Origin of the sequence: Streptomyces griseus subsp. griseus, from assembly GCF_000720255.1 — a bacterium.
Classification (GTDB): domain Bacteria; phylum Actinomycetota; class Actinomycetes; order Streptomycetales; family Streptomycetaceae; genus Streptomyces; species Streptomyces griseus_I.
Window position 1 is genome coordinate 1 of record NZ_JOJE01000039.1, and the last position, 57,671, is coordinate 57,671.

General features: G+C 69.7%; 42 protein-coding genes and 2 pseudogenes (1 of these 44 running past the window's edge). 12 read left to right on the forward strand and 32 right to left on the reverse strand.

Annotated elements, in window-relative coordinates; translation table 11 throughout:
- The 7 genes and pseudogenes from IG99_RS52395 to IG99_RS46455 all read right to left on the reverse strand — a co-directional run.
- The coding region (locus IG99_RS52395; RefSeq protein WP_234312061.1) for a condensation domain-containing protein at positions 1-1,947 on the reverse strand (1,947 nt) is incomplete at its 3' end.
- Between the two features lie 25 nt (positions 1,948-1,972).
- Positions 1,973-3,397: pseudogene (locus tag IG99_RS52400) on the reverse strand (condensation domain-containing protein); the annotation flags it as partial.
- 8 nt (positions 3,398-3,405) lie between these two features.
- Positions 3,406-4,830, reverse strand: a pseudogene (locus IG99_RS52405) (amino acid adenylation domain-containing protein); the annotation flags it as partial.
- Complete coding sequence (locus tag IG99_RS46450; RefSeq protein ID WP_078948091.1) at positions 4,713-6,095, reverse strand: condensation domain-containing protein; 1,383 nt, start codon at positions 6,093-6,095, stop codon at positions 4,713-4,715. The gene IG99_RS46450 and the pseudogene IG99_RS52405, both read right to left, overlap by 118 nt.
- Complete coding sequence (locus tag IG99_RS34915) at positions 6,080-9,346, reverse strand: non-ribosomal peptide synthetase (RefSeq protein WP_051866245.1); 3,267 nt, start codon at positions 9,344-9,346, stop codon at positions 6,080-6,082. Before IG99_RS34915 ends, IG99_RS46450 begins: the two co-directional genes overlap by 16 nt.
- Positions 9,261-10,523, reverse strand: a complete 1,263-nt coding sequence (locus tag IG99_RS34920; protein WP_037681352.1) for a condensation domain-containing protein — start codon at positions 10,521-10,523, stop codon at positions 9,261-9,263. Before IG99_RS34920 ends, IG99_RS34915 begins: the two co-directional genes overlap by 86 nt.
- A 349-nt stretch (positions 10,524-10,872) precedes the next feature.
- Positions 10,873-11,070 carry an MbtH family protein gene (locus IG99_RS46455; protein WP_078948093.1) on the reverse strand — a complete coding sequence of 66 codons (198 nt, stop codon included), beginning with the start codon at positions 11,068-11,070 and terminating at the stop codon, positions 10,873-10,875.
- A 716-nt stretch (positions 11,071-11,786) separates the two neighbouring features.
- Here IG99_RS46455 and IG99_RS34925 point away from each other — a divergent pair.
- A complete protein-coding gene (locus IG99_RS34925; protein WP_037681354.1) occupies positions 11,787-13,535 on the forward strand; it encodes a fatty acyl-AMP ligase in 1,749 nt (582 codons plus the stop codon).
- Between the two features lie 17 nt (positions 13,536-13,552).
- Positions 13,553-13,846, forward strand: coding sequence for an acyl carrier protein (locus IG99_RS34930; RefSeq protein ID WP_051866249.1), 294 nt, complete (start codon positions 13,553-13,555; stop codon positions 13,844-13,846).
- A 153-nt stretch (positions 13,847-13,999) separates the two neighbouring features.
- Here IG99_RS34930 and IG99_RS34935 read toward each other — a convergent pair whose 3' ends face one another.
- From IG99_RS34935 to IG99_RS48095, 5 genes are read right to left on the reverse strand one after another with little or no spacing between them, the layout of a single operon-like run.
- Complete coding sequence (locus IG99_RS34935) at positions 14,000-14,479, reverse strand: hypothetical protein (protein ID WP_051866252.1); 480 nt, start codon at positions 14,477-14,479, stop codon at positions 14,000-14,002.
- Positions 14,480-14,526: 47 nt separating this feature from the next.
- Positions 14,527-14,967, reverse strand: coding sequence for a lasso peptide biosynthesis B2 protein (locus IG99_RS46460; protein ID WP_078948096.1), 441 nt, complete (start codon positions 14,965-14,967; stop codon positions 14,527-14,529).
- A complete protein-coding gene (locus IG99_RS34940; RefSeq protein WP_037681356.1) occupies positions 14,964-15,233 on the reverse strand; it encodes a lasso peptide biosynthesis PqqD family chaperone in 270 nt (89 codons plus the stop codon). The genes IG99_RS46460 and IG99_RS34940 overlap by 4 nt, the downstream gene beginning before the upstream one ends.
- Positions 15,230-17,044 carry an asparagine synthase-related protein gene (locus tag IG99_RS34945; RefSeq protein WP_037681358.1) on the reverse strand — a complete coding sequence of 605 codons (1,815 nt, stop codon included), beginning with the start codon at positions 17,042-17,044 and terminating at the stop codon, positions 15,230-15,232. The genes IG99_RS34940 and IG99_RS34945 overlap by 4 nt, the downstream gene beginning before the upstream one ends.
- 42 nt (positions 17,045-17,086) lie before the next feature.
- On the reverse strand, positions 17,087-17,230 hold the full coding sequence (locus IG99_RS48095; protein ID WP_107056093.1) for a lasso RiPP family leader peptide-containing protein: 144 nt from the start codon (positions 17,228-17,230) through the stop codon (positions 17,087-17,089).
- A 1,763-nt stretch (positions 17,231-18,993) separates the two neighbouring features.
- Here IG99_RS48095 and IG99_RS34950 point away from each other — a divergent pair.
- Positions 18,994-19,350 carry a DoxX family protein gene (locus IG99_RS34950; protein ID WP_037681359.1) on the forward strand — a complete coding sequence of 119 codons (357 nt, stop codon included), beginning with the start codon at positions 18,994-18,996 and terminating at the stop codon, positions 19,348-19,350.
- Positions 19,351-19,410: 60 nt separating this feature from the next.
- On the opposite strand, the gene IG99_RS34955 is transcribed toward IG99_RS34950, so the two are convergent.
- A complete protein-coding gene (locus tag IG99_RS34955; protein WP_037681543.1) occupies positions 19,411-20,958 on the reverse strand; it encodes a class I adenylate-forming enzyme family protein in 1,548 nt (515 codons plus the stop codon).
- Between the two features lie 117 nt (positions 20,959-21,075).
- Positions 21,076-23,016 carry a polyprenyl synthetase family protein gene (locus tag IG99_RS46470; protein WP_078948098.1) on the reverse strand — a complete coding sequence of 647 codons (1,941 nt, stop codon included), beginning with the start codon at positions 23,014-23,016 and terminating at the stop codon, positions 21,076-21,078.
- 458 nt (positions 23,017-23,474) lie between these two features.
- Here IG99_RS46470 and IG99_RS34965 point away from each other — a divergent pair, with 458 nt between their 5' ends.
- The 4 genes from IG99_RS34965 (at position 23,475) to IG99_RS34980 (ending at position 27,441) form a co-directional block, all read left to right on the forward strand.
- Positions 23,475-24,023 carry a cupin domain-containing protein gene (locus IG99_RS34965; protein WP_037681361.1) on the forward strand — a complete coding sequence of 183 codons (549 nt, stop codon included), beginning with the start codon at positions 23,475-23,477 and terminating at the stop codon, positions 24,021-24,023.
- A 47-nt stretch (positions 24,024-24,070) separates the two neighbouring features.
- Positions 24,071-25,222, forward strand: a complete 1,152-nt coding sequence (locus IG99_RS34970; RefSeq protein ID WP_037681363.1) for a DegT/DnrJ/EryC1/StrS family aminotransferase — start codon at positions 24,071-24,073, stop codon at positions 25,220-25,222.
- Positions 25,223-25,288: 66 nt separating this feature from the next.
- Positions 25,289-26,416, forward strand: a complete 1,128-nt coding sequence (locus IG99_RS34975) for a type III polyketide synthase (protein WP_051866253.1) — start codon at positions 25,289-25,291, stop codon at positions 26,414-26,416.
- On the forward strand, positions 26,413-27,441 hold the full coding sequence (locus IG99_RS34980) for a class I SAM-dependent methyltransferase (protein WP_051866256.1): 1,029 nt from the start codon (positions 26,413-26,415) through the stop codon (positions 27,439-27,441). The genes IG99_RS34975 and IG99_RS34980 overlap by 4 nt, the downstream gene beginning before the upstream one ends.
- A 76-nt stretch (positions 27,442-27,517) precedes the next feature.
- On the opposite strand, the gene IG99_RS34985 is transcribed toward IG99_RS34980, so the two are convergent.
- The 7 genes from IG99_RS34985 to IG99_RS35015 form a co-directional block, all read right to left on the reverse strand.
- Positions 27,518-28,609, reverse strand: a complete 1,092-nt coding sequence (locus IG99_RS34985) for an AfsR/SARP family transcriptional regulator (protein WP_234312062.1) — start codon at positions 28,607-28,609, stop codon at positions 27,518-27,520.
- Positions 28,610-28,742: 133 nt separating this feature from the next.
- Complete coding sequence (locus IG99_RS34990; protein ID WP_037681365.1) at positions 28,743-30,854, reverse strand: MMPL family transporter; 2,112 nt, start codon at positions 30,852-30,854, stop codon at positions 28,743-28,745.
- A gap of 76 nt (positions 30,855-30,930) precedes the next feature.
- On the reverse strand, positions 30,931-32,568 hold the full coding sequence (locus tag IG99_RS34995; RefSeq protein ID WP_037681367.1) for a prenyltransferase/squalene oxidase repeat-containing protein: 1,638 nt from the start codon (positions 32,566-32,568) through the stop codon (positions 30,931-30,933).
- A gap of 108 nt (positions 32,569-32,676) precedes the next feature.
- Positions 32,677-34,194 carry an FAD-binding oxidoreductase gene (locus IG99_RS35000; protein ID WP_037681368.1) on the reverse strand — a complete coding sequence of 506 codons (1,518 nt, stop codon included), beginning with the start codon at positions 34,192-34,194 and terminating at the stop codon, positions 32,677-32,679.
- 48 nt (positions 34,195-34,242) lie between these two features.
- Positions 34,243-36,033, reverse strand: a complete 1,791-nt coding sequence (locus IG99_RS35005) for an FAD-dependent monooxygenase (protein WP_037681369.1) — start codon at positions 36,031-36,033, stop codon at positions 34,243-34,245.
- A gap of 90 nt (positions 36,034-36,123) precedes the next feature.
- Complete coding sequence (locus IG99_RS35010; RefSeq protein ID WP_051866258.1) at positions 36,124-37,056, reverse strand: aromatic prenyltransferase; 933 nt, start codon at positions 37,054-37,056, stop codon at positions 36,124-36,126.
- 94 nt (positions 37,057-37,150) lie between these two features.
- Positions 37,151-39,010, reverse strand: coding sequence for an AfsR/SARP family transcriptional regulator (locus IG99_RS35015; RefSeq protein ID WP_158973302.1), 1,860 nt, complete (start codon positions 39,008-39,010; stop codon positions 37,151-37,153).
- A gap of 192 nt (positions 39,011-39,202) precedes the next feature.
- Between IG99_RS35015 and IG99_RS35020 the strand changes: the two genes are divergently transcribed.
- Entirely contained in the window at positions 39,203-39,412 is a 210-nt protein-coding gene (locus IG99_RS35020) for a hypothetical protein (RefSeq protein ID WP_037681371.1), read from the forward strand.
- 32 nt (positions 39,413-39,444) lie between these two features.
- Positions 39,445-40,053 carry a response regulator transcription factor gene (locus IG99_RS35025; protein ID WP_037681372.1) on the forward strand — a complete coding sequence of 203 codons (609 nt, stop codon included), beginning with the start codon at positions 39,445-39,447 and terminating at the stop codon, positions 40,051-40,053.
- Positions 40,054-40,151: 98 nt separating this feature from the next.
- Here the strand turns inward: IG99_RS35025 and IG99_RS35030 are convergent, their stop codons facing one another.
- A complete protein-coding gene (locus IG99_RS35030) occupies positions 40,152-40,571 on the reverse strand; it encodes a DoxX family protein (protein WP_037681373.1) in 420 nt (139 codons plus the stop codon).
- A gap of 106 nt (positions 40,572-40,677) precedes the next feature.
- Here IG99_RS35030 and IG99_RS35035 point away from each other — a divergent pair, with 106 nt between their 5' ends.
- On the forward strand, positions 40,678-41,070 hold the full coding sequence (locus tag IG99_RS35035) for a DUF6223 family protein (RefSeq protein ID WP_051866260.1): 393 nt from the start codon (positions 40,678-40,680) through the stop codon (positions 41,068-41,070).
- 204 nt (positions 41,071-41,274) lie between these two features.
- On the opposite strand, the gene IG99_RS35040 is transcribed toward IG99_RS35035, so the two are convergent.
- Entirely contained in the window at positions 41,275-41,805 is a 531-nt protein-coding gene (locus tag IG99_RS35040; protein ID WP_037681374.1) for a hypothetical protein, read from the reverse strand.
- Between the two features lie 306 nt (positions 41,806-42,111).
- Between IG99_RS35040 and IG99_RS44460 the strand changes: the two genes are divergently transcribed.
- Entirely contained in the window at positions 42,112-44,781 is a 2,670-nt protein-coding gene (locus IG99_RS44460) for an AMP-binding protein (RefSeq protein ID WP_051866262.1), read from the forward strand.
- A 107-nt stretch (positions 44,782-44,888) separates the two neighbouring features.
- Entirely contained in the window at positions 44,889-47,939 is a 3,051-nt protein-coding gene (locus tag IG99_RS35050; protein ID WP_107056095.1) for an AfsR/SARP family transcriptional regulator, read from the forward strand.
- Positions 47,940-48,206: 267 nt separating this feature from the next.
- Here the strand turns inward: IG99_RS35050 and IG99_RS35055 are convergent, their stop codons facing one another.
- From IG99_RS35055 to IG99_RS46485, 9 genes are all read right to left on the reverse strand, one after another.
- Complete coding sequence (locus tag IG99_RS35055; RefSeq protein WP_037681377.1) at positions 48,207-49,382, reverse strand: hydroxymethylglutaryl-CoA synthase; 1,176 nt, start codon at positions 49,380-49,382, stop codon at positions 48,207-48,209.
- 2 nt (positions 49,383-49,384) lie between these two features.
- Positions 49,385-50,446, reverse strand: coding sequence for a hydroxymethylglutaryl-CoA reductase (locus IG99_RS35060; protein WP_158973303.1), 1,062 nt, complete (start codon positions 50,444-50,446; stop codon positions 49,385-49,387).
- Positions 50,446-51,534, reverse strand: a complete 1,089-nt coding sequence (gene fni / locus IG99_RS35065) for a type 2 isopentenyl-diphosphate Delta-isomerase (protein ID WP_037681378.1) — start codon at positions 51,532-51,534, stop codon at positions 50,446-50,448. The genes IG99_RS35060 and fni overlap by 1 nt, the downstream gene beginning before the upstream one ends.
- Complete coding sequence (locus IG99_RS35070; RefSeq protein ID WP_234312063.1) at positions 51,524-52,639, reverse strand: phosphomevalonate kinase; 1,116 nt, start codon at positions 52,637-52,639, stop codon at positions 51,524-51,526. Before IG99_RS35070 ends, fni begins: the two co-directional genes overlap by 11 nt.
- A complete protein-coding gene (gene mvaD / locus IG99_RS35075; RefSeq protein WP_051866263.1) occupies positions 52,636-53,685 on the reverse strand; it encodes a diphosphomevalonate decarboxylase in 1,050 nt (349 codons plus the stop codon). Before mvaD ends, IG99_RS35070 begins: the two co-directional genes overlap by 4 nt.
- The gene (mvk, locus tag IG99_RS35080; protein WP_078948103.1) at positions 53,675-54,775 is read right to left on the reverse strand and encodes a mevalonate kinase; all 1,101 of its coding nucleotides are present in this window, start codon (positions 54,773-54,775) and stop codon (positions 53,675-53,677) included. Before mvk ends, mvaD begins: the two co-directional genes overlap by 11 nt.
- Positions 54,775-55,842, reverse strand: a complete 1,068-nt coding sequence (locus IG99_RS46475) for a polyprenyl synthetase family protein (protein ID WP_078948104.1) — start codon at positions 55,840-55,842, stop codon at positions 54,775-54,777. The genes mvk and IG99_RS46475 overlap by 1 nt, the downstream gene beginning before the upstream one ends.
- Before the next feature lie 332 nt (positions 55,843-56,174).
- On the reverse strand, positions 56,175-56,456 hold the full coding sequence (locus IG99_RS52130) for an MMPL family transporter (protein WP_394298059.1): 282 nt from the start codon (positions 56,454-56,456) through the stop codon (positions 56,175-56,177).
- Between the two features lie 115 nt (positions 56,457-56,571).
- Positions 56,572-57,671, reverse strand: partial view of an SWIM zinc finger family protein gene (locus tag IG99_RS46485; protein ID WP_463607346.1) — the 3' portion only. It continues 688 nt past the right edge of the window; 1,100 of the gene's 1,788 nt are visible here — the last part of the coding sequence; its start codon lies beyond the right edge, outside the window; it ends in the stop codon at positions 56,572-56,574.

Genomic DNA, 57,671 nt, shown 5'->3' on the forward strand with positions numbered 1-57,671 from the left:
CGACGGATCACCCGACACGTCCGCCCGCAGGACCAGCGTGTTCACGAAGAACCCGACCAGATCATCCAGCGCCTCGTCCAGACGGCCCGCCACCGGAGAACCGATCGGAATGTCCGTACCCGCGCCCAGCCGCGACAGCAGACCCGACACCGCGGCCTGCACCACCATGAACACACTCGCCCCGCACTCTCGCGCAAGACCCACCACGTTCCGGTGCACCGCCGCATCGAACTCAAGTTCCACAACATCGCCCTGATACGACGCGAGCAGTGGCCGCGGGCGATCGAACGGGAGCGCCAGCTGTTCCGGAACACTGGCGAGTTCATCTCGCCAGAACTCCACCTGGTCCGCGTCACCCTCGTCACCCAGCAGCTCACGCTGCCACAACGTGTAATCCGCGTACTGCACCGGCAACGGCTCCCACCGCGGAGCCGCACCCTCACACCGCGCCCCGTACGCCACCGCGATGTCAGCCGAGATCCGCTCGTAGTCACTGTCCCGCACCACCAGCGTCGGCGCCGCCTCCTCCAGCGACAAGATCCGCTGATACGGCTGACCGTCCGCCTCCGCGAACACCGTCCGCAGGCTCTCATGCCGGCCCACCACATCCGCGAACGCCCGATCCAGCGCCTTCAGATCCAGCTCACCGCGAAGCCGTACCACGAGCGGGATGTTGTACGTCGCGCTCGGCCCCTCCAACCGGTTCAAGAACCACAACCGACGCTGGGCGAACGACACCGGCACCCGCTCCGGACGCTCCACCGCCCGCCTGACCAAACGCGTCGCCAGCAGCGAATGCCCACCCAACTCGAAGAAGTTGTCATCGACGAACACCTGGCACAGGACCTCCTCCTGTTGCGTGCGCGGAGCACGGCCCATGCCGTCGGCGGCAAACTCGGGTGCGGGCAGGGCCCGTCGGTCCAGCTTCCCGTTCGGCGTCAACGGCAACGCGTCCAGCACCATCACGGCCGAGGGCACCATGTACTCCGGCACCGCCTTCGCCACATGCGCACGCAACGCCTGCGGTTCGACTACCGCACCGGCCGCCGGGACCACGTAGCCGACCAGCCGCTTGTCACCGGGCCGGTCCTCGCGCACGACCACCGCAACCTGCGCGACGTCGGGGTGGGCGGCCAGGACGGACTCGATCTCGCCCAACTCGATCCGGAAACCCCGCATCTTGACCTGGTCGTCGATGCGGCCGAGGTACTCGATCTCCCCGGCGGCGTTCCACCGCACCAGGTCCCCGGTGCGGTACATGCGCGAGCCGGGCTCCCCGAAGGGGTCGGCGACGAAGCGCTCCGCAGTCAGACCCGGACGGTTCAGGTAACCCCGTGCCAGACCGTCACCGGCGATGTACAACTCACCGGCCACACCCACCGGCACCGGGAACAGGCCGGCATCGAGGACGTAGGTGGAGACGTTGTCGATCGGACGGCCGATCGGCGGGGTGGTGTCGATGCCGGTGTCGGCATCGGAGTGCCAGTACGTGGTGTAGACGGTCGCTTCTGTCGGGCCGTAGATGTTCGCCACCCGGGCCCCGGGCATCGCCGCCTGGATGTCACGGACCGTGTGCGCGGCCAGGGCCTCACCGGCCAGGGCCACCGCCCGCGGGCGGGCATCGCCCAGGGTGCCGGCCAGCAGATGGGAGAAGGCCGAGGGCACACCGCTGACCAGGCTCCCGGCCAGCGCACCTGGCTCGAGATCGGCCAGGGACAGCAGGTCTCGAACGACCTCGATGCTGCCGCCGGCCACCAGCGGGCCGAAGATCTCGAACACGGAAACGTCGAAGTTCAGCGACGTGGAGGCCACCACCCGGGACAACTGCCCAAAGTCGAACCTGCGGTCTGCCCACGCCAGTAGATTCCCCACCGACCGGTGCTCGACCACCACGCCCTTCGGCCGCCCCGTTCCGGTCGGCCGGATAGTCCGGGTCGATGGGCACATACGCCGCGCCCGTCTTCACCACCGCCAGCAGCGCGATCACCAGGTCTGTCGACCGGGGCAGGGAGACCGCGACGAACCGCTCCGGGCCCGCGCCCTGTTCGACCAACAGCCGGGCCAGCCGGTTCGCCCGCTCATTCAACCCGCGATACGACAGCTCCACACCCTCGAACACCAGCGCCGTGGCATCCGGCGTCCGGGCGACCTGCTCCTCGAACAGCACCGGCAGCACCCCGCCGGGGATCTCCCCGCCCGTGTTGTTCCAGTCCTGGAGCACCTGACCGAGTTCGGTGTCGTCGAGGATGCGTACCCGGCTGACCGGCCGCTCCGGGGCCGCCAGCACCTGCTCCAGGAACCGGGTCAGCCAGCCGGCCATCCGCTCGATCGTCGACCGGTCGAACAGGTCCGTCGCGAACTCGATTCCACCCGTAATCCCGGCCGGTTCGCCTTCACCGGTGAACGTCTCGGCGAGGTTGAAGGACAGGTCGAACTTCGCCGCCTGCGTCCCGCCGGGTTCGACCGTGACGTCCAGGCCCGGCATCACCAAGTCCGACACCGGCGCGTTCTGGAAGGCCAACGCGACCTGGAACAGCGGGTGTCGGCCCATCGAGCGAACCGGGTTCAACACCTCGACGAGGCGCTCGAACGGCACGTCCTGTGCCGCGAAGGCCCTGAGGTCGGTTTCCCGAACCCGCTCCACCAGTTCCGCAAACGACGGGTCACCCGATACGTCCGCCCGCAGGACCAGCGTGTTCACGAAGAACCCGACCAGGTCATCAAGCGCTTCATCCAAGCGACCCGCCACCGGAGAGCCGATCGGAATGTCCGCACCCGCACCCAACCGGGACAGCAGACCCGCCACCGCGGCCTGCACCACCATGAACACACTCGCCCCACGCTCACGGGCAAGACCACGCTGCCACAACGTGTAATCCGCGTACTGCACCGGCAACGGCTCCCACCGCGGAGCCGCACCCTCACACCGCGCCCCGTACGCCACCGCCAGATCCCGCGCCAACGGCCCCAACGACCAACCATCACCCGCGATGTGATGCACCACCGCGACCAACACCCACTCATCCACAGCCGTTCGGCAAGCCCACGCCCGTACCGGAATCTCAGACTCCAGGTCGAACACGTACGCCGAGGCATCCGCGACATCAGCGGCCAGCCTCTCCGCAGAGCTCTCCCGCACCACCAGTGCCGGCGCGGCCTCCTCGACGCTCAGCACCCGCTGGTACGGCTGGCCGTCCGCCTCCGCGAACACCGTCCGCAGACTCTCGTGCCGGCCCACCACATCCACCAACGCCATCTTCAACGCGGCAACATCCAGCTCACCCCGCAGCCGTACCACCAACGGAATGTTGTACGTCGCGCTCGGCCCCTCCAACCGGTTCAAGAACCACAACCGACGCTGGGCGAACGACACCGGCACCCGCTCCGGACGCTCCACCGCCCGCTGTCATCGACGCTGACCTCGTCGACCCCAAGCACTTCCGCAAACAGCTCACACAGCTGCTTCTCCTGTGGGGTGCGTGGCGCACGGCCGGTGCTGTCAGCGGTGAATTCGGGTGCTGGCAGGGCCCGCCGGTCCAGCTTTCCGTTCGGCGTCAACGGCAGTGCGTCAAGAACGAGAACGGCGGAGGGGACCATGTAGTCCGGTACCGCCTTCGCCGCATGGGCGCGCAGGGCCTGCGGTTCGAGTGCTGCACCGGCGGTGGGGACGGCGTATCCGACGAGGCGCTTGTCACCGGGCCGGTCCTCGCGGACGATCACCGCGGCATGGGCGACGTCCGGGTGCCCAGCGAGGACGGATTCGATCTCGCCGAGCTCGATGCGGAAGCCCCGCATCTTGACCTGGTCGTCGATGCGGCCGAGGTACTCGATCTCCCCGGCGGCGTTCCACCGCACCAGGTCCCCGGTGCGGTACATGCGCGAGCCAGGCGTCCCGAAGGGGTCGGCGACGAAGCGCTCCGCAGTCAGTCCCGGACGGTTGAGGTAACCCCGTGCCAGCTGCACACCGGCGATGTACAACTCACCGGCCACACCGACCGGTACCGGGGACAGGCCGGCGTCCAGGACGTACAGCTGTGTGTTCCACACCGGCCGCCCGATCGGCACGCTCGTCCCGGCCGGGGTCTGGCACTCCCACCAGGAGACGTCCACCGACGCTTCCGTCGGCCCGTACAGGTTGAACAGCGGCGCATCCAGCACCTGGTGGAAGCGATCGACCACCTCCGACGGCAGCGCCTCACCACTGCACACCACCCGCCGCAGCCCACCGCACTGCCCCGCCGCGGGCTCCTGCAAGAACACCTGCAGCATCGACGGCACGAAATGCACCGTCGTGACCCGCTCCTCAACGATCAGCCGGGCCACATACGCCGGATCCCGATGCCCACCGGGCCGGGCCACCACCAGCCCCGCACCCACGATCAACGGCCAGAAGAACTCCCACACCGACACGTCAAAGCCCGACGGCGTCTTCTGCAAAACCCGATCATCAGCCATCAAGCCGAACCGGTCCTGCATCCACAACAACCGGTTCACAATCCCCCGGTGTTCCACGACGACGCCCTTGGGGCGTCCCGTCGAACCCGACGTGAAAATCACATACGCCGGAGCCGACGCATCCAGCGGAGCGAGCCGCTCCGCATCGGAAAGGTTCTCGGGGCTGAGAACGGCCTGCCGGTCCACTGCCACCGGAGCGTCGAGGACGAGCGGGACGGTGCCGGCCGGCAGCTCGACCCCGCTGTCCTCGACGGTGATCACGCACATCGGGGCGGCGTCCTGCAGCATGAACGCGATCCGGTCCGCGGGATAGTCCGGGTCGACCGGCACATAGGCGGCCCCCGACTTGAGCACCGCCAGCAGCGCGACGACCAAATCCAGAGCCGGCGCATGATCCGCTCGACGCTCGCCTGGTCGAACAGGTCAGGGCGGTAGTCCAGCCACAGCCGGAGACGTTCTCCGGGAGCTACGACCAGCCGAAGCGGATAATGCGCGGCATCCTTGACCTCAATGGACACCACCTGCAGCCCGACGCTCGTCAAGTCGAGGGCTTGCGGGTCCACCGGATAATTCTCGAAGACGATACAGGTGTCGAACAGCTCGTTCGTCCCGGCCATGCGGTGCAGTTCCGACAGGCCGAGGTGGTGGTGCTGGATCAGCTGCGACTGGCTGTCCTGCAGGTGCTGCAGCCCGACCAGGAGTGACTCGGAGGGCACGACCCGCATGCGTACCGGGACCGTGTTGATCAGCATGCCGATCATCGAGGCGGAGCCGGTCAGTTCTGGGGAACGGCCGGAGACCGTAGCGCCGAAGGTGACGTCGTCGCGTCCGGTCAGCTGGCTGAGGATGATCCCCCAGGCCCCTTGGATCGCGGTATTCAGGGTCAGGCCGCAGGTGCGCATGCGGTGGGTCAAGGCAGCAGTCTCCTCGGCCGACAATTCGACCGGGATTCGCTCAGGCATCACTGAGGCCTGGTGGGTCTCACCCGGGGCCACCAGGGTCGCCCCATCCAAGTCGGCGAGTTCCGCGCTCCAAGCCTTGCGCCCAGCCTCGTCATCCTGATTCGCGAGGTAGGACAGAAAGTCGCGATACGGCGTCACGTGCGGAAGAGCCGATTCATCGCACCGGTTCATGTACAGAGCGAAGAACTCTCGCATGAACAGCGGCATTGACCATCCGTCGAGGATGAGGTGATGGTTGCTCAAGACCAGGCGGTGCAAGTCCGGTGTGATCCGGATCAGGGTGAACCGAAGCAGGGGCGGCCGGGCCAGGTCGAAGCGGCTCACACGGTCCTCGATCAGCAGCCGGGCCGCTTCACGTTCCGCCTGTGCCCAGTCCTGTGCGCTGAGGTCAATCTCCCGCCATGGGAGCGGCACCTCGGTCGGGATCACCTGGACGGGTTCGCCGGTCTTCCTCTGCCGGAACGAGGCACGCAGGTTCGGGTGCCGCCGGAGCAGCGTCTCGGCCGCAGCCCGCAGGGTAGCGGTATCCAGCGGGCCCTTCAGATCAAACGCCCACTGGGCCGTGTACACATCCGTGTCGGTGAGGTCGAAGAGAGAGTGGAAGAGCAGGCCCTCCTGGAACGGCGTCAGAGGCAGAATGTCTTGGATACGCGGCCGGCCAGTCACCAGGTCCCCCACTCAGAGTCAAGTTCACTTTCGAAAGCGTCGATTTCGCTCTGGCTCAGATCCACCAGGGAGAGGTCGGACGGTGTGTGGCCGCCCGCGTCGGGGCGATGCCCGTGTGCGGCAAGCGCGTCGAGCACTCGGAACCAGGTTTCGGCCAGGTCGTGCACGGTCGCGTCTGAGAACAGGGCCTGCGGCCAGGTCCAGCGGACCGTGAGGCGTGCGCCGTCGGCATGGTTCTCGGTGACGGCGTTGATCTCGATCGCGTGGGCCACAGCCATCGAGGCGTCACCGCCGCCAACAAGTCCGAACTCCGGTACTGCCGCCCAGTCACCGCTGTCCGGGGCGGAGGAGACGTCGAACCGGCCCAGGTAGTTGAAGCCGATCTGGGGCGTCGGCAGGGCAGACAGCTCGGCTCCGGTCTCTGCGTTGAGATATCGCAGCAGGCCGAATTCGGTGCCGTTCTCGGAGAATTCGCGTACCTGTTCCTTGACCCGCTTGAAGGCGCGGCCCAGGTCGTCCCCGCCGGCCCAGATGTCTGGCCAGTCGACCTCGCCGGGGTCCAACAGCATCGGATAGAGGCTGGTGAACCACCCCACGGTTTCGGACAAGTCGACCGGCTCGGCCAGGCTCTCGCGGCCGTGTCCTTCCACGTTCAGCAGCACAGCCGTGCTCTGGCCGACATTGCGGCGCCGACGCCAGTCCGCCACCGCGAGGGCCAGTCCGGCCAGGAGCGCATCTTGAACGGTGGCGTGGAAGGCCGACGGCACTGTCGTCAAGAGAGCAGCGGTCTGCGCCTCCGGCAGGGAAAGCGTGAGGCTCCGAAGCGTCGACTCAGTGTCCCGAGCGGGGTCGAGCGCAACCGGCCCCAGGCTCTGACCACCGGCCTCGAGGGCCGCGGTCCAGGTGGGGAGGTTGGCCACGCGCTTCGGGTCCATGGCAAGCTGCTGCAACTGCGTCGCCCAGGTACGGAAGGACGTACCCGAGCGGGTCAGCGAGGGCGTCACACCGGTTGCGGCTGCGGCACACGCGGCCGCCAGGTCTGACACCAGGATCCGCCAGGAAACTCCGTCAACGGCCAGGTGGTGAATGACCCACAGAAGTCGGCCACGCTCAGTTGGTCCGGCATCGAACCAGGTGACCGTGAATGCGATGCCGGCGTCGAGCGCCAACCGCTGGGCGGCGGAGTCGAGTTCGGTACGAGTCAGCTCTTGTACTTCTTCTTCTGGCAGCCCGCGGACATCGATCCGAGAAACTCGGGCACCGCAATCGACCGCATCGCGCTGCTGTACGTCGAGCGTCGGCGTTGCATCGGGCGCTCCGTGTACGGTACGCAGCCGCAGCATGTCATGGTGCTCCACGACGGCACTCAACCCGGCTCGCACATCACCAACAGTGAGACCTGCCGGGGTCCGGACCACCATCGCCTGGTGGAAGTGGTCAATCGGTCCGTTCTTGTCGAACAGCCAACGCATCATCGGAGTGGGCGGCAGCTCGCCGATCCCTGCGTCGGGGTCTTCCGAGCCCTCATCGGTGAGGACGGTCACTACAGACGCCAAACCATGAACACTTCTCAGCTGGAACACATCTTTTGGCGTAATGCCCAGACCGGCCTGCTTGGCTCGGCCCACCACCTGGAGCGCCAGGATGCTGTCGCCGCCCAGCTCAAAGAAGTTGTCGTCGATACCGACCCGCTCAACCCCGAGGACCTCCGCGAACACCTGGCACAGGACCTCCTCCCGCACCGTCCGCGGAGCACGGCCCTCCCCGGCAGCGGTGAACTCCGGCGTCGGCAGAGCCTTACGGTCCAGCTTCCCGTTCGGCGTCAACGGCAGGCCGTCCAGCACCACCACCGCAGACGGAACCATGTAATCCGGCAGCAACTCCGCTACATATGCCCGCAGTTCCTGAACGTCCAGCACACCGGCATCGGCCGTGGCAACCACGTATCCGACCAGCCGCTTGTCACCCGGCCGGTCCTCACGCACCACCACCGCGGCCTGGCCCACCCGCGGATGACCCGCCAGAACCGACTCGATCTCACCGGGCTCGATCCGGAAACCACGCACCTTCACCTGGTCATCCACACGACCGACGTACTCCAGCTGCCCGGCCGCCGTGCGGCGCGCCACGTCGCCGGTCCGGTAGAGCCGGCCGCCGACAGGTCCAAAGGGGTCGGCGACAAAGCGCTCGGCGGTCAGGGCGGGGCGGTTGAGGTAACCGCGGGCGAGCTGGTCGCCCGCGATGTAGACCTCACCGGCAACGCCGTCGGGCAGCGGACGGAGTAATCCGTCCAGGACATAGACCCGGGTGTTCCACACCGGGCGGCCTATCGGGACGGTGGCGGCGTCGTCGCCCAGGCCGTCCAGCCGTCCAGCCGTCGCCTGGATGGTGGCCTCGGTCGGACCATACACATTGATCACGCTTGCGTCCCAGGCCGCGGCGGCTTCCCTGGCCAGCGCCGCCGGGAGCGCCTCACCGCCCGAGAGGAGCGCCCGGATGCCCCGGCCCCGCTCGTCCAGCGGCATCGCGGCCAGCAGGGACGGCACGAACTGAGCCACCGTGACGCCCTGGTGCCCGATGAACGCGAGCAGTTGCTCGGGGTCGCGGGTCGCCTCGGCGGACGCCATGGCCACGGCTGCCCCGGAGACCAACGGCGCCCACAGCTCACCGCCGGCCGCGTCGAAGCTGACCGGGGTGCGGGCGAGCACCACGTCCTGCGATGTCAGCTCGGTCTCCGCGGCGAGCCAGCAGAGCTGGTTGGCGAGGCCGGCGTGGGTGACGACGACGCCCTTGGGGGCGCCGGTGGAACCCGAGGTGTAGATGACGTACACCGGGTGCCGGGCGGTGAGCACGGCGATCCGGTCCGCGTCTGTCACATCGGTGTCCGAGTGGACCGCCAGGGCCGCGGCGGTCCCCGGCTCGTCGAGCAGCAGGACCGGTGCCGCTGTCTCGATCCTGGTCCCACTGGTGGTCAGCACCAGGAGGGGGGCGGCGTCCTTCAGCATGAACGCGATCCGGTCCGCGGGATAGTCCGGGTCGACCGGCACATAGGCGGCCCCCGACTTGAGCACCGCCAGCAGCGCGACGACCAAATCCAGCGCAGTCGCCTCCGGCGACCGCTCCACCCGCTCCTCGAACAGAACCGGCAGCACACCATCAGGAACCTCACGGCCCGTGTCATTCCACTGCTCGAGCACCAGATGCCGCTCGGCCTCGTCCAGGACCTCCACCCGGCCCACCGGCCGGTCCGGATCCACCCGCACCGCCTCGATCCTGAGTGACCGTGATCGCCAAGTCCCCGACCGGGCCGTTGGTCAGGGGGTGCGCAACCGCGCGTTGTCCGGCGAAGTCAAGGTCATAGTTGAATGACATGATGTTGATCGTCGGACCGAACGTGCGCTGCCCGCCGGCACGACCAAGGTCACTGTGCAGATCCTCCTGCCGGTACCGCTGTCGCTGCAGCAGGCCGCGAACTGAGCTGGAGACGTCAGCCAATACTTCGGCGATGCCGGCTCCAGGGCGCACCCGAACGGTCAAGGGCAAAATGTTGGACAGCATGCTCGGGGTGTATCGCTGGACCGCGGTCGCCCGGGAAGTCACCGGCAACTCCAGGGTGACGGCCTCTTGGCCTGTGAGCTTGGCGAAGTAGGCGCCGCTGAGTGCCAACACGACGCCGGGCCAAGCCGATTGGCCAAGTCCAGCGGCGGTGCAGATGTCGGTGACGGTCTCCTTGGCCAAGCACGCCGTTTCCCGCAGGGGAACGTCGGCGGGCGCTGCGGAGCGGCCGGCGAGCAGGAGCGGCGCAGCGTCGGCAGCGGGTTGGCGGGACCAGAAAGCACGATCGTGCTCACGTTGCGGCGAGCTGCGATACTCGCGTTCATCGTCCAGCAACCGGGTGATCGACTTGAACCTGGTCTCCCGGCAGGGTTCGGAGCGGGTCAGCGCGGTGTAGACCTCAGCCACCCGCTGGGCCACCAGTCCACAGCTGTAGCCGTCCATCACGATGTGATGGCAGCGCTGGTACCAGAAGTACCGACGGTCTGAGATCTTGAGCAAGGCCCATGTGAACAGCGGTCCAGTGGTCAGATCGAAGGAACGCGTCATTTCGGCGCGCATCCACTGCTGCGCCTTCCCGACAGGATCCGCTTCGCCGGCGAGGTCGAGGTAGGTCAGGGTCCAGTCGGAATCCGAGGTCAGTTCCTGCCGAACCTCGCCCTTCTGTTCCACGATCTTGATCCGCAGCGCCTCAGTCTCGGCCAGCACCTGGCGAAGCGCAGATCCGAAAACGTCCACGTCCAAGGAGCCATCAATGTCAGCGTATTGATTGACATTGAACATGAGGCTTGCCGGTTCCAGCTTCTGAGCCACCCACACCCCCATCTGCGCAGCGAGCAGGGGCAGGGAAGTCCTCGAGGCTTCGGTCACTTCGGTTCCCATCATGTGCTTCGTCTCTCCAGCGGACTGTTGGATACCGATGGGGCTCTTTCAAGCCCACCCAGCGCTGGCACCTGCAGAAAAACCGTTGCTTGACTCGCCTCGTTGACGTGGCGGGTCATACCTATCGCGCGCATGCGCCATTACATTGCCGCCCTGCGGTCACTGAAGGATCGGACGGCGAGACTCCCAGGACTCAATCGCCCCGCGCGAGAACGCACCAAAGGCCGGAAAGCCTCACTGGCTGGGCGAGATGATGCAGCGTCCGAGTCGCCGTTTACCGCAGGGCGGCACATGCCGGGCCAGGCCTCTACCCGAGTTGGTCAGGGCTGGATTCCAGAAAGAGGGGAAGGGCTCACTCAGCAGGAGTGAGAGGCTTCATATCAGTCCAGTTGCGCTCGACATAATCGAGGCAGCTCTGTCGAGAGTTCTCATCGTGGACGACCACCCAGCCGGCCGGCACCTCGGCAAAGCTAGGCCACAACGAGTGCTGTCCAGCCTGGTTGCTCAGCACAACATACTTTCCGTCTTCCTGCTCAAAGGGGTTCGACATCGGGGACACCTCACAGTCGTAACGCGGCTATTGGATGGAGAGAGCGCTAACGAGCCAACTTCGACCATGACTTGAAGGCATGGTTCGACACCCGTATCAGGAAGATGCACAACGCGGCATCACCCATCCCTCAGAACCTGCCCTGTCGAACCAGCATTTTCGAGTGGGCAGAGAGCGGGTATGAGTTCACGCACCTGCGCGAGGGCTCGTACAGGAAGGGGCCCTTCGCCAGGAAGGCGCGAGTGAAGTCAGAGAGAATCCGACATACAGAGACACAGCAAATACACATCCCCCGTGCAGTGCGTCATGTCCGCTGGCATTGGGTCACAGCGATCACTTGACGCATGCCATCCAAACACTTGCATTGCACCCCGTCAACCGCATTCTCGATACAAATGTCCCATTTCATCCTCGTAAAAAGAATGCAAAACCTCTTCAGTGCGCCCGGATTTGCGATCATTGCAGGCCTCAATGACCCACCCACCGATGCCACTGAAGCACCTCGCGGAAGGTGCGAATCAGCGCGATCGAGGATGCTCGGTAGCCCCGGGCAGCAGCGAAGCCCTCACCCCTCGGGTACGGTTCCCAGGATCCACGGATGCTGCGAGTACTCCATCCCGCTTAAGTGCCGCTTAAGTGCCGCTTAAGTGCGGCCAATTACTCTCGATCATCCGTTAGCACGCCAACCAGCACCGCAGGAAGGCTTGGAGGCAAAGTTGGAAGCGCGGCTTGCCAGCACATTCGTGGACGTCGTACGGCAACAGGCCGACGCCCACGGCGACCGGGAGGCTTTCGCCTACATCCGGGATATGAGTGACGGCCGGATCAACGACACACTCTCGTTCCGCGAACTGGACACGCAGGCGCGCATCACGGCCGGCTGGCTCACCAAGCAGGGGGGTGCGTCAGGCGACCGGGTACTGCTGTGCTTCCCGCCGGGCCTGGACTTCATCGTCGGCTTCCTCGGCTGCCTCTATGCGGGCATGGTCGCCGTGCCGGCGCCCATGCCCGAAGGCTTCAGCTCGTCAGAGGACCGAGTGAGCAAGATCGTCCGAGACGCCCAGACCGGCATCGCTCTCTCCGATGCGAGCGGCGCTGCGAAGCTTGAGCGATGGCTTGCCGACCAGCTCGGCGCTGCACTGCCCTGTGGCGCGGTCCGCACCATGGATTCCGCCCTCGCTGCAAGCCTGACCATGCCCGATGTGACGCCGGACACGGTGGCGTTGCTGCAGTACACCTCCGGCTCGACCAGCGACCCCAAAGGGGTCGTGATCACGCACCGGAACCTATTGAGCAACATGAAGCTGATCAGCGAATGCGCGGATGGCGGACCGCACAGTCGTTCCTTCGGCTGGCTGCCGGTCATCCACGACATGGGGCTGATCGGGCAGGTGCTGTGGATGCTCTACCTCGGCGGTTGTACCGTGCTCACCTCGCCGACCGAGTTTCTCCGACGCCCCTATCGGTGGCTCGAGCTCCTCAACGAGCTGGACATCGACTTCACCGTGGCACCGAACTTCGCCTACGACCTGTGCGTGCGAACCGTCTCGGAGGAGAAGCTCCGCGGACTGGACCTGTCAGGCTGGCGGGTGACCTTCAACGGGGCGGAACCGGTACAAGCCCAGTCCCTGGCCAAGTTCGAAGAGAAATTCGGGCCGGCCGGCTTCAAGCCCGAGACGTTCCTGCCGTGCTACGGCCTCGCCGAGGCGACCCTGCTGGTCACCGGGACACGTGCCGACGGCAGACCGGTGATCACAACGGTCGACGCCGAGCTGCTGGCCCAAGGAGAGTTCGTTCCTACGGACCCCGGGGCAGGACGGCGCGAGCTCGTCGGCAGTGGAACGGTGGATCGGTCACGGGTGCGGATCGTGGACACCGAGACACGTGCGGCGCTACCGGACGGGAAAGTCGGTGAGGTCTGGGTGCGAGGCGAGAGCGTGGCCCAGGGGTACTGGGGCCAGGCCGACTTGAACGCCGAGATGTTCAACCAGAGCGTCGGTGGCGAGGCGGGCTTCTTCCGCACCGGGGATCTCGGCGTGATCCACGAGGGCGAGCTTTATGTCACCGGTCGCCTCAAGGAAGTGCTGATCATCCGTGGACGCAACCTCTATCCGCACGACCTCGAGCGGGCTGTCCGCGCGGTCGATCCACGGCTGGCCACCGGAGCCGGCGCGGTCCTCACGCTGGACGCGCCCGAGGGCTCGGTCGTGGTGGTCCAGGAGATCAAACCACGCGGCCTGGTCGAAGACGACTACCGCGCGTTGGCCAGGAACATCCAGCGGACCCTGGTGCGCGAGTTCAGCATCCCTCTGCCCAGCGTCGTGTTCGTCGGACCGGGCCGCGTTCGCAAGACCACCAGCGGCAAGATCCAACGCTCGCTGATGAAGCAGCTCTTCGTAGCTTCCACGTTGAAGCCCCTGCACGAGGAGCTGACCGATGCTCTCGCCCATCTGAGGAACGACTGACCGAGGAAAACCAGAGAATGGATCACGTTGTGACAACGGTGCACCGCAATAGCTCGCTTGAAGAGATCCGAGCGTGGCTCATCGAGCGGGTGGCATACTACCTTGAACTGCCGACGGAGAAAATCGACCCAGAACTCGAGCTCGCGGAATACGGGATGGACTCGGTGTACACCATGAGTATCGTCGCCGAAATCGAGGATCAGCTCGGTGTGAAGATCGACGAGATGGCCGCTTGGAAGTACTCCACGATCAATGCCTTGGTCGAGTACGCCGAGAATCTGGTCAGCGAACAAGTGCACTCCGCGCGATGACGACGGCTCGCGCATGCGGACGGGCACGGTGCCCATCAGCATCTATCGATCCGAAACGGTAGGTGTTCTGGGTCGTTGATGTGTGTGCAAGGCGGGTCAGGCTGGCCACCCGGACGCTTGCCTGATGGACGTCCGTTGTCGACGCGAATCAGTTCATTCGACTCTCGTCGCGTCGAGCCCGCTCCGCGGATCCTCCATGCGAGACGCTGACTCGTCTGCACTCTTCATTGCGCGCAGCAAAGGCAAACATGACACCAGTACGAACAGGCCGAACAGGGTGATGGCTGTCAGCCCCACCGGTTGCAACAGCTGCGACGGGTCCGCCTGCACAGACGGCCAGTTGCTGATCCAGTTCGCGGCGACGTCCAGTGTCATCACACCGCTCCCCCACCAGATACCGCTCCGCCTCACGAGGCCCACCAGCACCACGACCAGCGGATCGAGAACGACAAGGCACACGAAAAACACCCGAATGAATGCGTGCGGAAACGCTGCATAAGCATGGATTCCACCCCGTACCAAATCGCTGATGTGAGCACACGCACCTTCAGCGAAACCGAGCAGGTACACCCCAAGAACCCATCGTGCCCACCGTGGCAGGCTCCCCCATTTGCCCCGCAACCGCTCCTTCATGCAACAAGCCTATCCGCAGCCGATCACACCACCGAATGCTTCCGATTCTATTGCGATCGCTTGGGAGCCAAGCCATCGGCAGGCCCGATCGCCAGGAGAGTCCGGAAGTGGCCCGCTGGATACGGTTCTCCGACAGGAACTCCCTCGACTTCGACCCAGGCATGGGCCGAGAAGGGATTCGTACGGACGCCCGTGCACCACGTGGGCCAGGTGCCGCGCGCCCGACACAGGAGGGCGGTTGCCACCGAGCGCTGCAGGCATGCCTGTCCTGCGCATCGCAGGCTGACCGCGACCACGGCTGCGCGTGCCGCCGCAGCCTGGTCCGCGGTGGCCGGGGCGGCACGGCGGCGGGCGAACTCCAGTACCGCGCGCAGCCTGGATGGAGAGAGCCTGCTGAGGATTCCGGCGACGGACACAGCCAAGAGAGGCACCACTCGGCGGTGCGGGGGCAGCCGATCACGGCGGGACAGCGCCACGGGGATGCTCATCGGCACTCCCGCAGCAGGTCCGCGGAGCACAGGGAAGCCAGGAGGGCCGCGATGTCACTGCGAGCGCGCGTGTCGGAAATAGCGCACTGAGAGGCGAGGGTCTGAGCCGCTTGCTCGCAGGTCTGGCCATTGGTCAGGCCGCGGAGGACAGAGAACCCTGTGGTGTTCAACTGCCAGTAACGACCGGTGCGTTCATGGAGAAGTACAGCTCCGTCGTCCGTCTCGGCGAGGGATACCTGCGGATTGAGAAAAAATGTGCCGCTCATGTCTGTCTGTGTCGCCTTTCGTTTCGTGCGAGGTTGCGTGCGGCGCGGAACCAGGTTTCGCAGCCAAGGAGCTGCTCGATGGCGAAGTTCCTGTTCAGATTGGCCTGGGGGGTGAGCAGCTGGGTGCGGACCGCGTCCGCTGAGATCAGGCCGACTCTGGCGAGTTCCGAGTCCGCGAAGAGTTCCAGGAGTTCGTCAAGGCTGCGGCTGAAGCCGACACGAAGATCCTCGTCGAAGGAGCCCTTGGTGGTTCGGGCGCGGACGCGTTCGGGCAGCACGTCCCGCATGGCCGCGGCCAGCAGGGGCTTGTACTCCCATGGCGTGCAACGCTCGTGCACTTGTACGGCCAGAGCAGCCTCCACGACGCGGTCGTCCAGGTAGGGCTGGTGAAGCCGGATCCCCGCCTGGCCGAAGAGTCCGGCGAACTGCCGGTACGCCGGCGCCGTCGCCCGCAGGGCCACCAGGAATTGATGTTGGCCACGATCAGCAGCGAACGGGCGGGCGATCTCGGCCGTCTTCCGCAGCTCCGACCTGGCGGCGTCGACCGCTGCGTCCGTCACCCAGGCCGGAGCACGCAGCGGCATCAGGCCCCACCCCAGTGGCGGGTGCCGGGGCGCCGGAGCCGGGTCAGTGAGGGAATCGGCCTGGCCGCGCCACCAGTCACGTACGGAATCCGCGCGGGCGAGCTCGGCAAGCGTCCCGCGCAGGGGCCAGCGGTTGAGGGCCTGGTAGCCGCGCAGGTGGCGCACCGCGAGCCGGGGGCGACGGCGCAGCAGCCGGTGCAGATAGCCGGGGAGCCTGCCGAACAGTTCGTCCGCGCCGTGCCCGGCCAGGTGCGCCCGCGAGCCGCGTTCGGCCAGAAGGCCGGCCGTGTGTTTCATGCGGGCCAAGGTCCGCGTGAAGAGGTACGGCTGTTCGGTGTCCGCCAGGTCTGCGGGGTGCGCGAACAAGGCGGGCAGTTCGTGTTGTGCCACGACCATGTGGGAGGCGTGCTCCAGCAGGGCCGCCGAGTGCGCCGCGAAGGCGGCGTCGTCGTTTCCCGAGTCCGACTCCGCCCATCGGAAGGTGAGCAGGTCGGGGGTCCTTCGGGCGCCGAGGAAGCACAGGGCGGTGGAATCCATGCCGCCGGACAAATCGGCGCTCAGCAGCCCCTGGCCGACGGTGCGGCCGCCTACGGCTTCCTCGAGCGCGGCATGGACCGCCGATGCGCCCTGTTCCAGCGGAAGTTCGGGCTCCGGCGGCCGCCACCAGGGGATTTCCTTCGCGCGGCCGCCCGTGATGAGCAAGCAGTGATCGTCCGGGACGGCGCGGATCCCGGACCAGACGCTGGCACTACCGAGTGGAGCGGGGAGGAGGCCACCGGTCGCCAACCGTGCCGCCAGTACGCCTTCGTCCACGCCTGCGCCGGTCAGCAGCGCCAAGGTGTCGGGACGGTCCGACGCGACGGGATGTCCGTCCACCCGGGTGTGAAAGATCTGACGCAGGCCGGTGATGGTGCCCCGGACACTCGTCCCCTCGGGAGATGCGACGATCAAGTGGTAGCTGCCGGGCAGTTCCCGGGCCAGCGCACTGGCATCGGACGGCGACTGCACACGTTCGACAAGCCGGATGAGCCGTGCGGTGGTGACTGGACAGTGTCCGATCACCACCGCACATACCGAGCCCGCCTGGACCCTGACTATTTCGTCCGCATCCCACCGGCCGACCAGCCAGGGCTTGCCCGAGGGGTGGGTCATGACCTGCGGCGACTCGAAGAGCCACTTGGGGTCGGTGGGGCAACCGTCGGGCAGGACGACGAACCCGGTGTTCATGTCACTCCATCAGCGTCGGTCGGCCTCGCGTCGGTCGGTCTCTTACCAGCCTTGCTTGGCGAGGAAGTCGGAGTGGTCGCTGCCGAAGCCGAGCGTGTCCTCCGAAAACTCCCCGACGGCCGTCAGCGCGGGCGGCTCGTAGCCCTGCTGAACCGACGGCTCCTCGCGCTGCTGCTGGTTCTCCATGGTGTTCTCCTTCCATACGGGCCCCGTGTGAGGCCACCGGGCGTGAACCGCCCGGAGTCCAAGGTTGTTTCCCGGCCCATGCGCTGGGCGTCCCGGCAGGTCCGAAGTCCACGCACTGTCACCACGTTCAGAGCTCGTGACACGATCTCGTCGAAGTGCTCTGGTCGAGCGTGACCGGTAGGGCACGTTCAGAGCTCGTGACACGATCTCGTCGAAGTGCTCTGGTCGAGCGTGACCGGTAGGGCGATTCGACCGTTCGTGGCGTGTGAGTACTCGGCCGTGGATCGTGGACGACGACGGTGGCGGACCGGCTGTGTCTGCAGGGCATCTTGTACGTGCTCCACAACGACATGGCCTGACAACTCCTGCCCTGGGAGCTGAGGTTCGGCTCCGGGCAGACCTGCTGGCGGCGCCTGGACCGCTGGCAGCAGGCTGGAGTCTTCGACCAGCCGCACCGCATCCTGCTCGCCGGACTTGTTCATGCCACTGTGGCGCTGAATCCACCGGCGGTACTGGAGTCTCGGTCTCGGACGCGCCATCCGGATGGGCTGCGATGACGAATGAGTAATGCGGCTACCGGGCAGACAACGGGAACAGCACTCATCGCAAGCGTCGGGACGGTGTCGCGCTTCTTGGTGAAAACGCGATCTCTTCGATCCATCGGGTGATAGAGCGTGCAGCCGAAGCGGAATTCACCGACGCTCTGCGGCCGGCCCGCCGATGCACATCAAGAGCGGAGTCCACATCCGGCCGAGCCGAAACCCTTCAGCGGTATCATGGCACGACACCCAAAGCTCTACCCCCGTCCCCCGCGGGAAAGCGCGGCATTGAAATTTGTCGCGCCCCACCCGTTTTTCTTTACGATCAAGAGAGTCGCATCTCCGAAGATCCTCGCACAACCTTGTGAGCCCTAGATGGCCGAAACGCATCCCCCAAGATTTCTTAAAACACCTCTTCCAAAAAGAGGGCGTGGGATGCAGAAATCGGCTACTCAAAGTAGTCGCATCTGAGTAAACACTCCTCAGATTGATCACCGACTGTAGCCTCACCGGCGTGCCCGGGCAGACCACGGCAGCCGATGCCGGAGGGCCGTCGGCGAAAAATGATCGCTCTCCTGACCCAGACGCCGCGCCCACTGCGCACACCCGCCGGTTGGCGACCTCAAGCCATCCGGCCGACTGCGTGTCGAAGGCGCTGTATCGCGCGATCCCCTTGATCGACATGCCCTCCGCACGGTGGAGCCGCCAGCCCCGCCCTCACATGACCGGCCACGCCAGGAGGGGCGCGCACCCCTGGTGCGGGCGGGTGGACGGGGTGCGATCGCACATCAGGCGCACCCCCGAAAGCGTCACAGGCACACAGACCCCCTGACCTGCGATTTCATGCCCCTGCTGGCCTGGCGTGGACGCCCCTGGACGGTATCTACAACCTGTGCCCGTCAAAGCGGTATTGCAGGGGGCCGGACGTACTCTCACTCACGGCTTCGCGAAGATCCTCGACGCCCGGCTTCACGCACCAGAATTCCGCGGATCTATGACGAACCTATATTCGCCCGAGGAGTAGTGCGTACAGCCAGTAGTCGCGCCGGGACGACATGTACGATCATCAGCGCACGGGAAGCGTCCCTACCTCCAACAGGACCGACACGTCGAGGCGTTGGGGAAGCGACTACCAGGCGTTCGGGCCACTGTCACACCCCCGCGGCCAACCGATGGCACATCGAGTCGCCGGCTTCAACTTTGTCCCCACAGAGCGGAGAGAACGTGTACATCGCCTTCGTCACGGTCACCATACTCGGCGCGGTCTTCAACGGTGCCGCCGCCGTCACGTACTTGATCGGCCACGAATACCCCAAGACCCAGGCGGACATGAAGGGGATACCCCGAAAGTACGTGCCGGTATTGGGCATGTTACTGGCAGCGGGCACCGTGGGACTGCTGGCCGGGCTCGCCGTGCCGCTGCTGGGGACTCTCGCCGCCTGCGGCCTCATCCTCTACTTCATCGGCGCGATCATCGCCCACCTGCGGGTGGGCTCCCGCGACATCGTGGGCGGGATCGTGTTCCTGGCCACCGCGGTGGCCGTTCTCACCCTGGGCCTGATCGATCACGGCGCCTGGTAATGCGCGGGGTGGCCCGGCCCGGCGCGGGCACGGGCACGGGCCCCACTACCGGGGCCGGCTCTACAGGCCGGCCCCGAGGCGGCGGGAGAGTTCGACACGGCGGGTCTTCAGCGTGGCCGTGCGCGGTAGTTCGGCCAGCGGGATCTGGACGGGATCCGACAGCTGCGGGTACGCGGCCGTGGCGGCGCGCCAACGGTCCGGGTCCAGCGGCTCGTCCCGGTGGGTGCAGACCACCGGGACCGCCTTGGCCCCGGGGCCCGGCACCACGACGACCTCGGCCAGCTCCGCCAGTTCGTCCAGGAGGATGTCCTCGATCTCCAGGGTGCTGCCCACCCCGGGGATCGCGTCGAACTCGCGGTCGAGCATGTGCAGGCAGCCGAACGAGGTGCGGTAGCCGACGTCCCCGGTACGCCACCAGCCGTCGTGCACATTGGCGTCGTAGCGCTCCTGTTCGCCGTGGTACGTCTTCGCTATCCCATCCCAGCGGACCTCGATGAAGCCGGGGTTCTGCTGCGAGGGCCGCCTGCCGTCCCGGCTCACCAGCCTCACCCGGGCGCTGCCCGGCAGGGGGTAGCCCACGCAGCGACCGTCCATCCGGTGGGCGAACCGGCGGTAGTACGGCCGACCGGCCGCGGGGCCGACCTCGCTCTGCCCGTAGATCTGGAAGAACTGAGCCCGCTGGGCGGAGGCGTGCAGCAGCCGGCGCACCGTCCTCGGGTGGATCGCGTCGAAGGTGCTGCTGAAGTACTTCACCGACGCGAACGGGCGGCGCGCGTCGTCGGCCAGGTCCTCCCAGGCCAAGAAGGAGTTGGGCAGCGCCTCGATCAGCCAGGGGCGGCGCTCGGCGAAGAACGCGGCGACGGCGTTGGGGGTGCCGTCGTTCACCAGCAGCGCCGGCATGCCCTTCAGGAGGCAGAGCGACATCGCCGCGAACGTCCGGGAGTGGCCGAAGGGGAGGTGGATCGCGACAGTGCCCCGCTTCCTCATCAGTCCCAGCAGGAGCAGCTGCGGGCGCAGCCGGGACCGCATCGTCCTCGGCGTGTGCACGACCAGCTTGGGCAGTCCTGTGGTGCCGGAGGTGTGCGTGATCATGGCCGGCTCGTCCAGGCCGCGCAGGACCGGCCGCACCGGCACCGTGCCGTCCAGATCGGCGAGCGCGACCGCGCCCGGACCGGCGTCGCCCACACCGATCACGCCCCGGGTCAGCCCCGCCAGGTCCACACCGTCCTCGGTCAGGGACCGGAGCTTGGGCCCGTCGGTTACCAGGTGCGGCCGCTCCAGCCGGTCCAGCAGCGCGGAGACGGCCTCGGATTCCAGGTGCTGCGAGAGCATGACCGGGACCGCACCGACGCGCTCCACCGCCGTCGCCAGCAGCCAGAGGTCGAAGTTGGGGGCCTTGCAGATCACGACATGGCCGCCGGGGCGCACCCCGGCGACGGCGAGGCGGTTCGCGATGTCCGCGACATGGCCCGCCAGTTGAGCGACCGTAAGCCGGCGTCCGGCCTCCGGCAGGACGTCGAGGTCGTGATCGAGGACGAGCGGCATGGCGCCGCGGGCGCGCGCGGCTCTCTCCGGTACGACGCCGAGATGGAGGCCGTGTTTGTCCATCGACGTACGGGCCGTCGCGCGGTTCTTGTGACTCAGCTTGTACAGCAACGTGCTTCCCATGAGATCTCCTTACGTGCGTGCGACTGAGCGGTGGTACAGGGTGCGGCGGATACGGCATCAGCGGTCGCGGTAGGCGACCATGTCGGCCAGATCCTCGAGGCGCAGGCGCCAGTGGTGCGGCAGGCCGGCGTCCGCCAGGGCCGCGCGGGCGTCGGCTACCAGGGCGTCGATCCGCTCCTCGACATCCGCGCGCACTCCGGAGGCGAGCAGAGCGGCACGGAGTTCGGCCGGGTTCCAGTCGGCGTGGCGGCTGTCCTCGACCAGCCGGGCCACCCGGGGATCCTTGGCAGTGGCCAGCGCGATCAGCAGGGTCATCTTGTGCTCGCTGAGGTCCAGGCCGGTGGGCTTGCCGGTCACCGTCGCGTCACCGAACGCGTCGAGCAGGTCGTCCCGCAGCTGGAACGCCTCGCCGGCCGCGACCCCGTACGCCTCGAAGGCCGCGTGCAGCCCGGGGCGTCCGGCGATGGCCGCGCCGAGGGCGAGCGGGCGGTGGATGGTGTAGCGGCCGGACTTGCAGACGGCGACCCAGCGGGCCAGATCCGGATCCGGCTCCAGCTCGGCGGCCAGGGCGATGTCCAGCTGCTGGCCGATGATCACCTCCGTGACCAGCTCGTGCCACACCCGCGCCGCCGGGCCGGTCAGTCTGCCCGCGAGCCGGTTCGCGTAGCTGAGGGCCAGGTCCCCGGCGAGGATGGCGACAGCCTCCCCGTACCGGCGGGACTCCCCCGCCCAGGCGCGCCGCGCGTGGAGGTCCGTGTACGCGGCATGGACGGTCGGAGCGCCGCGCCGGGTGGGTGAGTTGTCCATGATGTCGTCGTGGATGAGCGCGAACGCGTGCAGCAGCTCGAGCGCCGCCGCCGCGTCGACGACCATGTCCTCGTCCGCGGCGGCGCCGGACGCCAGATAGCCGGTGACGCAGAACAGCGGACGCAGCCGTTTGCCTCCCGCCGCGATCAGCTCCGAAACGACCGCCACCGGCACCGCCACGCGAGCGTCCACGGCACTCCAGCGCGTCTCCTCGGCGCTCAGCAACTCCGCGAGCCGCCGGTCGACGCGATCAAGAAGCTTGCCGCAGGTCTCCCCATCGGCGCCGCCGTGCTCCAGGACCGCCTCCACACGCCGCCCCGAACTGCCTGTCGCCCCCGACTGCTCCGGCTGCCTCGGCGGCCCCGACGCATCCGACTGCCCCGGTCCCTCTGAACGTTTCAGCTGCTGCGGCATTCCCCACTCCCCTGCCTCGTTCGACTCCCCGGGCTCAACCGCCCGGTTCGATCCACGCGACCGCCCGGGCCGGCCCGGCCGTACCGCATGTGTGGCCGTCGCCTCCGTCTCGACGTCCGGGAAGCCCAGTTCCGCCAGCCGGCGCAGCACCCGCTCCACCTGTTCCTCGGGCGCGCTCGCGCCGGCCGTGAGGCCCACCGTGCTTACGCCCTCCAGCCAGGCGGAGGTGAGCAGGTCCGGGGCGGGCAGGAGCCGGGCGTCGGTGCCCACGGCCCGGGCGACCTCCACGAGACGCTGGGAGCTGCCGCAGTCGGCCGACCCGACGACTAGGACGAGGTCGCTGCGGCCCGCGATCACCTGCACCGCGTTCCGGCGGTTCCGGCCGGCGCGGTGGTTGCCCGCACCGGCCGACCCGGCCGGCCCCGGGAACCGCTCGTGAAGGACCGCCTCGTGGTGGGCCTCGGCCACGAGCGGGCACGTCACGTCGATGACCGTGAGCTCGCGCCGCCGGGCGTTGTCGCGGACCTGTGGGGTCGTCCCGTGCGCGGGGAAGACGCACACGGCCCCGGTCGGCACCTCCTCCTCGGAGTCGACGAACCGGACGCCCTTGCCCTCGAGCTCCCGCACGGCGTGCTCGTCGTGCATGATCTGCCCGCGTACGTACACGGGCGCGCCGTGCACCCGGAGCGTGCGTTCCACCGTCTCGACGGCCCGGTGCACTCCGGCACAGTCTCCCCGGGGCTCGGCGAGCAGAACTCGATGCGGGGCGGACGGCATGGTTTCCCCCTCGGGGTCGTTCGGAACGAGATCGACGATGTGCGGTTCGGACAGGCCGGCTGACGCCGAGAAGAACGCGCCGGTCCCCCGGGCGGCTCGCGCTCGAAGAGAACTCGCATGCCCGAACGGAGTCGTCCCGCCGGGTTCTTGATTCCCTATGGATTCGACCGACCCGACGTTGATCGGCGAGCCGCGAAATGCATCCTTGACGCCGCCTCTTGCCGGGGAATACGCGGTGAGTTGGCCTCGGCTTGGCGGCAAGCAGGCGCCAATCCCGAACCCAGTGGCCCCCAAGTCACCGCTGGCATTCTCACTCCGGAGGCGGCCGATCCCGACCGGGGGGCGAATTTCATGGCGTGTCGATAACGCCCGCCGCCACCCTGATTCATCCGGTCAGAATCCAACGCCGTGCGGCCGCCCATGCAGCGCCCGCATTCCACCCGAGAGAGCGACACCACATGAGCGGTCTCATCGTCCCGCCCGGCCACGGCCGGCAACTCGTCACGAAAGCGCAGGCCGTGACCTTCAAGGTCACGGCCGCGGACGGTTCCTCCTCCTCCGTGTTCGAGGTGGTCGTGCCGCCGGGGTTCGACGTCGGCGCGCACACCCACAGCCATTCCCAGGAGTTCTTCTACGTCCTGGAGGGGGAGTTGGAGCTCTTCGCGTTCGAGCCCACCGAGCGGACCCGGGACACCTGGCACGGCTGGGAGTCCCCGAGCGGCGACCGCGCCGCCCGGGCGGTCACGGGCAGCTGCATGTTCGTGCCGCCGGGCTGCCCGCACGCCTTCCGCAACCCCACGGACAGACCGGCCCGCATGCTCTTCCAGAGCTCCCCCTCGCCGGACCACGAGCGCTACTTCGAGGAGATCGTCGAGATCTTCGCCGCCGGCCGGTCCGTGGACTCCGAGGCCGTGGAGCGGATGCGCGAGCGCTACGACGTCCAGCAGATCACCCCGCTCCGCTTCACCCCGCCCGCCCCGGATTCGGCCGGGCGGACCGCGGCGTGACCAGTGGCGACCTGACCGGAGACCGAAGAGTTGAGAGGTGACCTCCCATGACTGTGACGACCAAGGACAGCATCCCGCTCGTGCACGCGAGCCTGGGCGAACGGGAACTGGCCGCCGTGGCCGAGGTGTTCGCCTCGGGCTGGCCGGCCGGCCAGGGCCCGAGGGGCAAGGCCCTCGAAGCCCAGCTGAAGCAGCGCTACGGCGTCGGTGACGCGGTCACGCTGAGCAACTGCGGCGCGGCGCTCCACCTGGCCATGCTGGCGCTCGGTGTCGAGCCCGGCGACGAGGTGATCGTCGCCGACTACACCTTCCCCGCCCCGGCCCACGCGGTGCGCTACGTCGGTGCGACCCCCGTCTTCGCGGACGTGCGCCGCGACACCGGCACCGTCGACCCGCAGGCGGTGGCGGATCTGATCAGCCCGCGTACCGTGGGCGTGATCGCGGTGGACACCGTCGGGCTGCCCGCCGACTACACCGAACTGATGGCCGTCGCCGACCGCCACGGCCTGTTCGTCGTCGAGGACGCCGCCTGCGCGGTCGGCGCCAGCTACCAGGGACGCCCGGCCGGTACTTTGGCGCCGGTGGCCTGTCTCTCCTTCCACGGCCGCAAGGGCGCCAGCAGCGGTGAGGGCGGGGCACTGCTCGCCGCCGACCCGGTGATCGGCGCGGACGCCCGACTTCGGTCGTCGTTCGGCATCGGGAGCATCTACGAACAGGGGCAGGTGGTCGGCCTGCCGATCCCGTCGTTCACCGACATCGGCTACAACTACAAGCTCTCCGACATCGCCGCCGCGATCCTCCAGGTGCAACTGGAGCGGGTCGGCGAACTCCTGGAACGCCGGAGCGCGATCGCTGCGTCGTACGGGGAGTTGCTCTCCGACGAGGAACTGCTCACGGTGCCGTACGTGCCCGGGGACCGCACCCACGCCTGGCAGTCCTATCTGGTGACCCTCGACCCACGCGTCGACCGCTCCGGGCTCGCCGCCTCGCTGCGCGCCCAGGGCATCGGCTGCGGGCACGGCACCTGGGCCGGCCATCTGCAGCCGGTGTACGACGCCGCGCAGCGCTGCCCGGTCTCGGCGGACCTCTTCCAGCGCAACCTGGCCCTGCCCATGCACGCCGAACTCCGCCTGGACCAGGTCGAACGCGTCGTGGACGTGCTGCGAGCCGAGCTGAAGAACAACCTGCGCCCGAGCTGACCGAGGCGCCGGACAGCGAACAAGGCAGAGAAAACTTCTTCCCTTTCTGAAAGGCAGACGCCGGACATGCCCATCCTTTGCAAGCCCGCGGTGCGCGTACCGGAATACACCATCACGATGGAGCAGACCCTGGATTTCGCCAGGAACACCCATGCGGGAAAGCCGCAGCTTCCGCTCGCACTCCGTCTGATAGAAAACACCGGAGTGCAGAAGCGGCACCTGGTGCAGCCCATCGAGAAGACCCTGGACCACCCGGGGTTCGAAGAACGGAACCGCATCTACGAGACCGAATCGAAAAAGCGCTGCCCGGAGGCGGTCGAGGAGGCCCTGGCGAACGCGTTGCTGCGGGCCGAGGACATCGACGCCATCATCTATGTGTCGTGCACCGGATTCATGATGCCCTCGCTCACCGCATGGCTGATCAACACCATGGGGTTCCGCTACGACACCCGGCAGCTGCCCATCGCCCAGCTGGGCTGCGCCGCGGGCGGGGCGGCGATCAACCGCGCCCATGACTTCTGCGCGGCGCACCCCGACAGCAACGTACTGATCGTCTCGTGCGAGCTGTGCTCGCTGTGCTACCAGCCCGACGCCGACGACATCGGCTCGCTGCTGTCCGACGGGCTGTTCGGCGACGCGGTCGCGGCGGCGGTGGTGCGTGGCCGTGGCGGCGCCGGCGTCACGGGTGTCCAACTGCGGCGCAACGCCTCGTACCTCATTCCGCACACCGAGGAGTGGATCTCGTACGCCGTGCGCGACACCGGGTTCCACTTCCAGCTCGACCGTCGGGTGCCGGGCACCATGGAGCCGCTCGCCCCGGTGCTGCGCGACCTCGCCGCCGGCCACGGCTGGGACGCCGCGGACCTCGACTTCTACATCATCCACGCCGGCGGCCCCCGGATCCTGGACGACCTCGCCAAGTACCTCGGGGTCGACCGCTCGGTCTTCCGGCACAGCTGGGGGACGCTGACCGAGTACGGGAACATCGCCAGCGCGGTGGTGCTCGACGCACTGCGCAGACGCTTCGAGGAAGGCCCACTGCCGACGGACGCCACCGGCGTGATCGCCGGCTTCGGCCCCGGCATCACCGCCGAGATGGCGCTGGGCACCTGGGTCGACGGCACGACCCATCACCACCGGGTACACCCTGCCGCCGAGGCAGCGCCACGCCCGTACGCAGGGAGGATCTCATGACCAGCACCGGCATCGACATCACCGTCGGCACGCAGGCCGGACCCACGTCCGACCGGATCATGCGGATGATCAACGGCTACTGGGCCACCGGAATTCTGGGAACGGCGGCGACGTACGCGTTGTTCACGCACCTGGAGGACGGCGCCGACACGCCGGCGGTGCTGGCCGAGCGGGCCGGAATCGCGCCGCGCGGCGCACAGGCGCTCCTGGACGGTCTGGTGGCCCTGGGCCTGGTCGAGGTGGCGCAGGGCCGCTACCGCAACTCCGCGGAGGCTTCCGCCTTTCTCGTGGAGGGCCGGCCCGTGTCATTGGCCGGGTTCGCCCGCCTCAAGATGGGCCACCTGGGATCCCTGGCCGCCTTGCCCGACGTCGTACGCGCCGGCGGGCCGGTGACGGACGCGGTCGTGGAGGTCGCCGACAACCCGCACTGGGAGAACCTCGTCCAGGCCATCGCCGCGCAGTCCGTGCCCGTGGCGCACATCGCCGCCGAGGCGCTCGGACTGGCCGACGCCGGGAAGATCTCGATCCTCGACATCGGCGGCGGTTCGGGGGTGTGCTCGGCCGTCTGGCTCGGGCTCAACCCCGACGCCCGCGCCACCCAGATCGACTGGGCGCCGATCAACGCGATCGCCCGGCGGCTGCTGGCCGAACAGGGGGTGGGCGAGCGGGTCGACCACGTCGACGGCGACTTCCACACCGTCGACTTCGGCGAGGGCGAACACGACGTCGTCATGTACTCCAACATCGCCCACCAGGAAGGTCCCGAGGACAACCTGGCGGTCTTCACCCGCGTACGCGGGGCGCTGCGGCCCGGCGGCACGCTCGTCGTCTCCGACTACATCACCGACGACGACCGCAGCGGTCCGTCCTTCGCGCTGACCTTCGCCGGGGAGATGCTCCTCAAGAGCCGGCACGGCTCCACGTGGCGGCGGCGCGACTACCAGGCGTGGCTCAGCGCCGCCGGTTTCGAGGACGTCCGCTTCCTGGACACCCCGTCCCCCACCACCCTCGTGCTGGCTCGCTGAGACGACAGGCCCCCGGCGCCGCGGCCCATTCGCGGGCAGCCGCGCCGGAGCCTTCGTCCTGATCCGGACGACGGGGCTAGGAACGCTCGAGCTCAGGTGCCTGGCGCAGTATCTCCAGTTCCAGGTGCTGCAGCCCGGGGCTGGGCGAGATGCCCAGGTCCTCCACCATCCTCTTCTGGTGGGCCCGCAACACCGACAGCGCATCCGCCTGCCGGCCCGCCCGGTACAGCGCGAGGCTCAGCAGTTCGCAGCCGTACTCCCGCAGCGGATGGGCCTGTGTGAAGGCCACCAGTTCGGGCACCGCCATCTCGTGGTTGCCCACCGCGACCAGGGTGGCGCAGCGGCCCTCGATCACCGACAGGCGCAGCTCCTCCAGGCGTACGGCCTCGGGTGCGACATGCGGGGTCGCGGCCACCTCCGCGTACGCCTCCCCGCGCCACAGGGCCAGGCCCGCCTCGAACGCGTGCAGCGCTCGCTGCGGATCGCCCCGGTCCAGCGCCTGCCATCCGGCGCCGGCGCTCTCCCAGAAGCGGTGGGCGTCGACCTCGACGGCACGGCTGTTCAGCAGATAGCCCCGCCCGCGCGTGCACAGCACCGTCGCCGGGGTGCGCGGAGCCCGGTGCGGTTCCAGGGCGCGCCGCAGATTGGCGATGTACGCGTGCAGTGAGGTGATCGCCGACTGCGGCGGCCGGCCCTCCCACAGCGCCTCCACCAGTACGTCCACCGAGACCGGCTGACCCACCTGGCTCACCAGCAGCACGAGCGCCGCACGCTGCTTGGGCGCCCCGAGGTCCACCCACCGGCCGCCGACGGTCGCCTCGACCGGGCCGAGTACCCGGAACTCCACCCCGGCGCCCGACGCGGGGCGGCGAGGTGGGCCGGCCGCGTCGGGACTGCCGCGTCCGGTGGTGTCCGGGCTGCGGTCGTCCAGGCGCCGAGGGGAGGTGGTGTCGAGGTCCAGCGCCTGAGTGACGTACTGCTTCAGTGTCTCGTTGGCGCGCTTCAACTCCCGGACCTCGCGCTCGAGTTCCGCTATGCGCTGCGCGCCCGTGCCTTCCGTGCTTCCTGTGCTCCCCCCTGACCGCTGCTCGGCGACGGCCTGCCTTCCGCGCTGTCCGACGGCCACCGGGACGGCGGTCATGGTGCTGTTGCGGATGCTTCTGTCCATCGTTTCTGCACTCATGGCATCCCCCGTAAGTGTGTGTCCGGACATGCCCTGAACACGGCCCGGGCCGGCCTGCCCGCGCACGGGCCCGGCGCCGCCGCGCACGGCGGCGCCGGGAACCCGCGGCAGGGCTGGTTCATCTGCCGCTGTACGCGGGCACCTGGTCCGGTTCGGTCGCCGACGCCACGGCCTCGTCGTGGCGCCGGAACAGCTTGCTGGGCCACCACATCCAGCGGCCCACGTCCAGGGTGAGCGCGGTGACCAGCACCGAGCGCACCACGAGGGTGTCGAGAAGCACGCCGAACGCCACCGCGAAACCCAGCTCGACCGCGAAGACGAGCGGCAGCGACGCCATCGCCGCGAAGGTGCCGGCCAGCACCACACCGGCCGAGGTGATCACACCTCCGGTGGACGACAGGCCGGTCAACGCGGCGCGCCGCGTGCCGTGCAGCAGCGCGTCCTCGCGGACCCGGGTGATCAGGAAGATGTTGTAGTCGATGCCCAGGGCGACCAGGAACACGAACGCCAGCAGCGGGAACGACGCGTCGGCTCCGGCGAGGCCGAAGACGTGCTCGAACACCAGGCTGCTCACGCCGAGGGCCGCGCCGAACGACAGCAGCACCGTCGCCATCAGCAGCAGCGGCGCGACCACCGCGCGCAGCAGCGCCGCCAGGATGAGCAGGACCACGAGCAGGACGATCGGGATGATCACCTTCGAGTCGCGGCTCGCCGCGTTCTCCGTGTCGACCATGATCGCGGTGCTGCCGCCCACCTGTGCGTCCGCGCCCTCGATCCGGTGGACCGCGGTCCGGGCCCGGTCGACGGTGTGCCTCGCCTCCTCGCTGCTGGGCTCGTACTTCAGCTGCGCGAGCAGCACCGCCTCGTCGCCCTTGACCACCGGATCCATGACCGTGCTGATCCCGGACACCGCGGCCAGCGCCGTCCTGACCTGGTCGGCCGCGCCGGCCTTCGACACGACGTAGACGGGGTCGCCGGATCCGCCCGGGAAGTGCGCGGCGCGGATCTCCTCACCGACCGCCATCTGGGGCTTGTTGGTGAACTGGTCCTTGTTCGACAGGCCCGAGGCGTCGAGGCCGAGCGTGCCGAGCGCCATCGCCCCGAGCACCAGCACGGTGCCCGCCCACACCAGCCGCGGGCGGCCGGAGATGGCGTTCCCGACCCGGCTCCAGACGCTCTCCTTCTGCTCCGCCTCCCCGCCGTGGACCGGCTTCGCCGGCCAGAAGATCCACCGGCCGCAGGCGACCAGCAGCGCCGGCATCAACGTCACCATGGCGATCAGGCCGACCAGGACGCCGATGGCGCAGGCCGGGCCCATGCCCTTGGTGGAGTTCAGGACGGCGAGCATCAGCAGCATCAGGCTGATCGCGACCGTCGCCGCGCTTGCCATGATCGCCGGGCCGGAGCGGTACAGGGCCTCCGCCATCGCCTCGTGCCTGTCCTCATGGCGCGCCAACTCCTCCCGGTAGCGGGAGATCAGCAGCAGCGCGTAGTCGGTGGCGGCGCCGAAGATCAGTACGACCAGGATGAAGCTGGTCTGTTTGTTGACGACCAGGCCGGCGTCCTTGGCCAGCAGGTAGATCAGTGCCTCCGCCGCCATCAGGGCCACACCGACGGTGATCAACGGCAACAGGGGCAGCAGCGGGCTGCGGTAGGTGATCAGCAGGATCGCGACGACGACCAGCGCGGTGATGGTGGTCAGCGCGCCGCCGCCGCCGAACGCCTTGACCGAGTCGGCGCCGTAGCCGACCGGTCCCGCCACGTGGAAGCCGAGGCCGTCGGCGTCCTTCTTGCCGACGTCGGTCATCGCGTCGACGACCTTGCCCAGTCCTTCCCAGCCGGACTTGTCCTTGTGGACCTGGACGATGGTCTGGATGGCCTTGCCGTCCTGGGACGTGACCGGTCCCTGCGGCCGGCCCGCGACGTTGTCGATGCGCTGGAACGCCTTGGCGTCCGCCTGCGCCTTGGCCAGGTCGGCGTCGGTGATCCCGCCGGCCCGGTCGTAGACCACGATCGCGGGCATGGAGTCGGCGGGCATCAGCTTCTGGGCGCGCTCGACGACCGCGGTGGACTCCGCGTTGCCGGGCAGCCAGGCCGAGTTGTCGTTCTGCTCCGCGTCACCGAGCTTCCCGGCCAGCATCAACGCCGGGACCAGTACGACGGCCCAGATCGCGATGACGACCCACTTGCCCACCCTTCCGCTGGGCAAGGCGGCCAGTTTTCGCAGCATGTGTGTCTCTCCGTGTTTCGTGGGGTGAATGGTGCATCTCAGGGGGCAGTGGTCGTGGTGGGCAGGGGCTCGGGGTTCACCGCACCTCCTGGAGCGCGCCCCGCGGGTCCAGGACCCGGGAGCGGACGTGCCCGAGGGCGAGCAGCACCGGGATGTCGGTGAGCAGCGGAAAGTGGTAGGCGAAGGGGCGCGGTCCGACCATGTCGGGCGGGCCGCCGTAGCTGCCGTCGGCCTTCTGCCGCTCGAGCAGCCAGGTCAGGGCGGTGCCGACGGGCCGTGGATCGTCGGCGTGGCAGAGCGTGATCAGGCCGTAGGCGGTGCTGATGTCGTCACTGGGGTCGCCGGGCTGCATGCCCCAGCCGCCGTCGGCGTTCTGCGTCTCGCGCACCGTCTGTTCGATCCGCGCGGCCATGGCGGCGGAGCGCGGATCGTCCGGGCCGGCCGTGCAGGCGGCGAGCCGCACCCGGAACAGGCTGTGCAGACGGCTGCGGCTCCAGCCCGGCTCGAAGCCGCCGTCGGCGAGCTGGCTGTCGGCGAGGAACGCCAGGGCCTGCTCGCGCTGGGGTGCGGCGGCCGGGTGCGGGCCGAGGGCGCAGACCGCGGCGGCCGTCATGCACGGCTCGGAGGAGGCGCCCTCGACGTAGGTCGGGAAGCCGCCGTCCCTGCCCTGCACGGCCAGCAGCGCGGCCACCCCGCCGCGCACCGTACCGGCGTGCGCGACCGGGTCGACCGCCTGGAGGAACTCCAGGGCGCAGGAGGTGTCGTCGACGTCGTTCTGCGCGACGAGCGGCGACATGGACCAGCCGCCGGTCAGCGCCTCACCGCGGGAGAGCGAGCGCAGCCTCGCGCCGCCCCGCTGGGCGCCGAGCGTCGCCGCCATTCGGCGCAGCAGCGCCGGGTCGGCTCCCGCCGCGTGCAGGGCGAGACCGCCGGTGGACGTGCACCAGTTGTGCATCTCCAGGACGAACGGGAAGCCGCCGTCGGGGCGCTGATGACGCAGCAGCGTCGCGAGGCCGCGGCGTACGGTCTCCTCGTGGCCGGGCCTCCCGGCGAGCGCGTGCAGCACCAGCAGGTGCATCAGCACATAGCCCTCCCACACCGTGGCGGCGGGGTCGGTGGCCAGCAGGGTTTCAAGGGCGGCTTCGGTGGCCCCGTTCCGTACGCCGAGGGCGCCGGCCAGGATCAGCGTGATGGACGCCTGCTGCACGGAGGCCCAGGAGTGCAGCGGGTCGGTGGGGACCTGTCCGCCGCCGGGGAGTTCGGCGTCGGCGGGCAGCGGGTGGCCGAGCACCGAGAGCACCGCGTACACCATCAGGCGGCGGCGGGTGGAGATGAAGCCCGGCGCGGCGCCCAGGACGCCCGACGCCAGGGTTTCGACGAGGGAGCTGTCGCCGCCGGGCCCTCGGCCCACGGCACCCCCGATGGCACGCGAGGCGAGCACCCGGTCGAGCTTGTCCGGGGACTCCTGGTGACCGCGCAGATAGGCGAGGAGACGTGCCCGGGCCGGTGAGGACGCGCCGGTCCGCGTCATCAGCGAGAGGGCGAGCGCCGACTCCAGCACTCTGCTCTCGCACTGCTCTCGTATCGCGCCGTCGTCGTCGGTTCTGCCGCTGATGTACGCGACCAGCCTGGCCGTGGCCTGGTGCACCTCGTCCCGGGAAACCTCCTCGGGCAGCGGCAGCGGGGTCGGGAGCGCCCGATCCGCGATCTTCATGGAGTGCTCCTGTCTGGGCCGGTCCGAACCGGCCGGGATGGCCTGGGGTTTGGGAAAGGGGCCCGGCTCCGGCCGGGGAGGGATCCCCGTGCGGAGCCGGGCGGTGGGTCAGCTGACGCCCTGCGCGAACCGGAAGAACCGGTGCGGGTCGTACTTGTCCTTGACCCGGGCCAGCCGGGCGTAGTTCTCGGCGTAGTAGGAGCGCCGCCAGTCCGGCAGGCGCGGGTCGATGAAGTTCTGGTATGTCTCGCCGTTGGAGTACGGGTCGATCACCGCGAAGCCGTCGTCGACGTACTCCCACGCGGCGGTCTTGGCCTCGTCCGAGACCGGCGCGGCGGCATTCGAGGTGAGGTAGCTGACCGAGAAGAGGCTGTCGCGGTGGACGTAGGCGGTGGCGTCGCGGGCCACGGTGTTGGCCCGGCCGCCGAGGGCGGAGATCTGCAGCTGGCGCATCTGCCCGGCGAAGCGGTTCGCGTTGAACGTCTCCAGCGCCTTGGCCCAGCCCTCGCGCGGCATCGTCCGCTCGAACAGACGGCTGCGCCAGGAACCGAACGCCGGGCGCTGGATCTTTCCCTCGGGAGAGGTGTCGGCGCGGTGGCACTGCTGCGCCGTGAGGTCGGAGCACTGGTACAGCGACATCAGGACGGACCGGTACGGGGCGGCGAACTTCTGCTGGTACACCGGGGGGCGGCCGACCAGCGAGGTCAGCCGGGCGATCTCGCCGTCGAACGCCGCGCCGGTGTCCATCGAGCCGAGGAACACCGAGGCGGTCGGCACGGTGCCGGGGCCGGCGTCGGTGAGCGTGACGTTGACACCGCTGCCGATCGTCCACGGGGCGTCGGGCAGCCACTGGGTCCAGCCGTCCAGCATGTCCAGCGCCTGGTCGAAGGTCCACACGAGGTTGATGGCGGCCACGTCGGTCAGCGGCGAGGGCGTGACCTCGTACGACGTGACGATCCCGAAGTTGCCGCCGCCACCGCCGCGCAGCGCCCAGTACAGGTCACTGTGGCAATGGGGCGAGGCGGTGACGGTGCGTCCGTCGGCGAGGACCACCTGCGCCGAGGTCACCTTGTCGGAGGCGATGCCGATGCTGCGGGTGAACAGGCCCATGCCGCCACCCTGGAAGAACCCGCCGGCCGCGACGGTGGGGCAGTAGCCGCCGGAGATGCCGAGGCCGGCCGGCGCGAGCGTGTTCGCGATGTCGACGAGCTGGGCGCCGGGCCCCATCCGCACCGAACCGTCGCCGAGGGCCACGGAGTTGAGCCCGGAGACATCGATGACCAGGCCCTGGGTGGTGGAGTAACCGCCCGCGCTGTGACCGCCGCTGCGCGCGGCGACGGGTATGTCGTGGGCCTGGGCGAAGCGGATGCAGGCGGCGACGTCGGCGGCGGAGGCGCAGTAGGCGACCGCCTTGGGGCTGGTGGCGTCGAACTGGATCTGGTAGAGCTGCTTGGCCCGCTGGTAGTCCACGTCCGACGGGAGCACGAGGCGTCCCTGGAGCCGGTCGGCGAGCCGGTTCCACGGGGTGCCGGAGGCTCTGGTCTTGGCCTGCGCGGCGCCGGACAGCGCCGTCGTGGCCAGCGCGACACCGCTTGCGCCGGTGAGGAAGGACCTTCTGTTGATCACGCTGCTACTTCCATGTCGTGTGGGAGTTCGGGCAGGTGGCGCGGTTGGTCACGGGGCCCGGTGCCCCAGGACGAGGGCGAGCGCCTCGGTCAGGGCTCCCGCCGGGTCCGCCTCGGCGCCCGTGGCGCGCCAAGCCACGTGCTGGTCGGGCCGGACCAGGACGGCACCCGCCCCGTCCGTCTCGCGCAGGCGCTGCCAGTCGCCGTCGGCGTCGGCGTACTCCGCGCCCTCACCGCCGTCGCCGATCCGGATCGCGGTCACGGGAACGGAGAGCTTCTCGGCGGCCAGTTCGGCGGCCCCGGTCCACGCGGCCCCGTCCGCCCCGGTGATCAGCACGAAGCCGGTGCCGGAGCCGACCAGATCGTGGGTGGACACACGTCGGCCTTCCCGCTCGACCCAGGCGTGCGGCAGCACGTGCCCCGGGCGGGTCGTGGGCCGGTACTCGTCGCCGAGCGGCGAGCGGGCCGGCGGGCGGCTGCCGTCCGGGACCACCGCGCCCTGCTCGTAGGCGAAGCCGGTCTCCACGTCGAGGGCTTGGCACTCGCCGCGGTGGGTGGCGAAGATCTCCGCCGCCCGGGCGCGCTGCGCGGCACCGACCGGGGTCGGCGAGAAGTAGGAGAAGAACGCCGGCGTGCGGCGCTCCGGCGGCACGTGCGGGCCGAGGCCGACAGCGGCGTCGATGATCACCTGATGGTTCGCGGCGGCGGACATCGCCCAGCCCAGGTTGTACTGGCCGACGGGCCGGCGCTCGGCCTCGTAGGTGTCGAGCAGGCCGTCGCCGGCGCGGCCCGAGAGCACCGCGGCGAGTTTCCAGGCGAGGTTGTGCGCGTCCTGGATGCCGCTGTTGAGGCCCAGACCGACGGCGGGCGGCTGGCGGTGGGCGGCGTCGCCGACGAGGAACGCCCGGCCGTGCCGGTAGCGCTCGGCGAGCACCGCCTCCACGCTCCAGCTGGTCACATCGTGCAGGGTCAGCTCGAGGTCGGGCAGGCCGAGCACTTCCCGAATGCGGCCGACGACCGCCGCCTCGTCGGTGCGGTCGATGCCGGCGAGCGGCAGGTGCAGGCCCCACTCCTCGCAGTGCTTGCCCCAGGTCGGGCCCATCTCGATGAGGGCGCTGGACAGGTCGCGGCGGTAGGGGTTGAGGAACCAGGTGATGACCGAGCCCTCGGTCCACCACTGCGACAGATCCGCGGAGAAGTACGCCGTGGTGGCGTCGAACAGGGCGGGCAGGCCCTCCATCCGTACGCCGAGAGCGGGGCCCACGGTGCGGCCGGCGTCCGCCGCGATCACGTACCGCGCGATGACCGTCGTGGTCTCGCCCGTCTCCATGGAGCGGATCTCGGCGGTGATGCTCTCGTCGGCCCCGCCCGCGGCGTTCTCGGTCAGCGAGACCAACTCGTGGCCGAACCGGACGCCTCCGGGGTTGCGTTCCTCCGCGTGGCGCCGCAGCACCGGTTCGAGGCGCAGCTGTGGCAGCTTGGCGGGCAGCACGGGGCCCGCCGCTTCGTACGTCTCGCGCAGCGCGCCGCCGCCGAAGCCGTCCATCTCATGGATGACTCTTCCGTCCAGCGGGCCCTGACCGGTGAGCGTGGTCTGCCAGCGGACCTTGCCGAACTGCTCGGGTGCGGCGGCGCGTTCGGCCACGTCGTCCGCCAGGCCGTACTGGCGGAAGATCTCCATGGTGCGCTGGTTGATGTAGTGCGCCTTCGGCAGGCGCGAGGTGTCCGCGCGGCGCTCCACCAGCAGGTGGTCGACGCCGTGGCCGGACAGGAAGACGGAGGCGGCCAGGCCGGAGCCGCCGCCGCCCACGATCAGAACCGGAACTTCTACGGTGCTCAAGGTTCGTCCTTCCGAAGGAAGATGAGAAGAGATGAGAAGGCAGGAGAGAAGAAGGGAGAGGAACGGCGGGAACGCGGAGGCGGCGCCGGGTCACACCGGGTCCGCGAGGGCCCCTTCGGGGAGCTGCATGATCTCCGGCACGCCGGAAGCCCACCGGTAGTAGGACTGGAGCTTGTAGTACTCACCGTCGGGCTGTGAGGCGACGGCGTAGACGAACTTCGTGTCGGGGTCGGCGCGTTGCACGTGCCGTACGAACAGCCCGATCCGCTCGTCGAGTTCGACGGGCAGGGAGGCCGGGTCCGTGGTCGCCACGGCGAAACAGATCCGCTCGATGACCTGGGAGTCCCAGTCGAGGGTCACGTAGACGCCGAAGGCCCGGCGGCCGAGCCGGAGCATCTGCTCGCTGGGTTCGGCCTGATCGATCTCGCGGAGCATCGACCGTACGGACTCCGGGGCGATGCCCCCGGCCGGCGGCTCGCCGAAGTAGATGTTGACGGTGCGGTTGCGATAGTCGATGCCGAGCAGGCCCACGGTGTCGCCCAGGCCGTGCCGCGCGATGAAGTCGAGGCTCTCACCCAGGCTGCGCGGCATCGACGGGATGCCGGCGAGCTTCGTGACGTCCTGGAGGGCGGTGCGGGGCAGCACCACCCAGATCTTCTTGAACCCTCCGACGACACCGAAGTCGATGCCGTAGCCGTCGACGGGGCAGTTGTCGCTCAGGTCCGCGAGCAGCCGGGCCACGGGGTGGTCCGTCTTCTCCAACAGCCCGTTGTCCACCGCGAGTCGGTACGGGTCGACGTCCTGCGGAACCGTGAACCGGCAGTCGAGCTCACCCGCGCGGCGCGCGCCGGTCGACACCCGGAACGCGACCACGGCCTGGGTGAGATCACCTCCGTACAGGTTCAGCACGCGCAGCACGTCGTCGGGCGCGTACTCCACCTCCAGCAGTCCGGCCGCTTCCTCGATGGCCGAGTAGAGGGCCTGTACCGCGTCTTGTCGAGTGAGCGGGGCCGCCTCACTCATGGCAGTCACCATCCTTAGTGTTTCGTGGCGGCCGGCCTCGGCCGTCCGACGTGAACAGGGCTGTCACCGGACCAGCCGCCGGCCTGGCACCAAGTCACCGGGGCAGCTCCCTTCGGGGAGCCGTGTCCGCGTGCAGCAGGACCAGCGGGTGGAAGCGGTAGCGGTCCTCGCCGAGGGCGCCGTCGGGCTCCGCGAAGAGCAGGCTGCCGTCGACGAGTTCTTCCAGGGCGAGTTCCGCCTCGGCCTCGGCCAGGCCGGTCATCTCGCCCGCGAGGCGGGCGGTGAAGGGGCCCGGCCCCACCGAGGCGAGCCAGGGCAGTACGGAAGCGGTGGCCGGGCTCAGCCGGGTCAGGGCGCGGCCGAGGGTACGGGTCAGGTCGAGGTTGCCGTAGCTCAGGACGGCGAGCCGGGTGCGGGGGTCGGCGAGTTGGGCGGCGAACCGGGCCACGGTCCGGTGCGGGCGGGCCGCGAGCCGGGCGCCCGCGATCTGCAGCGCGAGCGGCAGCCCGGCGCAGTAGCGCAGCAGGTCCCGCACCGCCGCGGGTTCGGCGTCGACGCGGTCGGCTCCGGCGGTCTCGGCGAGCAGCGCCACGGCGTCCTCGTCGCCCAGCGGTCCGAGGCTCATGGTGTGGACGGCGGGCACGGTCGCCAGCCGCGTCCGGCTGGTGACGAGCAACGCGCTCTGCGGACCGGCGGGAAGCAGCCCGGTCAGTTGTACGTCGCTCGAGGCGTCGTCGAGGACGACGAGCAGCCGGGAGCCCGAAGTCCGGGCGCGGTAGCGGCGCACCAGTTCGCTCAGGTCGTGCCGGGCCGTCTGTGCGGTGTCCCCCTTCTCGCCGAGCGCGGCGAGGATCTCCGCGAGCACGGCCGCGGGCGGGCGGGCGGCCCCGTCGGCGTCGTGGAGGTCGGCGTGCACCACACCGTCCGGGAACGCCTCGGCGCAGCCATGGGCCACTTCGGCGGCCAGGGCCGTCTTGCCGCTGCCGGGCATCCCCGTGACCAGCGCCGCCCTGAGCCGTGCGCCGGGGCCCGAGGGGCGGCGCAGCAGCAGTGACCTGAGCCGGGCCGCCTCGGCGGTGCGCCCGGTGAACGCGGCGGCTCGGGCGGGCAGCAGCATGAGCGGCCGGCGGGGCGGGTCGACGCTCTCGCCTCGCAGCATCCGCAGATAGGCCCCGCTGAGCTGTTGCCCGGGCACGACGCCGAGCTGCTCGTCGAGGATCCGGCGGCCTTCGCCGTAGACCTGGACCGCCTCGGCCTGCCGGTCGGAGCGGTGCAGTGCGGTGATGAGGTGGGCGCGCAGGTTCTCGTCCATGGGGAAGCGGGTCACCAGGGAGAGAAGTTCGGGCACCAGGGAGCGGTGCCGGCCGAGCGACATGTCCGCCTCGATCCGGCGCTCCAGCGCCTGCACCCACAGGAATTCCAGGCGCGGCCGCTCGAACCGCAGAAGGTGCTCGGTCACGTTCTCCAGGGCCTGACCGCTCCAGCAGTCGAGCGCGCCACCGAGCAGTTGGCCCGCTTCCTCATAACGGGCTTCCTCAAGGGCCTGACGACCGAGCCGGTCGAGCCGTTCGAAGGAGAACAGGTCGACCTCGGCCTCCCGGGCGTCGAAAACATATCCCGGCCCTTTCCGGATGATCCGCACGTGGTTTCCCAGTGTTTTTCTGAGCCGGGAGACATAGGTGTAGATCTGCGCGTTCGAGGTGGGCGGCGGCTCGTCTCCCCACAGCAGGGCGCTCAGCCGGCTGTCGGCGACCAGAGCGCCACGCGCGAGCAGCAGCACCGCGAGCACGGTGTGGATCTTCGCCCCGGACAGCGGGACCGCCGCGCCCTCCCGGATCACCGAGACCGGACCCAGCAGCCGGAATTCGAGCGCCCCCGACGCGTCCGCGCCCGAGCCATCCGGATCGGCGGCCCCTTCGGCGGGCCGGAAAGCGACACCAGCAGAGTTCAGCACAGCGCAATCTCCATCCCGCGAAATCTCCTGCGAATCCACTCCAACACCTTATCCGTGGGCGCTTTTCGCGCGTTATCGAGTACGCGAAATAGCCGCGAAATCACGCCAAAAGCGAGCACTCCTAGGATGCTTCCAGGAAATCCGCCAAGGCATTTCTGTAAGCATTACTAGAAACAACGAGGAGATTCCGTAATGCGTAAGTCCCGTACGTTCGCACATACGCTCGCCGGCACCGCGCTCCTCCTTCTTCTGCTGCCGCTCGCCGTGGACGCCGGGCAGTACACGGGGGATCTGCCGTGGACCGGGATCAGCGCGCAGGGCAGTGGGGCGCAGGACGATCTGCCCTGGACCGGGATCGGCGAGCGGGGCAGCGGGACGCAGGGCGATCTGCCCTGGACGTGACGCAGACATGACCAGCGACTGGTGGAGGGAAGATGGCGATCAAACTGGTCCTGGCCGAGCGTGAAGCCCTGACCAGGGAGGCTCTCAGCGAACTTCTGCAGCTGTCCGGGGATGTCGATGTCGTCGCCCGTACAGGGCGGGGCGACAGGGTGCTGGGGCTGGTGGAGGAGTACGAGGCGGGGCTCGTCGTCCTCGATGTGCACATGCCGGGCATGAGCGGGATCGAGGTCGCCGAGCAACTGAGCCGGGAGCGGCCCGGTTTTCCGGTCGTGATCCTGGCCTGCGACGTCAGGCCCGGCCACCTGCAGCGGGCGGTCAAGGCCGGGGTGCGCGGCATCCTCACCAAGGAGACCTCCGTCAGCGAGTTGCGCGGGGTGATCCGTGAAGTGCACGCGGGTGGGCTGCACCTGCCCCCCGAAATGGTCGCCGAGATGATGGTCGCCGGGGAGAACCCCCTCACGGCCCGCGAAGCGGAGATCCTGAAGACGGCCGCGGACGGTCGCCCGCTCAACGTCATCGCGTCCCAGCTGCACTTGAGCCCGGGCACGGTCCGCAACCATATTCATTCCGCCATCCACAAGCTGAAGGCGGGGAACCGGATCAGTGCGGTGCACGCCGCGTCGCGGGCCGGCTGGATCTGAGCCGACGCGGTGAACCGCCCCGGCGTCGTCATGGCGGCACGCCGGGGCTCCGACCGAGGGCCGCCAAGGCCTACGGAATTCCCCACCTGCGCAAATGGTTAAGCGGCGAACTCGTCGGCGTGCGTACCGCCCGCGAGTGCCTTGGTACGGTTCCGTCGCCCCCAGGCGACCGTGGCGCTGAGCAGGAGCAGAACCACAGCCAGGAGTGAGAACGCGTCGATGACGACGTTCGTGATGATCGCTCCGATCATCAAAGCGGCCAACCCGAGCGCGGCGAGCCCGACCAGGCGGGGCACCAGCAGGCCGAGCACGCCCGTGATCTCGATGACGCCGACACAGTACCTGGGCCATGGGCCGGCCCCGATGGTGTCGAAGGCGTCGACCATCTCCGCGGCACCGGCGAGTTTCGCGGATCCGGCAGCCAGGAAGACCACCACCAGAAGCACGTGACACACCCGCCCGGCGATTTCCACGGCCCGTGCCGGTCTCTTGCCCGGAGAAGCGTCCTGCTCGCTCATAGAAGTCCCCCCATCGGATTTCAAGTTGTCTTGGTCGGGCAAGTGGCTGCTCGGACGACAGCCCCGAGCCGGGCTACGCATGCTGCGGTTGCAGTAGGCGGCTGCTGTGACGGCAGACTCCGCCCCGACGCATACGGCCCCGACGGGTCTTGCCGCCCCGGCGGCCGCGAACGTCATGGTCGCCGACGGTGATGACGGCGGCTCCGGGCGAGGCCCTTCCCTCGCCGCCCTGGTGGTGGCGGTGATCAGCGTGGTGCTCGGAGTGCGGGCGCTGCGTGCCGCCGGCCGTGGCGCCGGCAACGCGCGCGGCGGGGCCGTCGCGGGCGTGGTGGTGGCGCTGGCCGGCGTTGTCCTCGGCGCCGTGGCGCTGGCCTCTGCCGATGGCGGTGTGGGCAGTGGCTCCGGACGAGGCGGCTCCGTGGTGGCCATGGTGGTGGCGCTGGCCGGCGTGGTCCTCGGCGCGCCGGCTCTGGCCCGCTCCCGCCGGGTCGTCGCCTGACCTGACTCCTTCCGTCGGCCTTGCGGCCGGCGGGGAACCGGTGGCTCCGGCGGCCTGGTCGGCCCGAGGCCGTGTGCGGACCGCTCACGGGGCAGGTGCGGTATCAGGACGAGGTGGGTCCGCTCGCCCCTCCGTCTCTTCGGACGATATGCGCCGCGTCCCCCGGGAGCGTGGGCTCCCCGGGGGACGCGGCATGTCCGCTGACTACCAGGTGAGGGCAGTCGACTGGTTGCTGGTGGCCGTGCAGTAGGAGGTGAAGTTGCCGTCGGCGCCGTTCACGGTGAACTTCAGGGACCAGTTGGTCGCGCTCGGCTTCCCCGTGCGGGCGGCCGAGTCGGTGGTGTCACCGGCGGCCAGGGATCCGGAAGTGAGCGGGAGCGGACCGAACGAGAGCGGGTCGCCCGTGTTCGCGGCCTGGTGCGCGCTGCCGGAGAACTGCACCTCGCTCGTCACACCACCGGAGGTCTTGTTCAGCTTCAGCGTCGTGGTCACGCTGTTGGCCTCGAGCGGGAACTGCGTGCGGATGTCCGCGGAGTCGACCCGTATCGTCTTGCTGCCGGAGTCGGCCGCGGTGAGCGTGACGGTCCCGCTGCCCGCGAAACCGCAGTCGTACGAGGCTGTCGCCGACGCCGGAGCGACGGCGACGGCCGAGCCGGCCAGGGCCAGGGACGCTGCGAGCGCGCCTGAGGCGGCGATCGCGGTCAGGGTGAATCGTCGCGTCGAGAAGCCGCGCATGAGGATGCTCCTTCTTGGTAGGTGGCGCATTGCGGACAGAGCTGGGATGCGTGCGAGTGCCGGGCCCGGCGTCTCGACTGCAGTGAAGCCCGTGGTCCTCTTCTGGTGGTTGGCGATCTCTTGGCCGCCGTCGATGAACCGCGCGGAGCGGCCGAGGAGCACCTCGATGCCGTGACCGGCCGGGGCTCGGTAGGCCGTCGCCCTTGGGGGGGCCGGCGCTCGCATAGGTCACGTATGGCCCGCCCGGGCAGGGTGGGCTCGACTCTTCCGACGCAGGGAAAGCCCATGGATCCCACAGGAGCAGCCTTGTCCGAACCACACACCGTCGGCCGCGCGGAGTGGCGCGTCGTGCTCAACGACGAGGGGCAGTACTCGATCTGGTGGACCGATCGTGAACTGCCCTCCGGGTGGCGTGCCGAGGGGACCAGCGGGGCGCGGGAGCGGTGTCTGGCCCGGGTGCAGGAGGTGTGGGCCGATCAGCGTCCGGCGGGGCTGCGCCGTCGTGCGGCGGAGGGGGTGAGCGCGGAAGGTGTCTGCGTCGCGGAGGTCGTCGCGCGGCAGGCGCGCCGGGTGCCGGGGGCGGCGGCCGTGCAGGGTGAGGGGTTCGCGCTGTCCTTCGGGGGGCTCGACGCGGCGTCGAACCGCTGGGCCCGGTATCTGCGGTCGCTGGGTGTGGGGCGCGGCACGCTGGTGGGGGTGCTGCTGGGGCGGGGTTGCGACCTGCACGCGGTGACGCTGGGCGTGTGGAAGGCGGGGGCCGGGTGTCTGCCGCTGGACCCGGAGTTCCCGGCGGCCCGGCTGCGCGCGCTGCTCGCCGCCACGGGTGCGCGGGTTCTGGTCACCGAAGTCGCCTACGGACCGGACGGTTTCGAGGGACAGGCCCGGTACGTGGACGATCCCGAGGTCTGCGGCGCGCTCGCCCGTCAATCGGACGAACCCCTCGGCAGGGGGCCGGATCCGGAGGACGTGGCGTATGTGACGCAAGTGCCCGGGGGGGCCGGGCGCCCGCTCGCCGTGGCGGTCACGCACCGCGGTCTGGTGCACCATGTGGCGGTAGCGGCAGGCAAGTTGACCAGCGCGGGTGACGGCGGCTCGGCGGTGTTCGCGTCGGTCGCCTCCGAGCTGGCGGCGACGGCCCTGTGGGTGCCGCTGTGCGCCGGACAGCGGGTGCTGCTCGCACCGCAGACACTGGACCTGGCCGAGCTGGGCGACTGGCTCACCGCGGCCGGCTCGTTCGCGTTCCTGAAACTGACCTCGGCTCACCTGGAGCTGCTGGTGCGGCAGTTGGGTGACACCGGTGGCGCGGCACTGGCCGGGACGTTCGTGATCGCGGGCGGGGCGCCGGGGCCCGCGGCGACGAGGCTCGCCCGGCTGCTCGACCCCGGCCGACTGCGTAGGGCGTACGGGACGGCAGAGACGTCGTACGGCACCCTCCTGACCTCCGGGCGGCCCGGCGCGGACGCGCAGCTGCGGGTCCTCGACGACGCCTGTGTGCCGGTCCCGGACGGTTCGGTGGGCGAGTTGTACGTGGCCGGTCCGGGCGTCGCCCGCGGCTATGTGGGCCGGGCCGCGCTGACGGCGCAGCGGTTCGTCCCTGATCCCTACGGTCCGGCGGGGACGCGGATGCACCGCACGGGGGAGCTCGCGCGCCGGACGGCGGCCGGGGAGGTGCAGCTGGTCGGCCGTACCGACCGGCAGCTGTGGGTGCGCGGCCACCGGGTCGACCCGGCGGAGACCGAGGAGGCACTCCACGACCACCCGAGCGTCGGCGAGGCCGTCGTCATCGGCGTACAGACCGCGCCGGGCGACGTCCGCCTGGCCGCCTATGTGGTGCCGCGCCCCGGTGCGCAGGACCTGGACGCGGCGGCGCTGGCGGCCCATTGCGGGCGGCGGCTGCCCGGGCACCTGGTCCCCGCGAGCCTCACCCTCCTCGACGAGGTGCCGCGCGACGCCGACGGGCGGGTGGAGCGGGCGGCGCTGCCCGGGCAGCACGGTCAGGGCGGGCGGGACAGTGGCGGAAGGCCGGCTTCACCGGGGGCGCGCACGCTGTTCGGCGGGCGCGGCCTCGCGGGGCTGCTCACGGCGCACCGGGTGCCGGGCGCCTGCGTCGCGGTCCTGGAGGACGGCGCGCTGGTGGCGGTGGAGGCCGCGGGCGGCGACGGCGCGGGCCGGCCGATCACCCCGCGCACCGCTTTCCCGGTGGGCGACTTGAGCCGGCACGTCACGGCCCTGGGCGTGCTGCGCCTGGTGGACGAAGGGCTGCTGGCGCTGGACGCCGAGGTCGGCCGCACCGGGGACACCCCGGTCACCCTGGCGGATCTGCTGGGCCGCCCCGGCGCCGACGGGGCTGCGGTACCGCTGCCCGCGCTGCTGGAGGACGCCACGGGCGAGACGTTCGGCCCGCTGATGCGGCGCCTGGTGCTCGGGCCGCTCGGCCTGGACGACAGCTGCTTCGGTGGGCCCCCGCCCCGTACGAACGGCAGGACCGACGCCCTGGTGGCCCGCGTGGGTCATGACGTCACCGGTCGCGCGCTCGACGGCGACCGCCGGGCCACGGATCCGGCCGAGCTGTGGACCACCGCCGCCGACCTGGCCGAGGTGGCTTTGGAGATCCGGCGTTCCGTGCTCGGCGCTCCGCTCGCCCTGCTCGCCCGAGACACCGCTGCCCGCATGCTGACTCCAGGCCCGGACCGCCTCTACGGCCTCGCCACGATGGTCAAGTCCCTCGGCTCCGACACGGAGTTCGGGCACGAGGCGGCCCCGCTCGGCCATTACGCGGCGTCGGTGCTCAGCTTGCGCGCGGGCCGCGGTCTCGTCGTACTGACCAACGGCCGGGCCGGGGACCGCGTGGGCAAGGAGATCGAAGCCGGGCTGCGGCGCGTACGCCAAATGGCGGATAAGCACCGGACGGCCGGTGACGGAACGTGGCGGAACCCGCTGCATCCGCAGGAAGGGAACGAAGTCACCGATACTTAGCGTTAGTTCGTGTCAAACTGTGTTGTCAAGATCAGGTCTTCTCCAGACAATGTCTCCGCGAAGTCTTCGCGGGGGGCGAGGCGTGCGCAGTCCTGGAAGGAGGCGGTGTGACGCCCCGGTTGTCGTTCCAGGTGCTGGGCCCGCTCAAGGTGAGTGTGGACGGCCGGCCATTACTGCTGCGCAGCGCTCGACAGCGCACGGTGCTGGCCGTGTTGCTGCTCACTCCGGGGCGCGCCGTCTCGGTGGACGCGCTCACGGACGCCGTATGGCACCGCGATCCACCTGCCACCGCCCGTAACCAGATCGCCATCTGCGTCTCCGCGCTGCGCAAGACGTTCCGCGACGAGGCGGGCGTCGACGGCCTCATCGAGACACTGCTGCCCGGCTATGTGCTGCACAGGGAGGACCACTACGTCGACGTGGCCGACCTGTACGAGTCGGCCGCGGACGCCCGCGCCGCCGTCGAGGCCGGGGACGCGAGCGAGGCCGCGGCCCGTTTCGAGGACGCCCTCGCGCTGTGGTCGGGGCCGGTGCTCGACGGCATGGACGGCAGCGCGCTGAGCGGCGAGGTCGGCCGCATCTCCGAGCTGAGGACCAACCTGACCGAGGAATACGCCGCCGTCCAGCTCCAGCAGGGCCGCTACCGGTCGGTGGTGGAGTGCCTGCGCCCGGTCGTCGGCGAGCACCCGCTGCGCGAGTACGCCCGCGCCATACTCATGCAGGCGTACCACCTCTCGGGCCGCCGGTCCGAGGCGCTGGACTGCTACCGCGAAGGGCGCCGTATCCTCGTCGCCGAGCTGGGCGTCGAGCCGGGCGCCGAACTGCAGGAGCTGCACCGCACGGTACTGGAGGGCGACGGGCGGGCCCCGGTGCGGGCCGCCGCCGTACCGGACGCTGTCGTTCCCGACGCTGTCGTTCCCGACGCCTCTCCCGGCCCCGCCCTTGCTTCCGTGCCCCGCCAACTCCCCCTGCCACCCGAGCCGTTCGTCGGCCGGGAGAACGAACTGGAGCTGCTGCAGCGGCTCGTACCGCCGGCACCGGGGTACGTCGGTGGGACGACGGCCCGCATCGCGACGGTCTCCGGCATCGCCGGAGTCGGCAAGAGCGCGCTCGCCCTGCACTGGGCCGACCGCGTCGCGGGGCGCTTCCCCGACGGCCAGCTCTACCTGGACCTCCAGGACCCGCGGGGACACGGCGCCCCCGGCACGCCCGAGGCCGCCCTGGAACGGGCACTGCGTGCGCTGGGTGTGCCCGGAGCCTCGATCCCCGCGGGCCTCGAGGACCGGGCCGCGCTCTACCGCAGCGCTCTCGACGGCAAACGGATGCTCGTCGTCCTCGACGACGCCCGCTCCGTGCACCAGATCCGCCCGATGATGCCCGGCCGCGGCTCCGCCCGGGTCCTGGTCACCAGCCGGGACCCGCTGAACGGGCTCGCCGGGACGTTCGCGGTGGCCCGCGTGGAACTGGGCGCCATGAGCCCGGCCGAGTCCCTGGACCTGTTGGCAGCCACGATCGGCGAGCACCGGGTGACGGCCGAACCGGACGCGGCACAGCGCCTGGTGGAGCTGTGCGACCGGCTGCCGCTGGCCCTGCGCGTCGTCGCCACCCGGTTGTTGTCCGACGACCGGTGGTCGCTGCGACAGATGGCGGCACGAGTGGAGGACAGCCGCGAGCGCGTCAGCGTGATCAGCCCGGGCGAGAGCGGCGTGCGCTCGGGCGTCTGGCTCGGCTACCGGGCGCTGTCAGTAGAGGCCGCGCGGCTCTACCGGCAGCTGAGCATGCTGGACGTGCCCGACTTCCCGGCCTGGATCGGCGTCCCGGTCCTCGGCGTCACCCCGGGCGCGTCCGAGGAACTGCTCCACCAGCTCGTCGGAGCCCAGCTCTTGGAGAGCCGTCCCGGTCAGGGCGGCCGGACCCGCTACCGCTTCCAGGACCTGATGCGCCTGTTCGCCCGGGAGCGGTGCCTGGCCGAGGACAGCGCACAGGATCGCGAGCAGACCCTGGAGAGGGTACTGACCGTCGTGCTCACGCTGGTGCACGCGGCCCAGGAGCAGCTGTACGGCAAGGGCGAGGCACCGCACGGCGGCCCGGCACACACCAGGCCGGTCCCCGGCGAGACGGTGAGCGAACTCGTCGCGGACCCCATCGAGTGGTTCGAGGACGAGCGGGAGATGCTCGGTGCCCTGGTGGCGCAGGCTGTGCGCGACGGGCAGGCCGGACGTGCATGGCTCCTCGCGGTGGGAGCGGTTCCCTTCTACGAGACCCGCAACTACCTCGAGGACTGGCGGCGCACCGCCGAGTGCGCCCTGGAGGGCGCCCGGCAAACGGGCGACACGCGCGGGGCGGGCACCATGCTCCGTTCCCTGGGCACGCTCGCCATCTACCAGCGCCGCTACGAGGAGGCGCGGGAGCGGCTGCTCACCGCCCTGGCCCACCTGGAGCGGAGCGACGACACACAGGGCCGGGCCATCGTGCGGCGCAACCTCGCGGTGTGCGCCCGCTTCTTCGGCGACCTCGCCGAGGCGGCCCGCTACTGCGAGGAGTCCCTGGTGCTGTTCCGGCAGGCCGGGGACAACTCGGGCCTCTCCCACGCGCTGGGGCTGCTCGCCCAGATCGAGATCGAGCAGGGCGACCCCGAGCGCGGCGTGGAGCTGAGCAACCAGGCGATCGAGGTCAGTTACGAGGCGGGGTCGCTGCGCAGCCGCACCCAGAACCTCTACCGGCTCGCCGAGGCGCTGCTCGGCGCGGGCCGGTCGGCGCAGGCGGAGCGGATCTGCCACGACGTGGTGGGGCTCACCCGCGGCCAGGGCGACCGGCTCGGCGAGGCCCACGGTCTGTGTGCCCTCGGCGAGGCGCAGTGGCGGCAGAACGAGCCGCACAGGGCTCGCGCCAGCCTGCTGCGGGCGCTGCGCCTCGCCGAAGAGGTGGATGACCGGTTCCTGCAGGCCCGGATCGTCACGCACCTCGCCTGCGCCAAGGCGATCCGCGGCGGCACCGGCGCGGGCGAGCCCCTGGACTGGGCCCAGGAGGAGTTCCGTTCGCTCAACGCGCCGATGTGGGAGCGGCGCGCGGGCCGGCTGCGCGAGGTCCTGGAGTCGCACGACGCGGTCCGTCCCATAGAAGGATCGGTTCTGGCCTGTCTCCTCGCCGACCGCTGACCCTCGCAAGAGACGAAGGCCGCCGGTCACCCGGAACCGCTCGGGGGGCGCAGGAGGATCAGCCCGGAAGGTCACACCGCCCCAGACTCTGCTCTCCCCGCAGTCCCGGGCGAAGTCGGTACCGCCGAGATCGCCTGCGACGGCCGGCTGCAACGCGGCACCGTAGGTGGTCAGGATGGGTCCGACCCTGTCACGCGAGCAGGCTACGCCCAAGGCCGAGCCGATTCCTCGATGGCCGAACCGAGTTCTGCAACCTCGGCAGTCGCCTTATCGCGGCTCGTAGATCCGCTTGTGACCGGACAGCCCGGCCAGCCGGTAGGGGCCGGTCGTCTCCTTCGGCGCGGGGTGGTCGCCGCCGTCGACCGGAAAGGAATACTCGTGGAGTTCCCGGTATCTGTCGTAGTCGACGGGCTGTCGCCGGGCGATCGCCTCACGGTGCGGTCCGGATCGCAGACGCGCTCGGTATCCCGGTACGACGGTGCCGCCGAAGAACTCGGCGACGCTGCCGGATCCGTAGCTGAGGAAGCCGATGGCCTGGTCGGTCAGATCGTCGGCGTTGTCGAGCAGGGCGGCCAGCCCGAGGTACACCGACGCGGTGTAGCTGTTCCCGATCTCGGCGTTGTAGGTGGTCGTGAGCCCGATGGCGCGGGCGATCCGCGCCTCGTCGATCTCGTGCCCGCAGTTCTGGAGCAGGTGCCGGTGGGCCTTGTAGGCCATCTTCGTGAACGGCTGGTGGTAGCAGAAGGCGCGGAACTCATCGAGCGCGCGGCCGCCCTGCTCGGCGTAGTCCTTCCACGCCCCCTCCACCGCCTGGAGGTACGCGGAGATGGACTCGTGCCCGTCGACCAGGGCGGTGGCGCGGTAGTTCGGCCGCCAGAAGTCCATGATGTCGGCGGTGAAGACGCCCGACGGTTCCTCGATGCGCACCAGCGCGGGGTCGGCGCTGACCAGCATCGCCACGGCGGCCGCGCCCTGGGTGGCCTCGCCCGGGTTGTCCAGCTCGTACTTCGAGACGTCGCTGGCGATCACGAGGACCTGCTGCGAGGGGTCACGGTGGACGATTCCGATGGCGAACTGCAGGGCCGCCGTCCCGCCGTAGCAGGCCTGCTTGAGCTCGACGGTCCGGGTGGCCGAGGGCATGCCCAGCAGTGAGTGGACATGTATGCCGGCCGCCTTGGCCTGATCGACGGACGTCTCGGTCGCGAAGACGATCGTCCGGATCCGGTCGGTGCCGTGCCGCGCGACGATGGGGGCGGCAGCGGCGGCGGCCATCGTCACGATGTCCTCGTCCACGGCGGGCACGCTCATCGATCGCTGGCCGATGCCCGCGTGGTACTTGCCGATGTCGGTGCCGTTGTGTGCGGCCAGTGTCGCGTGCGTCAGGACGAACCGGGTCGTCGAGAAGGAAAGGTCGTGGATTCCGACGGAGAGATTCCCGGACATCGCTAGCCTCCTATCTTCATGGTCGCGTGTTTGCGCTCCAACTGGACGTGTGCACGCATGAGTTCGCCTGGATTCGTCTGCGCGGCCATGAGCGAGAGTTCGCCGCACAGCACCGTCGCGGCCGCGATGACCGCGAGCCGGCGCGCGTTCTCGCCGGGTTCGCGCGCTTCGCGGCAGCCGAGCCGCGTCAGGTTCTCCTCGACGAAGTCGAGGCCCTTTCCGTTGCCGACCGTTCCCACGATCAGGTTCGGCAGGGTGCAGGAGAAGTACAGGTCGCCGTCCCGGTCTTCGGCCACGGTCACGCCCTGTGAGCCTTCGACGATGTTGGCCGCGTCCTGGCCCGTCGCCAGATAGAACCCGAGCAGCATGTTGGCGTAGTGCGCGTTCGCCGAGCGGATGCCGCCGGCGAGCAGGGTGCCGATCATGTTCTTGCGCAGGTTCAGCTCGGCCATCGCGGCGGCCGAGGTGTGCAGCACGTCATGGACGATGTCGCGCGGTACGAGCAGTTCGGTGACCACGTTCTTGCCGCGGCCGAGGATGCCGTTGACCGCGGTCGCCTTCTTGTCGGTGCAGTAGTTGCCCGAGATGGAGCCGTACGAAATCCCCGGAATGGCCTTGAGGATGTGCGTCAGGAGGGCGTCCGCGGCCAGCGTCGCCATGTTGTGCCCCGAAGCGTCGCCGGTGGTGAACTCGAACCGGAGAAAGAGCAGGTTGGCCGCGATCTCGTGGCGGAACCCGATCAGTTCGGTGAACCGTCCGCAGGTGCGTACGACCTCGCGCAGCTCGTCGAACCGCGCGTCGACCTCCAGTGCCGCCAGGTACGCGGTCTGCGCGTCCCGGGCGGTGACGAGCACCGAGCGTGTCATCCGCTCGTCGACGAGAGTGGCGGAGATGCCCTGCTCGACCAGCATGGAGACCTTCGCGCCTCGCCCGACGGAGGGCCACAGGGGAGACTCGTACGTGGCGAGCGGAACCTCCGTCTCGGTTGTCGCCGCGTTCCCCGAAATCCTCAGCGGCCCCACCCATTTCATGGGTACGCCGGCGATCGCCTGCGTGTCGTTCATCAAATGCCTCCCACCGTGTCGTGCGTGGTGTCGTAGGAGCTGGACCGTGTGGCCAGCCCGCGGGTGTCGATCCCCCGGTCGGCGCAGAAGGTGCGCAGGTCGCCATGGACGAGCACGTCGCATCGGGTCAGTTCGGAGGGGGTCCGCGCGCCCAGCGCGGTCATCAGGGCCCCGATGTGGTCGAGCCACGTGGCGATGTGAGTGACCAACGCGGACACGCCACCGTCGAGAACGGTCCTGAGGAACCTCCCGGAGCTCCCGACGGCAGGCGCGCCGAGCGCCAGTCCGCGCACCACGTCGAGCGGATCGCGGACCCCGCCGGAGGCCAGCACCGGGATACCGACTCCCTGGGCGTCCAGCAGGCAGGCCGGAGCGGACTGCCCCCAGCCGTCGAGGTAGGAGTAGTCGGCGTGCTTGCGCCGGTCGTTCTCGATGCGCGCGAAGTCGGTGCCGCCGCGGCCGGCGACATCGGCCACCCGCACGCCCATGTCCCTGAGCGTCGCGATGGTTTCGCGGCTCAGCCCGAAGCCGACCTCCTTCACGATCACCGGGACGTCGACCCCGTGGACGATCTTCTCGATCCGCGGTCCCCAGGCGGAGAACGACCGGTCGCCCTCCGGCATCACCGTCTCCTGGATGACGTTGAGGTGGATCTGCAGGGCGTCCGCCCGCAACAGGTCGACGGCCCGCCGCGCCTTCTCGACGGAGGCGTTCGCGTTGATGTTCGCCATGATGAACCCGTCCGGGTTCTCGTGGCGCATCACGCTGAAGGTGTCGGCGACGGACTCGTCGGCGAAGTACGCGCTCAGGGAGCCGGTGGCGATCGGAACGCCGGTCTCGCGCGCGGCGATCGCCAGGTCCCGGTTGATGGCGCCGGTCCGCACGCTGCCGCCGGTCATCGCGTTGATGTACAGCGGAACCTTCCATTCCATGCCACCGAACCGTGTGGCCAGCGAGACATCGGACCGGTCGATGCCGGCCAGGGCGTGATGGACGAAGGACACGTCGTCGAACTGGTTGTGTCCGCCCGGATGGCGTTGCTGCTCGGCGGCGAACCGCACATGGTCGTCCTTGCGCTCAGCGATCATTCCGCGCCCCCTTCGTCGACGGGATGTGAATCGGCATGGGGAGCACGCCTGCGGCCGCCCACCCCTCCCGCAGTCGCGAGATCTCCTCTTTCGCCGTGGCGTCCAGCAGCGCGATGCCGCAGTCGCCGCCGCCGGCACCCGACGGTTTCGCCGCACCGCCCACGGACTCGGCGGCGTCGCACAGCGCCGTCAGCCTGGTGGTGAAGATGCCGAGCCGGACCTCGTCGTCCAGATCGGCGAGCACCTGGCGGGCGCCTCGGATCTGCCGCAGCAACTCCTGGTCGTCTCCCTGTTCGAGTGCTCGGACCGCGGCGCGCACGCACGCGTCGCTGCTCGCCAGGAATCTCCGTTGTGACGGACTGCCCTGCCACTCGCGCCTGCTGAGGCGACCCGCCAGCGACGTGGTGCTGACCGGCTGGCCGGTCCAGCCGACCTCCAGCGCGAGTCCGCGGGGCTTCGGCAGCCGCCGCAGCCCGAAACCCGGCCACGGCACGCGGATCGTCTCCTCGACGCCCCGGCGCCGGACCAAGCCGAGCACGGCGGTCCGATCGGGCGCGCGATACTCGATCCAGCCGCCCCAGACGCTCGCGGCGAGGTCGCCGCCGGAGGAACGGGCGTCGAGCCGCGCCGTAGCCAGCATCGCCAGCCGGAAGCACGCGTCGGGTGACAACTCCAGGCCGCAGTACGCGGCGACGGCGTCCACCGTGGCGACTGTGACCGCGCCGCTCGACCCCAGGCCGAGCTTGGTTCCGTCGTGGTGCAGACGACTGTCGATCGAGACGTGGACGGGGGGTGCGCTCAGCCCGCGCTCGGCCAGCAGCGCGTCGACCACTTCGATCGCCGACACCACATGGGCGAGGCCGTCCGACGCCTGTGGCTCGTCGCCCGCCGCGAGCCCGCCGTCACACCGCCACAGTCGCGCCTCTTGGGGACGGAGGTCGGAATCGATCACGACGTCGGCGGTTTCGGAGGCCGAGACGGTGACGCCGACCTGCCGGTCGACCGCTGCCAGGATCGCCGGGTGACCCGGCTCCACGACCGCGTACTCGCCGGCGATGAACAGCTTGCCCGGGGCGTGCCGGCTGATCGGCCCCCGCCCGGTCACCGCCCTGCCGCCGTCCGCAGGCGAGCGCCCGGCCCACACCGGGCGGTGACCACCGAGCATCCCGGCGCGGCACCGAGCACCGTGTCGGCCACCCGGCCGGCGTCCGCGGGGTGGCAGAGCACCTTGACGTTCGGTCCGGCGTCCATGGTCGCGTAGGCCGGTACCCCGTCCCGCCGGAGTTGGATGACACCGTCAAGGACGGCGACCGTGGCCGGCGACAGATAGCGCACCGCCGGCCGAGCGGCCAGCATGGTCGCGTGCATGCCGAGGGCGTTGCGCTCGGCGATCTCCCCCACCCCTTCGAGATCGCCACGGCTCAGCATCTCCCGCATGTCGGTCAGGTCGTCCTTGCTCGACCGTGCCCACGCCTCGTAGAGCGGCGAGGTCTCGACGGTTCGCCGCATCGCCACGCGACTGGACACCGCCTTGGGACCGGCGTCGACCAGCGCGATCACCAGTGCTGGGTCGAAGTCCGGGACGGGCACCGGCTCGGCGTAGGAGCTGAGATCCGCGGCCGCGCCGACGCCCTGACCCGCGTGGCACAGCGCGTAGCCGCCGAATATCGACCGGGCGGCCGAGGCCGACCCGCGTCGGGCGAGACGGGACAGCGCGGTGTCGTCGAGATCGAGCCCGTACGCGGCCGAGGCGGCGACTGCCAGTGCGGCGAAACCACTCGCCGATGACGCCAGGCCCGCGCCGGTGGGAACGGCGTTGCGGGTGTCGACGGCGGCCGGTTCGGTACGCCCGGCCAACTCCCGTACCAGATCCAGGAAGGCGACGACGCGCCGCCGGACCTCGCCCTCCGCTGACGTGCCGTCGAGTGTCACGCGGTCGGCCCGAGCCCCGGGGCTGAGCCGGACGGTGGTGCTCGTCGGGAAGACGTCCAGGGTCATCGACAGGCTGTCGACGTACGGGACGACGAGTCGCTCGTCGCGCTTGCCCCAGTACTTGATCAGCGCGATGTTCGGATGGGCGACGGCGGTCGAGCCGCGGTCGAGCACCTTAGCCTGCCGCCGGCCCCGCCCCCGCTCGTGGTCAGTCGACATGACTCGCGAACCTCCCCACCGGTACGACCCAGGTCCGGACGGCGCCCGCTGCACGGAGGCCGTGTACGACCTCATCGGCCTCGCGCGGGTCTCCGGCCAGCGCGACCATGCAGCCTCCCAGCCCGCCACCACTGATCTTGGCGCCCAGGCCGCCGGCCGCGAGCGCGGCCTCGACCAGGACGTCGATCCGGTCCGAGCTGAGCCGCATCTCGTGGAGCAGCTCGTGGTTCTCGGTCATCCGCGCGCCGAAGTCGCTCGCCCGGCCGTGGGCGAGGTCGCTCGCCGCGGCGTAGGTCAGGCTCGACGCCCGGCTGATGAATTCCGTCCGGGTGTCCGCGTCACGCTCGAACTTCTGCCGCAAGAGCTCCACCGCTTCCCTGGTACTGCCGCCGACACCGCTGTCCGCGATGACGAACACGCCGTCGAAGTCGTAGGGCCGGCTTGCGCCGGCAGGGCCGTCGGGCCGCTCCCAGGGGTGTGCGGGGTCGTCGCCCGGTGTGGGTACGGGTAGTTCCCATGCCGTGCCGGAGCGGAAAAGCAGGAGAGACGTCGAACCGGTGGCGAGCGCGTCGATACCGCTCGCTCTGCCGTGGGCCACCTTCTCCGAAGCCTGTACGAGATCGAAGACCGCCCTGGCGTCGAGTCTGCGCTCGAAGAGATCCGCGAAGGCCAGCACGGCCGCCCGGGCACACGCGGCGCTGGAGCCGAGCCCCCGGCCCTGCGGGATCGCGCAGTCGATGAGCACATCGACGCGTGTACGGCCGACGCCGGTCCTCGCCTTGAACTCTTCCACCAGGCGCCGCAGGCCGTCCGTGGCCAGCGGCGTCACCGCGGCGGAATCCGGTCCCGTCATCGCGAAGGAGACCTGGTCCGCACCGTCGTCCGAACAGGGGAAACCTGTGGCGTGCGCTGTGACCGTCAGCTGCGGAACCGGTAGGGCCAGTGCCGGGGCGCCGTACACAACGGCGTGCTCGCCGAGCAGAATGGCCTTGCCGTGGGCGTGCCCGATCCCGATCCGGTCGTTTTCGGCGCCCGGATCACCCGTGGAGCCGCCGTGGCCGGCGAAAGTGTTCGAGTCCGTCGTCGCCATCACCGGGCTCGCTGCGTCGCATCGATCGCCATCGCGGCGAGCTGATCCCTCGCGGGGGCGGTGGCACTGCTCGCCTCCAGCACGGTCAGGGCCCGGTCGGTGCGGACCGCGATCTGCCGCTCGATGTGAGCCACGGCGCCGATGTCGACGAGTACACGCCGTACGGTGGCGAGTTCGCCGTCGGAGAGGTCGGTGCCGATCGTCGCCCTGAGGAATTCCGCCGCCTCCGGATCACGTTCGTCCACGCGCTTGAGCGCCGTCGCGAGCAGGACCGTTCGCTTGCCCTCACGAAGATCGTCGCCCGACGGCTTGCCCGTCACCGCCGGGTCGCCGAACACGCCCAGCAGGTCGTCGCGGAGCTGGAACGCGATCCCGATGTCGGCGCCGAACGCCTGGTAGGCCGCGACGAGGTCCGCCTCCGCGCCGACGATCGCGGCACCGAAATGCAGCGGGCGTTCCACCGTGTACGAGGCCGTCTTGTACCGGTTGACGCGCAGCGCCGAGTCGATGTCCTCGGCGTCGCTCGCGTGGTTGACCAGGTCGAGCAGTTGACAATGCACCAGCGCCTCGCGTTGCAGCGCACCGCGCGCCGGAGCCGGAATCGACTCGAGGATCCCTCGCCAGAGGAAATCGCTCTGGAACACAAGCTGAAGGTCGTCCGCCACGACAAAGTTCGAGGCGATCGCCTCGTCCAGTGACGAGAGCAGGCTGGCCGAAGAGCGGTCCAGCATGGTGGAAACATCCTCCAGCATGAAGGATGTACCCAGTGCGGCCGCTACTTTCAGAAAGTGCTGACAGCTCGTGCTCAGATCACCCAAACGGCGCTGCACAAACGCCGGCACACGCCGCGGAATTCGCCGTTCAGCCAGCCGAACGACGCCGTCGTTTTTTATCGAGAGCTCTTCTTCGACCAGTCCGAGCGCGAATTCGACCAGCAGTCGCTGATTCCCACCGGCGCCTGCTGCGAAGTCGAGCAGTTCACCGTCCGGATCACCCCCGAGGATGCCCCGCAATACCTGTTCGTCGGAAGCGCACTTGCGTCTCTCTATCGTCGATGCAGGTTCCATTGCCGCGGCCTACCCCCGTCTGTCGTCCTGTGTGTTGAGGCTGCGCACTTTTGACAGTGACTCGACCCAGGCATAGCGTGGCGCAAATTCTAAAATAAATTCCTCAACATTCCCATAGAATCTTTGTCAGGCCATCGACCGTGACGTATGTAATGGACCGCCGCGGGACGGTGCGCGAGAAGTGCGGGGAACCTTTTGGAGGGGTTCCCCGCACTTCGATTTCGGAGGAAGGGTCAGACCTGGCCTTCTCCTCGACCCCGGCCGGGGGAACCGGGGTCGTCTTGCGTGCCCGGTTTCGGGCATCCACCAGTTGGCCTCGCCACACAGCTCCATCACCGCGGGAACGAGGACCATCCGGATGATCGTGGCGTCGATGAACACGGCGACGGCCATGCCGAGACCGATCTGCTTGATCGAGACGTCGGAGCCGAGCAGGGAGGTCGTGAGATCTTGTGGCCGGTGAAGCCCAGGAACGCCGGCAGCAGGGTCACCGCGGCGATCATCGTCACCAGCACGGTCACTGACGCGCCGATGGCGACGCCGGTCATCAGCCGCTGCCCCATGGCGATCAGGCCCAGCAGCGCGATCACGACGGTCGTGCCGGCGAACAGCACCGCGTGACCGGCGGTGGTGACGGCGTGGAGGCACTATGCCGATGTCGCTACCGCGAGTGCCGTACTCCTTCCGCAGTACTCGGCGACTTCCGCACCGGCGCGATGAGGCCTCTGATCAGAGGTCGGTCGGGGTGTCGAGGCCGGTCAGGGCGCCGACCGGGTCGAGGTCGGGGGTGCCTCGGGGCCACCAGTCGTCCTGGTCCGGCTCCGACTCGTAGGCGTACCACAGGCCGTCGCGGCCGAGGCGGAGCTGGACATGGCCGCGGGGGTGGGTGAGGCGGTTGCGCCAGGGGCGGAAGGCGGGGAGGTCGGCGGCGAGGAGGAGCGGGCGGGCGCGGTCGAAGCGGCCGGCCGGCGGGTCCCAGGGTTCTTCGAGGACGGCGAGGCCGTCGAGCCCGCCCTGTCGCCAGGCGGCGACCGCCTGTGCCAGCTCCGCCGGGGTGCGGCCCGTCGCGGAGGCGAGTGACGCGTACAGCGCGCGGGTGGCCACGGTGAGCCCGGAGCCGGGACGGGCCGCCGCGATCCGCACCGCGTCCTGCCACAGGCTCAGTTCGCCGGCCTCGTCCCGTCCCGTGCTGAGCAGGGCGTGCGCGCGGGCGGCGGCGTCGGTCGCCAACTGGTCCAGGGCGAAGGGGTCCGGGCCGCCCGGCACCGCCGGGTACGCAGGGGGTTGCTCAGGGTGCGGGGGCACGGGCAAAGGAGCGGGCAGGGGCGGGAGCACACGCGGTGCGAGGGCCTCGGTCGCGCGTACGCCGGGCAGCGGCTCCGGTTCCCGCTCCTGGGCGGCGAGGGCCGCGCGGGTGGCGTTGCGGCGCGAGAGAGCGTCGAGAAGCTCGCGTTCGCCGCGGCCGCGCAGCAGGAGCAGGACGAAGGGGTCGGCGTCGAGCAGACGCGCGGTCTGGTAGCAGAGGGCGGCGGCGTGTTTGCAGGGGTGGCCGCGGTCGGGGCAGCTGCACTGCGGTTCGAGGTCGCCGGGACCGGGCAGCAGCGGCACCCCGCACTCGGCGAGGGAGTGGGGCATCTCCTGGTCCAGCAGCGCGGCGATGTGCCCGGGCCGCTCCACCGCGGCCTCCAGGAACCGCTCCCAGTCGGCGTCCCCGAGGGTCCGCAGCCGCACCTGGACGCGGTACGGGCGGGGACGGCTGCCCTGAACGTACCCGAGCACGATCCCGGGTGTGACGGTGATGGCGTCCACGTGCCCCTGCTCGGCGTACC

Excerpts from the sequence above, each read along its gene's own strand:
- IG99_RS34995 (WP_037681367.1), bottom strand. The coding sequence starts at position 32,568 with ATGAAGATCGCGGATCGGGCGCTCCCGACCCCGCTGCCGCTGCCCGAG.
- IG99_RS34935 (WP_051866252.1), bottom strand. The coding sequence starts at position 14,479 with ATGAAGGAGCGGTTGCGGGGCAAATGGGGGAGCCTGCCACGGTGGGCA.
- fni (WP_037681378.1), bottom strand. The coding sequence starts at position 51,534 with ATGATCGCTGAGCGCAAGGACGACCATGTGCGGTTCGCCGCCGAGCAG.
- IG99_RS34965 (WP_037681361.1), top strand. The coding sequence starts at position 23,475 with ATGAGCGGTCTCATCGTCCCGCCCGGCCACGGCCGGCAACTCGTCACG.
- IG99_RS34930 (WP_051866249.1), top strand. The coding sequence starts at position 13,553 with ATGGATCACGTTGTGACAACGGTGCACCGCAATAGCTCGCTTGAAGAG.
- IG99_RS34945 (WP_037681358.1), bottom strand. The coding sequence starts at position 17,044 with ATGAACACCGGGTTCGTCGTCCTGCCCGACGGTTGCCCCACCGACCCC.
- IG99_RS35040 (WP_037681374.1), bottom strand. The coding sequence starts at position 41,805 with ATGCGCGGCTTCTCGACGCGACGATTCACCCTGACCGCGATCGCCGCC.
- IG99_RS46460 (WP_078948096.1), bottom strand. The coding sequence starts at position 14,967 with ATGAGCATCCCCGTGGCGCTGTCCCGCCGTGATCGGCTGCCCCCGCAC.
- IG99_RS46475 (WP_078948104.1), bottom strand. The coding sequence starts at position 55,842 with ATGGAACCTGCATCGACGATAGAGAGACGCAAGTGCGCTTCCGACGAA.
- IG99_RS35020 (WP_037681371.1), top strand. The coding sequence starts at position 39,203 with ATGCGTAAGTCCCGTACGTTCGCACATACGCTCGCCGGCACCGCGCTC.
- IG99_RS34990 (WP_037681365.1), bottom strand. The coding sequence starts at position 30,854 with ATGCTGCGAAAACTGGCCGCCTTGCCCAGCGGAAGGGTGGGCAAGTGG.
- IG99_RS35055 (WP_037681377.1), bottom strand. The coding sequence starts at position 49,382 with ATGTCCGGGAATCTCTCCGTCGGAATCCACGACCTTTCCTTCTCGACG.
- IG99_RS34940 (WP_037681356.1), bottom strand. The coding sequence starts at position 15,233 with ATGAGCGGCACATTTTTTCTCAATCCGCAGGTATCCCTCGCCGAGACG.
- IG99_RS46455 (WP_078948093.1), bottom strand. The coding sequence starts at position 11,070 with ATGTCGAACCCCTTTGAGCAGGAAGACGGAAAGTATGTTGTGCTGAGC.
- IG99_RS35030 (WP_037681373.1), bottom strand. The coding sequence starts at position 40,571 with ATGAGCGAGCAGGACGCTTCTCCGGGCAAGAGACCGGCACGGGCCGTG.
- IG99_RS35025 (WP_037681372.1), top strand. The coding sequence starts at position 39,445 with ATGGCGATCAAACTGGTCCTGGCCGAGCGTGAAGCCCTGACCAGGGAG.
- mvk (WP_078948103.1), bottom strand. The coding sequence starts at position 54,775 with ATGGCGACGACGGACTCGAACACTTTCGCCGGCCACGGCGGCTCCACG.
- mvaD (WP_051866263.1), bottom strand. The coding sequence starts at position 53,685 with ATGTCGACTGACCACGAGCGGGGGCGGGGCCGGCGGCAGGCTAAGGTG.
- IG99_RS35010 (WP_051866258.1), bottom strand. The coding sequence starts at position 37,056 with ATGAGTGAGGCGGCCCCGCTCACTCGACAAGACGCGGTACAGGCCCTC.
- IG99_RS34975 (WP_051866253.1), top strand. The coding sequence starts at position 25,289 with ATGCCCATCCTTTGCAAGCCCGCGGTGCGCGTACCGGAATACACCATC.
- IG99_RS46470 (WP_078948098.1), bottom strand. The coding sequence starts at position 23,016 with ATGCCGTCCGCCCCGCATCGAGTTCTGCTCGCCGAGCCCCGGGGAGAC.
- IG99_RS34955 (WP_037681543.1), bottom strand. The coding sequence starts at position 20,958 with ATGGACAAACACGGCCTCCATCTCGGCGTCGTACCGGAGAGAGCCGCG.
- IG99_RS34985 (WP_234312062.1), bottom strand. The coding sequence starts at position 28,609 with ATGGACAGAAGCATCCGCAACAGCACCATGACCGCCGTCCCGGTGGCC.
- IG99_RS34970 (WP_037681363.1), top strand. The coding sequence starts at position 24,071 with ATGACTGTGACGACCAAGGACAGCATCCCGCTCGTGCACGCGAGCCTG.
- IG99_RS48095 (WP_107056093.1), bottom strand. The coding sequence starts at position 17,230 with ATGGAGAACCAGCAGCAGCGCGAGGAGCCGTCGGTTCAGCAGGGCTAC.
- IG99_RS34980 (WP_051866256.1), top strand. The coding sequence starts at position 26,413 with ATGACCAGCACCGGCATCGACATCACCGTCGGCACGCAGGCCGGACCC.
- IG99_RS35060 (WP_158973303.1), bottom strand. The coding sequence starts at position 50,446 with ATGAACGACACGCAGGCGATCGCCGGCGTACCCATGAAATGGGTGGGG.
- IG99_RS34920 (WP_037681352.1), bottom strand. The coding sequence starts at position 10,523 with ATGATGGGAACCGAAGTGACCGAAGCCTCGAGGACTTCCCTGCCCCTG.